This is a genomic window from Limnohabitans sp. B9-3 (assembly GCF_002778325.1).
Lineage (GTDB): Bacteria > Pseudomonadota > Gammaproteobacteria > Burkholderiales > Burkholderiaceae_C > Limnohabitans > Limnohabitans kasalickyi.
On the sequence record NZ_NESI01000013.1, the window covers coordinates 1 to 46,168 of the forward strand.

The following is a 46,168-nucleotide window of genomic DNA, read 5'->3' on the forward strand; positions in this document are numbered from 1 at the left end:
CGCCAAGAAGTGGACGATGCCGGTGCAAAACTGGAAGCCCGTGCTGAACCGATTTACGATCCAGTTTGAGGGAAGGATGCCGACGAATTAACACTCGCTCCGTTTACACAAAATTCGGGACACCCTCTTCAATTAGCACCAAATCACACGCTTGCAACTTGTCCAGTAATTGATGCAGAGGTGGTTCATTGTCTTCGCTCAGTTCGTGCATCAACACCCATCTGCGTCGACCCATAACCAATACTTCTTGGCATCCTGTTTCGCGCAGTCGATAAGAGTCCTTACCTGGTCGGTCAATGTCCAAATCTTTGTGGCTGTGCTTGATCACCGACACAACCATCCCTCTGGCTTTCAGTTCCGGAACAAGATGCTCCAGCAATGTGGTTTTGCCCATTCCGGAATGTCCTGCAATGCCAAATACACGCATCTCAACTCCGTTTTACTGGGTGCAAAGGCTTGTCTTGGCCAATGATCTTTTCACCTGCTTGGAGAACCGCGTTCAAAAGTTCGCTTTGGAGCTCCTCGCTGCACATGGCGCGTGCAAGCATGACGGCACCCACGTTTTGCGCCATGATGTTCCAAGCCGAATTTGCATCTCCTGTGAGAGCCGTCACATTGGCGTGAACGGCTTGTACGCCCCGCTCAAAAGCCAATTTGACCGCGTCGTTAGCGCGTCCAATCTCTGGTGTCAAGGACGGTAACGGACAACCGGCGCCTGCGTTACGCACATGCGCCAAACTCAGGTAACCCGCTAGGGCACGTGATACCTGCACCTGATCCGTTGAATCTACCGAGGCATACATGTCTGCAGTGCGCTTCAGTTCTGCTTCGATGATGTTGATGAACAAATCCGACTTGCCCTTGAAGTGCTTGTACAAAGAGCCGGTTGTAACGCCCGCAGCAGCGGCAAGATCTGTCAAGCCACTGGCATTGAAACCATTCTGCTTTGCATGTTGTCCGCTTGCATTGAGCAGCTTCTCTCTTGCTTGTTCTTTGTAATCAGCGTTGTACCGCATAAGAATTTTCTAAAAAATTGATTTGACATTTTTTGATCGATTGACTTAGGATAACAGGCATTATCCAATTAATCAACCGCCATTGATCTAGGAACACATCGCCATGGACACTGCTGAGACAGAAGGCTGGAAAAAATCCGCGTGCATCATTTGCTCGATCAACTGCGGCTTGGAAATCAAGACGGAAGATGGGCGAATCACAAAGATCAAGGGTGACAAGGACAACCCTGTTTCTCAAGGCTACATCTGCGAGAAGTCGCAGCGAATGGACTTCTACCAAAACGGCGCGGACCGGATTGATTCACCAAAACGCCGCAAACCCGATGGCACCTACGAGAACATCGATTGGGACACCGCCATTCGCGAAATTGCTGAAAAGCTCAAAGCCATCAAACAGCAACATGGTGGTGACAGCATTCTTTATTACGGTGGCGGAAGTCAAGGCAATCATCTGGGCGGAACATACGCAGACAGCACCATCAAAGCACTGGGTATTCAGTACAGATCCAACGCACTGGCACAAGAAAAGACGGGGGAAGGCTGGGTGCAAGGCAAGATGGCTGGGGCACCAGTGCATGGTGACTTTGAACACTGCGAAGTCGCAGTTTTTCTTGGAAAAAATCCTTGGCAATCGCATGGCTTTGCACGCACACGCGTCATTCTGCGAGAGATTCAGAACGATCCGAACCGCGCCATGATCGTGATTGACCCAAGGCGCAGCGAGACCGCCAAAATGGCGGACTTCCACTTGGCCGTCAAGCCGGGAACAGACGCCTGGTGTCTGTCCGCTTTGTCCGCCATCCTGGTCCAAGAAAATTTGGTAGCCAAAACCTGGCTGGATGAGCACACTACCGGCTATGCAGCCGTTGAAGCTGCCATGACAAAGATCAACGTCGCAGAGTACGCAAAGATTTGCGGCGTGGATGAATCACTGCTTCGGTCTGCAGCGCGTCGCATTGCCAGTGCCAAAAGCGTGTCGATGATTGAAGATCTGGGTGTGCAAATGAGTTTGCATTCGACACTCAACAGCTATCTGAATCGGTTGGTCTGGCTGCTGACGGGCAATTATGCGAAGAAGGGGGCTAACAACGCTTTTGCGCCTTTCCTCAACCTCTCGAACTCCACTCGAAGCACATCTAAAAATTCGAACTCGGGCAAGTCATCGGCGCCACGAAAGTGGACGCATAGCCCAGTCACCAACTCCAAGGTGATCATGGGTTTGATTCCGTGCAACGTTATTCCAGACGAAATACTGACAGATCACCCGAAGCGCTTTCGGGCGATGTTCATCGAAAGTGCCAATCCTGTTCACTCATTGGCGGACAGTCAGCGCATGCGGCAATCGCTTCGCGCACTGGAGTGCAGCGTTGTTATCGATGTGGCCATGACAGAAACCGCACGGCAGGCCGACTATGTGCTGCCAGCCAGCAGCCAATTTGAAAAAGCCGAGGCGACGTTTTTTAATTTGGAGTTTCCACGCAACGGCTTTCATTTGCGTCATCCTCATTTTCCTCCTCGACCTGGCACGCTGACAGAGGCAGAAATCCATGCGCGTCTGCTGGAGGCGATGGGAGAGTTGGACGAAACCAATTACAGCTTTTTACGCGGTGCAGCACGCCTGGGACGCACGGCGTTTGGCCTGTCGTTTGCCTGGAAATCTACGCGCGACAAAAAGGTGGCGCGATATGCACCTGTTGTGCTGTACCGCACTTTGGGGCCTAGCCTGCCAGCCAACTTGGCTCCTGCGGCCACTCTGTGGGGAATCAGTCAGATTTACGTCCGCACGCAAGCTGCAGCCGCAAAGGGGGCTGGGTTTGGAGGCCAGCCATTGATAGCAGGTAATCGTCTGTTTGAGGCCATATTGAACAGCCCATCGGGTGTCATCTTTGGTGTTAGCCAATACAGCGACAGCTGGGACGCAGTGAAATTGCCCGATCACAAAATCAACCTGAATATCAAAGAGATGCTGGACGAGTTGGCAACGATTGACAGCAAACTGCCACACCACAGACCAGACTACCCCTTCATCTTGTGCGCCGGTGAACGCCGGGCGGAGACAAGCCAAACATCCATTCGAAATCCGGAATGGATGAAGAAGGGCGACTTCAGCGTCATGCGCATTCACCCCGAAGACGCCGCCATATTGGGATGCGATGAGGGTGACTGGGTTCAGCTCAAAACGCCCCGTGGTACTGCTAAAGCGCCCATTGAGTTATCGGACGAATTACAGCGGGGCTATGTCTCCATGCCCAATGGGCACGGTTTGGATTACCCCGATGCCGATGGCACGTTGACCCGCAGAGGTGTCTCAGTGAACGAACTCACCAACACGGCTGACCGCGACCCCTTTGCCGGAACACCTTGGCACAAGTATGTGCCTGTTCATTTAGAACGACTTTTTCAAAACTAAGAGAGTGCCGAGGACGCCATGACCCATGTTGTGACAGAGACCTGCATCCAATGCAAATACACCGACTGTGTGGATGTTTGCCCAGTGGATTGCTTTGTAGAAGGCCCCAATTTCTTGGCCATCGATCCTGACGGATGTATCGATTGCGCAGTTTGCATACCTGAATGTCCAGTCAACGCAATCTATGCGGAGGAAGATCTTCCCAACGACCAACGGCACATGACGGCTATCAATGCGGAGCTTTACCTGCACCCTGGTTGGAAAACCATCACGAAGCGAAAGAGTCCACTTCCTGATGCTGAGGCTTGGAAAGATCGCAAGGGGAAGCTCTCGGTGCTTCAACGCTAAGAAAAGTCGGCCATATGTCGATGTTGATTTCTGTTGTTTAAAAAATAGCTATGAATGTGTCCCTGATCATCGAGATGGCCCAAGAGATCAGAGCTTTGATCGGAGCGCTCAAGTTTTCCAAGCTGCCGCCGATACCCAACACATGGTTGTTTCCATGTGTTGAGTCCACGATGCGTATTTTTCATTTCCTGTCGGTTTGTCTTTTCGCTAACTCGCTGTTGCTGAGCGCCGGCACTGCCTCTGCCCAATGGAGTGAGTTGCTGAAAGACGAAGACACGTCTTATTACTATGACAAAGCAGCGGTGATGCCCGCCCATGTGTCGCGCTACGCTTGGGTGCTGACCGATTTGCCCAAGAACGACAAAACCCCCAACGGCGAAAGCTACAAGTCGATGATGATGCGCGTGCGCATGTATTGCAAAACCGACATGGTGGTGCGCCTGTCGGTGAGCTATTTTGAAAAAGCCATGGGCAAAGGCAAAGAAGTCGCGGCCGATGACCTTCAAGAATGGCGCAACCGCGAAGCGCCGATTCGTCCCAATACCTACATGGCAGCGCTGAAGAAAGAAGTGTGTTCGGCGAGCGGTAAGCCAGCGGCTTGAGGCAAACCTATCTGCAGCTGATCCAGCTTTTATTTTTTTGAATCTGCCGCGTCACTTTGTGAGCGCGGCTTTTTTTTGCGTGCGGGTACACCACTAAATTGCCTGATCCTCACCAACTTTGGGTCTTGCATGCACCGTTCTCTGAATCGCGTCACGCCTGTGTGCTTGGGATGGCTGGCGGGCACGGCTTTGCAGTTGCAAGAGGCGACGCTGTTACCGGTTTGGGCTTATGCAGGTTTAGCTGGTGCTGCTTTGATGGGGTTGGTTTGGGTGCTCGCACGACGTGAGCCTGCGTTTTCAAATGCATGGACACACCGCTCGTCAGCGGCGCGTGCCTGGCACGAGCTTGGTCACGCGATCAGCTGGGCACTGCTGGCGCTGACGCTTGCCTTTGCCCAAACCGGCTGGCGCGCACACCAATATTTAGAAGGCAGCTTGAACCCCGAGCTAGAGGGCCGATCGATTCAGTTAGAGGGCGTGGTCGCCAGTTTGCCGCAGCGCACCGATGACAGTGTGCGGTTTCGGTTGGAGGTGCTGGCCATGGATGCCGTCCTGAAAGCAATGCCACCCGGAGTGCGCAACGAGATCGCTGATCCTCAAGTGGCTTCGGCTTTGTTGCCTCGTTTTGTCTGGCTAGGCTGGTACGGCGGCCGTACTTGGGGGCAAGGCGCTGCCAACCAAGCCGAGCCGCCGCCCGAAGTGAGGGCTGGCGACCGTTGGCGCTTGACGGTACGGCTCAAAGCGCCGCATGGGCACATCAACCCGCATGGGTTTGACCATGAGTTGTGGCTGTGGGAGCAAGGTTTGCAGGCCACGGGTTATGTGCGTCACGGCGCCAAGGATGTGCCGCCTGAGTGGCTGGGCTCAAGTTGGCAATATCCCGTGGCGCGGCTGCGTCAGGCAGTCCGTGCGCGGGTAGAAGCCCACGTGCAAGACCGAGCCATGGCAGGCGTGGTGTCGGCCTTGCTGCTGGGTGACCAAGCCGCCATAGAGCGTGCCGATTGGGATGTGTTCAGGGCCACAGGCGTGGCGCATTTGATGGCGATTTCGGGGCTGCACATCACCGGCATGGCTTGGTTGGCCGCAGCTTGCATGGGGTGGCTGTGGCGGCGTAGCGATGCTTGGTCGCCGCGCAGACCTTGGAGCTTGTGGCTGCCTGCGCCTCACGCGGCCCAGGTGTGTGGCGTGTTGATTGCGCTGATGTATGCCGTGTTCACCGGCTGGGGCGTGCCGGCGCAGCGCACAGTATGGATGCTGGCTGTGGTGGCGTTGTTGCGCTGGCAGGGGTTGCGTTGGCCTTGGCCCTCGGTGTGGTTGTTGGTCTGCGCCGTGGTGCTGGCGCTGGACCCGTGGGCGTTGTTGCAAGCGGGGTTTTGGCTGAGCTTTGTGGCAGTGGGTATTTTGTTTGCCTCGGGCAGTTCCGATGCGCCCACGCGTTTTACCGAGGGTGACTTGCCAGCGTCCGTTCGCGGGCATTGGCTTCGAGCTTGGCGCGCTGCTCAGCGCATGGGGCGTGAGCAGTGGTTGATGAGCGTGTGTTTGGCACCTCTGTGCTTGCTGCTGTTCCATCAGGTGTCGCTGGTTGGGTTGTTCGCTAATTTGTTGGCCGTGCCTTGGGTGACCTTGGTGGTCACGCCGCTGTGTGTGCTGGGACTGGTGTTTGCGCCCGCGTGGGGCTTAGCAGCTGACGCGTTGCAGGTGCTGCGCTGGCTGTTGGGGGAGATGGCGAGCGTGCCTTGGGCGCAATGGTCAACACCGGCTGCGCCCATGTGGGCGAGCGCGGCCGCTTTATTAGGCATGGGGCTGTGGGCGCTGCGCGTGCCAATCTGGATGCGTCTGCTGGGGATGGCGTTGGTCATGCCTGTGTTGAGTTGGCAAACGCCGCGTCCTGCGCATGGCACGTTCGAGTTGGTCACGGCCGACATGGGGCAGGGCCACGCCGTGTTGCTGCGTACCGCCTCACACGCACTGCTGTATGACACCGGCCCGCGCTACTCTGCGGAGACCGATGCGGGCCAGCGGGTGTTGGTGCCCTTGCTGCGCGCGTGGGGCGAGCGCTTGGACCGCGTGGTGATCAGCCACCAAGACAGCGATCACAGCGGTGGCGCGCCTGCTGTGTTGGCCATGCAGCCCGAGGCCGATGTGCTGACCTCCATGCCCGCGACCCACTCGATGCAGCAATTGCGCCCCATGCAGCGTTGCGAACGCGGGCAAGCTTGGGTGTGGGACGGCGTGCAATTTGAGGTGTTGCACCCTAGCGCCCAAGACTACGACCGCAAGCTCAAACCCAATGCGCTCAGTTGTGTGTTGCGGGTGAGCGCGTCTCAAATGCTGGGCATGAATGGCGCTTTGGCAAATCAAGGTGCAATGGAAGGCCAAGGCGACAGCACATCCCAAGTGGTGTCGGCTTTGTTGGTGGGCGACATCGAAGGCCCGCAAGAGCAATCGTTGGTGCAAAGCGGCCAAGACTTGCAAGCGGATTGGTTGCTGGTGCCGCATCACGGCAGCGCCACGTCGTCGACCACGGCATTTTTAGAGGCCGTGCGCCCACAAGTGGCGGTGGTTCAGGCGGGTTACCGCAACCGCTTTGGCCATCCGCGCGCCGATGTGTTGGCGCGTTACGCCCCATTGGGGGTGCAAGTTGTGCAGAGTCCCCGTTGTGGTGCATCGTATTGGCACAGCGAGAACCCCAAGTTGGTGCGTTGTGAGCGAGAAAGCCAACAACGATATTGGTTTCATCAAGTTCCGTAGCATGGCACCTAATTTGCTAAGGTAGAAGCAGGAGTTCCCCCATGCACAAGTTTGATGAAATGTATGCCCAGCTGCCGTATATCGACAGTGCGGTCAGGCCCCATTACCGGAACTACTTAGATTGGCTCCAGCGCCAAGATCCGCAGTCCATGCGCGACAGACGCGAAGAAGCGGAGATGATTTTTCGTCGCGTCGGCATCACCTTTGCGGTGTACGGCGACAAAGACGAAGATGGCTCGGGCACCGAACGCCTGATTCCGTTTGACCTGATTCCACGCATCATTCCCGCCCATGAATGGCAAGACATGGAAAAAGGCTTGACCCAACGTGTAACCGCGTTGAATCGCTTCATCCACGACGTCTACCACGACCAAGAGATTTTGAAGGCGGGCCTCATCCCCTCGGAACAGGTGCTGAACAACGCCCAGTTCCGCCCCGAGATGATGGGGGTGGATGTGCCCAACGGCGTGTATTCACACATCAGCGGGGTTGACATTGTGCGAGCCCCCAACGCTGCGGGCGAGGGCGAGTACTACGTGCTCGAAGACAACCTGCGCGTGCCCAGTGGCGTGAGCTACATGTTGGAAGACCGCAAGATGATGATGCGGCTCTTCCCCGAGCTCTTCAGCCAACACCGCGTGGCCCCCGTGGCGCATTACCCCGACTTGTTGCTCGAGACCTTGCGTGCCAGCGGCCCCGCCACCACCGACAACCCCACCGTGGTGGTGTTGACCCCCGGCATGTACAACAGCGCTTATTTTGAGCACGCCTTCTTGGCGCAACAGATGGGCGTGGAGTTGGTCGAAGGCCAAGATCTGTTTGTGAAAGACAGCTTTCTCTACATGCGCACCACCCGTGGTCCCAAGCGCGTGGATGTGATTTACCGCCGTGTGGACGATGACTTCTTAGACCCTAAGGTGTTCCGTTCTACCTCCACGCTCGGCTGCGCAGGCTTGATGGATGTGTACCGCGCCGGTCATGTGAGCATTTGCAACGCCGTGGGAACGGGCATAGCCGACGACAAGTCGATCTACCCCTACGTGCCACAAATGATTGAGTTTTACTTGGGCGAAAAGCCCATCCTCAACAACGTGCCTACCTTCCAGTGTCGCAAAAAAGACGACTTGGCCTACACCTTGGCCAACTTGGACAAGCTGGTGGTCAAAGAAGTGCACGGCGCAGGCGGCTACGGCATGTTGGTCGGTCCTGCCGCCACCAAGGCGGAGATTGAAGAATTCCGCCAAGTGCTGATTGCCAAGCCCGACGGCTACATCTCGCAGCCCACGTTGAGTTTGTCCAGCAGCCCGACCTACGTGGAGAGTGGCATTGCGCCACGCCACATCGACTTGCGCCCGTTCGTGCTGAGCGGCAAGAGCGTGCAAATGGTGCCCGGCGGCTTGACCCGCGTGGCATTGAAAGAAGGCTCACTCGTGGTGAACAGCAGCCAAGGCGGCGGCACCAAAGACACATGGATTTTGGAGGTTTAACGATGCTGAGCCGAACTGCTGACCACCTGTTTTGGATGTCCCGCTACACCGAGCGGGCCGAAAACACCGCACGCCTGTTGGACGTGAATTACCAAACCTCGCTGCTGCCGCAGTCTGCCGAGGTGGCCCAAATGGGCTGGCAAGGCTTGCTGTCGATCAGCGAGTTGCTGCCGTCGTACCAAGCCCGCCATGGCGACATTACCCCGCATCATGTGATGGAGTTCATGGTGAAGGACGAGAGCAACCCGTCGTCCATCATCTCGTGTTTACGTGCCGCTCGTGAAAATGCGCGCGCTGTGCGTGGCAGCCTCACCACCGAGGTGTGGGAAACGCAAAACCAGACGTGGCTGGAGTTGAACCGCATGCTCAAAGGCGGCGAGTTTGAGCGCGACCCGGGGCAATTTTTTGAGTGGGTGAAGTTTCGCTCGCACCTGTCACGCGGCGTGACCGTGGGCACCATGCTGATGGACGAGGCCTTGCACTTCATGCGATTGGGCACCTTCTTGGAGCGTGCTGACAACACCGCCCGCTTGGTAGATGTGAAGTTCCATGCGGTGGCGCATGACTTCTTTGGGCAAAGCCAAACGCAAAGTCCAAGTTCCGGCGCAGGCCAGGTACAGGTCAAAGAGCAAGACCACGACTTCTACCACTGGAGCGCGATTTTGCGCAGCGTCTCCGGCTTTGAGATTTACCGCAAGGTGTACCGCGACGTGATTCACCCCGAGCGTGTGGCCGAGTTGCTGATCTTGCGTGCCGACATGCCGCGCTCGCTGCATGCTTGTATGAACGAGGTGGTTAACAACATCGCCATGGTGTCCGACGACCGCGCCATCGACAGCTATCGCCGCGCGGGAAAACTGCGTGCCGAGATGGAGTTTGGGCGCATTGAAGAAATCTTGGCGAATGGCTTGCATGCCTATCTCACCCAGTTTTTGGACCGCGTGAACGAGATTGGTGCGAGCATCAGCCGGGAGTTTTTGGTGCCGAGTTGAGTGGCTTGACGGTGGGGTCAGTACACCGTGTCGTGGTCACCGACATTGATGAGAATAATTTGCTGGTCCTGAATCAGCAGCTCCAAGGTGATGCGGTAAGACAGATTGATCGACACCGAGTGCAAACCTGCAAGCCGACCCGACAAGGCGTGGAGCCGCAAAGACGGGTGATGCGGGTTGAGCTCTAGCAAGGCCAGCGTTTTGGCATAAGGGTTGCGCAGCTCAGGATGCCGCTTTAAAAAACGCACGACACGGCGCACGTAGCTGTCGGTGATGACCAGCGCGTAGGGCATAGCCGTGTCAGTGACCAGCGTTGTCGCTCAACAGGGCATCAAGACGAGCCATATGATCTTGCGCGGTTTCTTGCACCACACGGCCTGCGGCCAAGTCGGCCTTGCTTTGCATCAGGGCTGCTTCCAATTCGCACTCACGCAAGTAGTGGTAGTGCGCCATGTCCATCACCACAAACCGTTCTTTGCCGCGCACGGAGATGGCAGCTTCGGTTTGCTCAGCCAGCACCGATTCAATGGCGGCGATGCCGCGTACTTTGAGGTCATTGGCGGTGAGTTGTTGCATAGGTTTGGGGTCTTTATTGGATGTCGTGTTATTTTAAGTACGAATTAACGTGTTGTAAATCGTACGATTGAGATGAGTTCATAACACGCTGACACCTGCTGATAAATGCCTCGCTTCATGGGTAATTTGCTTAAAAGCAATATCTTTTCCGAGACAATCCCCTCATTATTTTTGACGTGATGAGAAGAGTAAAAAGTTCATGCAGCCATCAAGCCCTGAATCCACCGACGTTGTCCAAGAATTGCCTCTCGCGGCGGCGACTTACAACGAAGGCAATGCGCATTTTCGTGAGGGCCGTTGGTCGCAAGCGCTGCAATGCTACGAGCAGTGTTTGAAGGACAACCCGCAGATGGAGCCTGCGGCGTTGCAGTTGGCCCGTTGCTGGGTCAACTTGGGCGATGGGGCGGCGGCGCGGCAAACATTCACGCAGTTGCTCAAAGCGTTCCCTAACAATTACAGCGCTTGGCTGGAAGCGGGGCACTTGTGCCGTCAACAGGGCGTGCCGCAGCAAGCGGTGGCCAGTTATCGAAAGGCGGTACAGGTTGCACCCGAGCGTTTTGAGGCGAGGTTGGGGTTGGCCCGCGTGTTGGAAGATTTGGGCGAGTTTGAAGGGGCGGCAGCGGCTTATCACCATGCCCTCAACGCGGCCGGCGCCGAGAAAAATCGTACGGTGCACTGGCGCATGGCCAAGTACCGGCTGGAGCGCGGCGATGCGGCCCGCGCCTTGGAGTCGATGCGCCAAGCCTTGCTGATCTTGCGCATCAGCGGCGAGACGCTGGACGACAACGAGCGCGGTGAAATGCAAATGGATTTGGCCGACATTTGCATGCGCTTAGGCATGACCCAAGACGGGCACCGTGCATTTGAACGCGCGAGTGTGGCCACGTCAGAGGCTACCTTGGTGCGTTTGGCCGACCTGTCGTTCCGCTACAACCTGTGGCAAGAAGCCCAATCGGTGCTGCGCCGTAACGTAGAGTTGCACCCCGACAGTGACACCGCGCATTGGAATTTGGCCCATTCTTTGGCTGAGAGCTGGAACATGCAAGAAGCCCTAGAGGTGCTGGCGCGTGCCGAGGCGATTGCGCCGCAGTCGGGTGCCAAGTCCATGCGTGCCAGCGTGGCAGGGCGCTCGGGCGATGCCGACACGGCCTTGCAGTTGTACAAAGCCTTGGCTGACGAAGAGGGGCAGGGCTCCAAAATGCATTCCAGTGCCGCGATGAGTTCGCTTTACAGCGACAAGCTGTCGGCGCAAGAGGTGGCCGATTTGCACCGCACGATGTTTGCGCACTTGGGTGAGAACGCGCGCACCGTCAGCAGCTTTAAGAACGACCGTTCGCCCAAGCGCAAGCTGCGCCTGGGCTTGGTGTCGGCAGACTTTCACCACCAACACCCCGTCAATATCTTCATGCAGCCCGTGCTGGCGCGCTTGGACCCCAAGGCTTTCGATGTGACCCTCTATTTCACGGGTGTTTCACACGACGAGCAAACCCAGTTGGCCAAGCGCCGCGTGGCGCGTTGGGTGGAGGTGACGAATTGGAGTGATGCGCAGTTGGCGCGTCGCATCGAAGAAGACGGCATCGATATTTTGTTGGACTTGTCGGGTCACACCAGCATGCAACGCATGGCCGTGTTTGGCCAACGCGCCGCGCCGGTGCAGGCCACGTTCTTGGGTTACCCCGGATCAACCGGCGTGCCCAACATCGATTGGTTGGTGGCCGACCCCGTGGTGGCCCCCAAAGGCAGCGAAGGCTTGTTCAGCGAAAAGCTGGCGCGCTTGCCCAATAGCGTGTTTTGCTTTGCCCCCGAGGTGGATTACCCCTACCCCAGTTACACGCAAGCGCACGCCACGCGTCCGTTGACCTTTGGCTCGTTCAACAATGTGCCCAAACTCACGCCGCACACGGTCAAGCTGTGGGCGGCGGTGTTGCACGAGGTGCCTGGCTCACGTTTGCTGCTGAAGGCACCCAGCTTCAAGGACGAGGGCGCTGTGGCAGCCTTTGCCCAGCGCTTTGAGGCCGAGGGCATTGCGCGTGATCGCCTTGAGTTCCGCGGCCCCGTGGGGCTGACCGACATGATGGCCGAGTACGCCGATGTGGACATTGCACTCGACCCCGTGCCCTACAACGGCGGCACCACCACTTTGCAAGCGTTGTGGATGGGCGTGCCCGTGGTGGTGAAGGCGGGCGGCAACTTTGTGTCGCGCATGGGCGCGAGCTTCATGAGCGCCGCGGGTCTGCCGGAGTGGGTGGCTCAATCAGATGCCGACTATGTGCGTATTGCCGTGTCCATGGCTCAAGATCGTCAAGCCTTACTGTCTCTTAAACAAGGTTTGCGTGAGCGCTTGATGGCTTTGCCTGCATGGGATGTGGACGAATACACCCGTGACTTTGAAAAAGCGCTGCGCGCGATGTGGACGGCGCTTTAAAAAAGGGCGTATGCGAAAACCGCATACGCCCTTTGTCTGGTTAGCTTAAGAGGCTTTAGCCGCCGCGACGCATCATGTCGAAGAACTCGACGTTGGACTTGGTGGCCTTCATGCTCTTCAAAACCATTTCCATGGATTCGATCTCGTCCATGTTGTACATGAACTGGCGCAAGATGCGGGTCTTTTGCAAGATCTCGGGTGGCAGCAACAACTCTTCGCGGCGCGTGCCGCTGCGGTTGAGTTGAATGGCGGGGAACACGCGCTTTTCGTACAAGCGGCGGTCAAGGTGAATTTCGCAGTTGCCCGTGCCTTTGAATTCTTCAAAGATCACTTCATCCATGCGGCTGCCGGTGTCGACCAAGGCAGTGGCGATGATGGTCAGTGAGCCACCTTCTTCCACTTTGCGGGCCGCGCCAAAGAAGCGCTTGGGACGTTGCAAGGCGTTGGAGTCCACACCACCTGACAACACTTTGCCCGACGAGGGCACCACGTTGTTGTAAGCGCGGGCGAGGCGGGTGATGGAGTCGAGCAAGATGACCACATCTTTTTTCAGTTCCACCAAACGCTTGGCGCGCTCAATCACCATTTCGGCCACGTGCACGTGGCGTGCGGCGGGTTCGTCAAAGGTGGAGGCAATAACTTCGGCTTTGACCGAGCGTTGCATTTCTGTCACTTCTTCAGGGCGCTCGTCCACCAACAACACCATCATGTGGGCATCGGGGTAATTGGCGGCAATCGCGTGGGCGATGTGCTGCATCATCACGGTCTTACCGCTCTTAGGCGGGGCGACGACCAAGGCGCGTTGGCCTTTGCCGATGGGCGCAATGATGTCGATGATGCGACCCGTGATGTTTTCTTCGCCCTTGATCTCGCGTTCCAACTTCATCTGTTCGCGGGGGAAGAGCGGGGTCAAGTTCTCGAACATGACCTTGTGTTTGTTGTTCTCAGGCAGGTCGTCGTTGACCTTGTCGAGTTTGGTCAATGCAAAGTAACGCTCGCCGTCTTTGGGGATACGCACTTCGCCTTCAATCATGTCACCGGTGTGTAGGTTGAAGCGGCGTACTTGGCTGGGGCTGATGTAGATGTCGTCTGTCGAAGCGGTGTAGCTGGTGTCGGGGCTGCGCAAGAAGCCAAAACCGTCGGGCAAGATTTCCAGAACGCCATCGGCAAACACTTGTTCGCCAGCACGGGCGCGCTTTTTGATGATGGCAAACATCAGCTCTTGCTTGCGCATACGGCCTGTGTTTTCGATTTCGAGTTCTTCGGCTTGTTTCAGCACTTCAGACACGTGCAGTGCCTTGAGTTCGTTCAGATGCATCTTGGGACTCCAGTAAAGGGAGTTCGTTAAAAAATTGGGGGGAGGTCGTGTGCGAGGCGTAAGGTGCCTCTAAGACCAGAATTCAAGCCCAGTGTGGGAACCAGCAGCCTCATGGGCAGTTGGCGAATTCAGATTTGATTATGACAGGAAAAAAGCCCGCTGATTTCGCAATCAGCGGGCTTGTTGGGGATGGCCAAAAATTAAGCCAGTTGTTGGTCAATGAAAGCGGTCAATTGCGCTTTGCTCATGGCGCCCACTTTGGTAGCGGCCAGTTGACCACCTTTGAACAACATGAGCGTTGGGATGCCGCGAATGCCAAATTTGGCAGGAATGTCGCGGTTTTCGTCGACGTTCATCTTGGCAATTTGCAGCTTGCCTTCGTAAGCGGCAGACACTTCGTCCAAGATGGGGGCAATCATCTTGCAAGGACCGCACCATTCGGCCCAGTAGTCGACGAGTACGGGCTTGTCCGCTTGCAGAACGTCTGCCTCGAAGGTAGTGTCAGTAATGTGTTTGATCAGATCGCTTGCCATGATGTGTCCTCTGTGAATTGGCTATAGAGCTACAGTTGGGGCATTGTGGCAGAAAGCAAGTACACCTATGAAAACTCTCACCATTGATGTTGTCTCCGATGTGGTTTGCCCGTGGTGCTACGTCGGCAAACGCCGCCTAGAGGGTGCTTTGGCACTTTGGGCGGCCGAGCACCCCGACATCACGCCTGAAGTGCGCTGGCACACCTTTCAACTCAACCCCGACATGCCCCAAGAAGGCATTGCGCGTGCTGAATACGTGCGCAAAAAATTTGGAGACCGCGCTGACACCATTTATGAGCGTGTCACAGGCGTGGGCCAAGAGGTGGGGATTGACTTTGCGTTTGACCATATCGCCCGTCAGCCCAACACCGTGGTCGCGCACAGCTTGATTGCCGTGTCCGAAGCTGGGCAAGCCCAAGACCGCATGGTCGAAGCCTTGTTCAAAGGCTACTTTTTGGATGGCAAAGACCTGACCGATGCGGTTGCGCTGATGGAGATAGCCGTCACCGCAGGGATGACGCCTGAGTTGGCCAAGCAAACGTTGGAAGATGCTGCGTTGCACACCCAAACCATGGACAGCGACAAGGCCGCCCGTGAAATGGGCTTCACCGGCGTGCCGTTTTTCATCTTCAATCGCAAGGTGGGTTTGTCGGGCGCGCACGAAAGTGAGACCTTGGTGCAAGCCATGCATGAGGCATTGGCTGACCAATCAGGCCAAAACTAGGGGCTGGCTTTTGGTTTAAAACGGCACGGTGACCGAGCTCCACATCCGAGTTCTCACGAGCGAACCATCTAAGTCTTTGCCCGTCTCAATGTTGGCAGCTGGGTTTGTTCCGATGCGTCTGGCCCAAATCAGCTTGAGGGCAATCCCGTCTTCACTTTGCCAAGCCAAGGAAAAGCCGTTGCCTTTGAGGGTGTACTTGTTGAGCGCGGTGACGTCTTGCTGGTTCAGTGCTGGGTAAAGCGTGACATTACCAATGTCATAGAAAGTCGCGGCCATCAAGCGTGGTTGAAGTTGCCAACGCAACTCAATATTTCCCATCACCCCATTGCCACCCCCCGCCTCACTGCTGGGGTAAGCTCGAACGCCCGAACTTCCACCGAGGTAAAACTTTTCGGATGAGTCGAGGTTCTTTGCACCACGCGAGCGTTGGCCGGATAGCGAACCATACACAGACCATTCAGAAGCTAACACTTGTTGGCGGCTCAATGCGTAACGAATTTTGCGATAAGCACCCGCAGTTTGCGTGGTCACAGCAACTTCAGGTGCGTTCGGTGAGCCGTCAAGGTTCATGAATCCATTAACGAAGGTCAGGTTGGCTGTATTGGACCCACCGCCACCCCAACCATCGAAACTATTGCCATAAAAACTCAAGGATTTAGGTCGGCTTGAATAGTCGCTTTTGACCTGTCCTTCACTGAAGTTTTTGAAGTGCTTTTCATCGATCGCAAAACTGGCGTACATGTTTTGAGAGCGTGACCGTATCAGCGGGTAGCTGGCCTCAATACCCGTGGTGTCGGAGGTGCCTGTGGGGGCCACGGTTTCTTGAAACTGTAAAACTCGGTAGGAGAGGTGCGATGTATTGGCCCCAATTTTTAAACCATCGGTACCGATTGGCACTGTCCAACCCACACGCGTGTAACGGCTGGCTTTGGTCTCTGTCCATGTGTTGCTGATTTGATCGCCATCACCGAAGACGCTGTTGAAATTGACGTTCATGACCAAGCGATTCACACCGGTCCCTCGTGATCCCGTGTTGTCTGTGATGACGGTTCCTTCGAAGCCAGGTTTTGCTGTGGCTTTGAGAACCAAGTCTGTTTCGCTTTCTTGTTCTCCTTCTTTCAAGTTGCCGTTCACATAAACACCGGAAATGTCGTCGGCAATCAACAAAGCGCGGTCAATGGCTGGGGAGTTCAAATACGCGCCGCTCGCCTGTTGTGATTGAACGATGCGTTTGAGTGTTTCAGGCGTGGCGGGTTTGGGAATCTCTCCATCGAACCGAATTTCGCCAAATCGGGCTTGAACAATTTCAATCTTGACCACACCATCCAGCACATCCTGTTCCGGCAGATAGGCTCGCACAACCCAGCCCGCCTCTCTGAAGACCTCAGCCAACTCGCTCACCAAGGTTTCTATCTCGCTGAAGGTCAATTCTTGCCCTTGATAGCGATTCAGCAAAGGTTGAAGTTGGGCCTGATCGAGCAAGGTGTTGCCATTGACTTCAAAACGCTGGACCAATATTTTTAAGCCAGTACGGGGCGGGTTGGCCATCGGCTTGGGTAACAACGGCGCCCTCTGACGCGGCAAGTTGAAGTTTTGTGTGCGATCAATTTGCTGCTGCAACGCGCCTGCATCAACCTCTGCGGCTTGTGAGGCACAAGGGGCAAGCAGCATCAACACCAACCAGCTGATTCGAGAAAGCGCTTGGGGTGGTCGGCTGTGTAATTCGTTCAAAGAAACGTTCATGGCGGTATTTGAAAATTGATTAGTTTTGTGACGTTTCAGAAACCACAACCACAGTGCGTTGTTCGCCCACCGTGATCACCACAGTGATGGGGAAAGTGGCGCGCGCATCCGGCGAAGTGACCAGAGCCTTTTGGCTCGCGTCATAACGAATCCAAGACGGCAAAGCTTGGTTGTTCGGCAGGGTCACATTCAGAAGAGGGCTCTCACCATTGGGCAAAGGACCCGCTGGTGCAATCACAGTTTGGGGAAGTGCAATGACCATACCCGTCGCAGCCACATTGATAGCGCCTTGTGGCACGACCACGGTGACTAGCCCAGCGATTTGCGCTGTGGGTGCCGTCACCGTGTTGACACGAATGCCTGGAGTTGAGGCGGTCGTTGTGGGTGAGCCGGGGCTTGCCGTACTTTGAGTTGCAGATGGAGATGCCGTTGCTGTTGCTGTTGCTGTTGAAGTGGTCGCTGCGGTCGCGGTGGTCGGAGCCGCTGCGGGAGCCGCCTCTGAAACAGTGCCCGTTGACGCAGAGACCGAAGGTGTCGCCGCTGATGATGATGTCGAAGTTTCGGTTGAAGTTGTTGCAGATGCAGATGCAGATGCAGATGCAGGAGCAGGAGCAGGAGCAGGAGCAGGAGCAGGAGCAGTAGCAGGAGCAGGAGCAGGAGCAGGAGCAGGAGCAGATGCAGGAGCAGCTGTCACGGTTGGTAAAACAGGTGGTGGCGCAGCGGGTAGCGTGATCACTTCGTCGGGCGATACCAACTTCACCATGTTCATGGTGTTGCCACCATCCTTTGCGTTGGCCACAGGATTGACGGCTTGTGTGATCGCGTAATTGGCCATGTTGGCAATGCCACTGCCTGGCGTTAGTGTGAGCGACTTCACATAGTTCTCGTCGTTGCGCGACACATCTTTGAAGGCCAGTGTCACCACATCGATTTTCGGAATGGTTTCACTGTTTTTCAGGCCCACCACCGTGAAGTCTCGGGACGCCAAATCAGGCAGGTCAGTTTTGGCTTTGAACAGGGTTTTGATCGCAACGCCTAAAGGGGCTTTGGTGATCGTGGCCAACTGGGCACCCCCGAGCAGGGTGTAGTTGGGGTTGTCGATCGTCAAGGTACTCACAAACTGGTTGTAAGTGCCCGCGTTGGGGCTGGTGACGGTGGCCAACCCTGCGTTGATCAAAGGCGAGGTCTCGCTGGCAATCATGCCCTTCAGGGTGTAGCCGTTGCTGTTGTCAAAACGGTTGTTGCCCTCATAGACCTTGGTGAACGCCAAATCCAGAGGCGTGGGTTTGATTTCACCCACATTTCCTGTCACGGTGCTGGCAAAGGTGTAGCCATAGACAGGCTTGCCAGATTGCTGCGCAGTTAACACCACACCAGTGACTTGCACGTCTTTTTGGGTGCCTGCACTTTGCGCATTGGCAGCGGTGCCTGCCGTCACAAACTGTCCGGCTTCTGGGTTGTTCAAGGTCAGCACATCGCGTTCGCCCGTGACTTGAACCACTTGGCCGTCAATCCGGTAATTGGCGGGTACGAGTTGAGCGTTGGTGGTGGCGTCATAGTTCCTAACCACGGTCCCGATCAAGTTGGCCACCGCCACTGGCGCGTAGCTGTAGAGCAAGCCATTGCCGGTGGGCACGTTTTGCAAAGTGCTGCGGTTGGCGTTGTACTGCACAAAGTCGTTGTTCAAGGTGTTGGCGCTGTCGCCGGTGCTGGCATTGAATGGTGAAGCATTGGTGCTCCACACCTGCCAGCGGTTGGCGGTTGGCGTGCTCAACGCATTAGCGCCAGCTTGGTTGATGAACTGTGACGTTTGCAGCACGATATCGCCACCCGTGGAGGCGATGAAGCCATCTTGCCCAATATTGACTGGCGCAGTACTGGCCAGCGTGATCGAGCCTGTGCTTTGCAAGCCGCTGTAAGTGGTGCCTGCCGTTGTGACATTGCCAACGCTCAAGGGCGCGCTGTTGTTCACATCCAGCGCCCCGACACTGGCACTTGACGCCAAGCGGGACAAGGCGTTGCTTGAGTTGCTCAGCACCGCGGCACCTGTGCCCGTGATCGCCAATCCACCCACGCTGCCATCCACCACACCCGATGCGGTGAATTGCGGGGCCACCACATCAAGGCGGCTGTCCGCAGTCAAAGCGATCGGGCCTGCCCAACTGCTGTTGCCTTGAGAGGCACGTACGGTGGCGCCTTGCAAGATCAAAGGTTTGCTGCCAACGGCCACGCCTTGCAGGTCAAGTGTGGTGCCATTGGCCAGAGTCACAGATGCGGTGTCTGTGCCTAAGCCATTGGCGTTGGAGATGGCCAAGATGCCTTCGTTCACCTTCACAGGGCCCGTGAAGCTATTGGCCTGGGTCAGCGACAAGGTACCCGCACCTTGTTTGCTCAATTCATAGGCGCCTGACACGATGCCAGAAAGTGTTCCGTTGGTAGCCACTTGGAAAGAGGTCGGTGACTGCATCACCACGTTGCCGCTGAACTGCAAATCACCCAAGGTATTGATCTGCACCGCTGAGGGGCTGTTGGTGTTACCTATCAGTGTGTTGGCGGCGGTGTTGTTGAACCCAGAAAGTGCTTGCGTCGCACCAACCGAGTTGTTCAAGTTCAGGGTGCCGTTGTCGCCAGTGTTGACGGTCAACGAACGTGGCGTGCTGTCGCTGTTGACGGTGCTGTTGGCTGTGACGGTTGCACCCACATTGCTGGCCAACAGGTTGACATCGCTGCCTAGGGTGATAGCACCCGAGTAGGTTTGATCACCCGTAGAGCTGACATTGCCAGCCAAGCGGGTGGTACCGCTGATGCCCAGCGAGCTCACGCCGCTGACGTTGCCGCCTAAGTCAGCGTTGCCCACAACGGCGAGGCTGTTGCCAGCGCCTGTCACGGTTGAGCCGCTGGTGGTGTTGACGCTGGTGCCGGTGAGGGTGGTGTTCGCACCCAAAGTGATGGCACCCGAGTAGGTTTGATCGCCCGTCGACGTCACTGTGGCGCCATTCAAACTGATGGTGCTGGCTGTGGCGTTCAAGCTGGCCAAAGCGGCGCTGTTGCCCAGTGCGCCACCCAGCACCAAGGTGCCGTTGGTCCCAGAAGCGTTGAGGGTCAGAGCGCGTGGCGTGCTGTTGGCGTCACTGTTGACAGCGCGGTTTGCAGTGATGGTCGCATTCGCACCGTTGGCTGAAAGCGTGGCATCGCTACCTAAGGTGATTGCACCCGAATAGGTTTGATTACCCGTAGAGCTGACGTTACCGGCCAAGCGTGTGGTACCGCTGACATTCAAAGCAGAGACGCCGCTGACGTTGCCGCCTAGGTCTGCGTTGCCTGCAACAGCCAGAATGTTGCCCGTGCCGCTGACTGTGGATCCGCTGGTGGTCGTGACAGTGGTACCGGTGAGGGTGGTGTTCGCACCCAAAGTGACGGGTCCGTTGTAGGTTTGGTGACCGGTTGTTGTGACAGTGGTGCCATTCAAACCGATGGTGCTGGCTGTGGCATTCAAGCTGGCCAGTGCGGCGGTGTTGCCCAGTGCGCCACCAAGCACCAACGTGCCGGCATTGCCAGAAGCGCTGAGGGTGAGGGCACGCGCGGTGCTGTCGCTGTTGACACTGCTGTTGGCAGTGATGGCAGCATTCGCACCGCTGGCTGAAAGCGTGGCATCGCTGGCAAGCGTGATCGCGCCTGAGTAGGTTTGATCACCCGTAGAGCTGACATTGCCAGCCAATCGGGTGGTACCGCTGATGGCCAGCGAGCTCACGCCGCTAACGTTGCCGCCTAAGTCTGCGTTGCCAGCCAGCGTCAACGCCTTGCCGCTACCCACCACACCGCCTTGAGCGGATAGCGAGGTTCCTGTGAGCACGGTGTCATCACTGAGCGTGAGAGCCCCGTTATAGATCTGTGTCGCGCTGGTGGTCACTGCATTGATGTTCAATGCGGTTGTTCCAGAGATGGCCAAATTCCGTAAGCCGGTGAGTGCGTCCAGCGGCGCGTCGCCCAAAGTTGCTGCACCTGAAATTTGCAAATCGTGGCCATTGCCCGAGACCGACCCTTGCAAGATAACCTGCGTTGCCGCAAGTGCGGTGTCAGTGCCCAAAGTGATGGCGTCGGCAAAAGTTTGGGCGCCAGTGGTGCGAATGCTGCCACCGTTGATCAACGTACTGCCCACAGCGTCAGTGCTGAGGCTGCTGAGTTTTTCACCTTGAGCACTAGGGCTACCGGAGCCGCCCATGGCGCCCGCAAATGTTGTGACGCCACTGTCGTTGATGTTCAGGCTGCGGTTGGTGCCGTCAGACTTGACCGTGCTGCCCAGCGTGATGCCCACACCGCTCAAGGTGGTGTTTGCGCCCAAGGTCAACGCGTCACCGAAAGTTTGCGCGCCGGTGGTGCGCACGCTGCCCCCGTTGATCAACGTGCTGCCGCCTGCATCTGTTGTCAAGCTGCTGAGCTGTTCACCCGCAGTCGCGCTGCCAACTGCACCGTCTAGCGTTGTGGTGCCGCTGTCATTGATCGTTAAGCTGCGGTTCGTGCCGTCAGATTTCACTGAGCCCAGGGTAATGCCCACGCCAGTCAATATGGTGTCAGCGGCCAAGGTCACCGCGTTGCTGTAGGTTTGCGCACCTGTGCTGGTGACATTAGCGCCCAAGCGTGTGCTGCCGCTCACGCTCAAGTTGCTCACTTGTGTGACGTTGCCACCCAGGTCGGCATTGCCCAAAACTGTCAGACTATTGCCTGCTCCTGCCAGGGTGCTGCCCGTGATGAGGGTCGCACCGGTCAAGGTGCTGTTGTTAGCCAGCGTCACTGCGCCTGTGTAGGTCTGGTCGCCACTGGTGGTGACATTGCTACCCAAACGCGTCGCACCACTCACACGCACTGAGCTGAGTTGGGACACGGCTGCATCAAACTGTGCATTGCCTGTGACTTGCAAACTTTGGCCGTTGCCAGTCACGGTTCCCAGCGTGTGCACCGTGGAGCCAGTCAATGCTGCCGCATTTGTCAGTGCCACAACGCCGTCATAGGTTTGAGCTCCAGTGGTTTTGATTTGCCCATTTGGCAAATTAATTTGTCCAGCGGTCACAGACAAATCCTTCAAAGCGCGAACGGCACCCACTTGAACAGACAACGTCAATGGGCCAGTCCCGGTATTGAGCGTCAGGCCCTGCGCGCCGGCAACATCTGCATTGATGGCTCCCGCAATGCCAAGGCTATTGGCCGTCAACGTGGTGTCTGCATAAAGCGCCAAAGTACCGCCGAATTGCTGTGCACCGATGGCTGTGATGCGGGCTCCTAATTCGACATCGCCGCTGACACTCAGGTTGTTCACGCCGGTGATTTGCCCGCCCAGGCTAGCATTGCCGACGAGCGTCAAGTTTTTCCCTGCACCCGTGATATCGCTGCCGCTGCCAATCCGAATTGTGGAGGCGGTCAAGTTGGTATCGCTGCCCAGGGTGATAGCACCCGTGTAACTCTGCTCGCCCGTGGTTTGCACTTGGGCCGTGTTCAAGGTGATGTCTGTCGCGCTCACTGAAAGCGCACTCAGGCCTGGCGAATTACCCAAGGCGCTGGCAATCACTGCACGGCTCGCATTGCCTGTGGCGTTCACGCGCAATGCCCGCGCCGAGGTCACGCTGTCGATGTTGCTGCTGATCCTGATGGCGCTGGTGTTGCCTGAGCTCGTCAAGTCGGCATCGTTTAACAAGCGCAAGGTGCCTGTGTAGGTCTGATTTCCTGTGGTGCTGATATCGCCAGCCAATTGCGTCGCACCGGAGATGGCCAAATGGTTGACGTCGGTGACATTCCCACCGATTTGCGCATCCGCACTGACCGTCCAGCTGTTTCCGCCGCCCGTGACGGTGCTGCCCGTTTGGACGGTAGTTCCGCTGAGCGTGGTGGTCGTGCCCAGCGTGATAGCTCCGCTATAGCTCTGTGCGCCGCTGGTTGTCACCGAAGCCGTGTTGATCGCGCTGCTGCCGGTCACCGAAAGTGTCGACAAGCCGCTGACCGTGTCGTTGCTGCTGTTACCCAACACGGCATTTCCAGCGATGGTCAGCGTATTGATGCCATTGCCATTCACCGTGCCCTGAGCGGTCACCGTGTTGCCGGTCAGTGTTGTGTTCTCGGTCAGGTTCAAGGCGCCGCCATAGGTCTGCGTGCCTGTGCTGGTGACCGTGCCTGTGCCCAGCGTGGTCGAGCCACTGATGGCCAAGTTATTGAGGGCGGTCACCGTATCAAGTGCGCCATTGCCCAGCACCGCATCGCCTGAAATTGTCAGGGACTTGCCCGCGCCCATCACCACGTCTTGGGTGTTGATGGTGCTACCGGTCAAGGTGGTGTCGTTGCCCAGTGTCACTGCGCCGGTATAAGTTTGCGAGCCGCTGCTGGTGATCGCGCCTGTGTTGATCGCTGTGCTGCCGCTGACTACGAGCGTGGTGAGACCGCTGATGCTGTCATCGCTGCTGTTGCCCAGCACCGCATTGCCCATGATGGTCAAGGCCTTGTCGCTGCCGATCAATGGGCCTTGGGTCGACACCGACGTGCCCGTGAGCACGGTCTCACGTGTCAGGGTCAGCGCGCCGCCGTAAGTCTGTGTGCCTGCGCTCGTCAACGTCTCGGCATTGAGCAGAGTCGTGCCACTGATGCTCAGATTGTTCACACCGTTCACCGTATCAAGGGCACCTGTGCCCAGCACCGCATTGCCGGTGATGGTCAAGGACTTGTTGTTGGCAGCCACCGCGGCTTGGGTGTTGATGGTGCTGCTGTTCAGCGTGGTGTCTTGAGTCAGGGTCAGCGCGCCACCATAGGTTTGTGTGCCCGAGCTCGTCACTGTGTTGGTGCCCAAGTTGGTCGTACCACTGATGGCTAGGTTATTCAGGCCGGTTACGGTATCGAGGATGCCATTGCCCAGCACTGCATCTCCCGTGATGGTCAAGGACTTGTCCGCGCCTACCACCACATCTTGGGTGGTGATGGTGCTGCCGGTGAGGGTCGTGTTGACGCCCAAGGTCACCGCACCGGTGTAGGTCTGCGCGCCGCTGCTAGTGATCGCGCCTGTGTTGATGGCCGTGTTGCCGCTGACTGCCAGGGTGGTCAGGCCGCTGATGCTGTCGTCACTGCTGTTGCCCAGCACCGCATTGCCGGTGATGGTCAGGGCGTTGCCGCCACCATTCACTGTGCCTTGGGTCGACACCGTGTTACCCGTCAGATGGGTGTCTGCGCTCAGGATCAGCGCGCCGCCATAGGTCTGGTTGCCGCTGGTGGTCACTGTGTTGACATTGAGCAAGGTGCTGCCACTGATGCTGAGGTTGTTCAAATTCGTCAGCGCATCGGAGCTCGCGAGGCCGAGCACAGCGTTACCTGTGATCGTCAGCGAGTTAGCGTTGCCCGCCACTGTGCTCCGAGTGGTAACAGCGCTGCCTTGCAGGGCGGTGTCGAGGCCAAGGGTTACCGCGTCGCCATAAGTTTGCGCGCCAGTGGTGCGCACGGTGCCTCCGTTGATCGCGGTGGTGCCAGTTGCGTCAGTGGTCAGGCTAGCCAGTTGATCGCTGTCTGTGCCGGCAGCAGTGGTACCGCCAACTGCTCCGCCCAAGGTGGTGGTGGCGCTGTCATTGATCGTCAAACTGCGGTTCGTGGTGCCAGACTTGACCGTGTCCCCCAAGGTGATCGCCACACCACTCAAGGTGGTGTCTGCGCCCAAGGTCACCGCACCCGTGTAGGTCTGCGCGCCCGTGGTGGTGATGGTGCTGTTGTTGATTGCAGTGGTGCCGCTGATGGACAAGGTCGCCAAACCTGTGACTGTGTCTGCAACGCCATCGCCCAACACTGCGTTACCGCTGATCGTCAGCGCGTTGGTATTGCCCGTTACCGTGCTCAGGGTGGTGATGGTGCTGCCGGCCAAGGTGGTTGCCGCGCCCAGGGTCAGCGCATCGCCATAGGTTTGTGTGCCAGTTGTGCGCACGCTGCCTGCGTTAAGCAGTGTGTTACCGCCTGCATCTATCGTCAAGCTGCTGAGCTTTTCTGCATCGGAGGTGCCGCCAACTGCTCCGCCCAAGGTGGTGGTGGTGCTGTCGTTGATCGTCAAGCTTCGGTTGGTTCCGGTGGACTTGATCGTGTCCGTCAGCGTGATGCCTGCGCCTCTCAGCGTGGTGTTCGCGCCCAAGGTTACTGGGCCGGTGTAGGTCTGGTCCAAGGTGGTGGCGAAATCGCCGCCGTTCAAGTCAATGTCGCTGGCGGTAACTGCCAGGCTCAGCAATGGGGCCGTGCTGCCGACGGGGCCACCCAAAATCACATTGGCAGCAGCGCCGCTTGCCGTGACGGTCAGTGCGCGTGGTGTTAAGGCGGCGTTGCTGTTCACGCTCGATGCCAGGGTAATGACCGCAGCTGCGTCGCTGGTCGTCAGCGTGGTGCTGGCACCCAGAGTCACTGCACCGCTATAGGTCTGCGATCCCGTGCTGCTCACATCGCTGGCATTGATTGCCGTCGTGCCGCTGATTTGTAAGCTGCTCAAGCCCGTCAAGGTGTCAACTGGCGCATCGCCAAATACCGCGTTGCCTGCGATGCTCAGTGTCTTGGCGTTGCCGGCGACGGTTCCCAAAGTTGTCACGGTTGTGCCCGTCAGGGTGGTGTTGGCGCCCAAGGTCACCGGCCCGGTATAGGTCTGGCTCGCAGTGGTGGTCACCGTGCTGCCATTGAGGTCAATGTCGTCGGCCGTGACCGCTAGGCTGTTCAAAGCTTGGGTAGCGCCGAGTGCGCCGCGCAGTAACACGTTGCCACCGATTCCACTGGCCGTGAGAGCCAGCGCGCGCGGCGTGGACGTCGCGCTGTTGATGGTCGATGCCATATCGATGACCGCAGCCGCGCCAGTTGCTGCCAGCGTGCTGTCGGCACCTAACGTCACCGCGCCAGTGTAAATTTGTGAGCCGCTGCTGGTCACATTGCTGGTGTTGATCGCGGTGGTGCCGCTGACCTGCAAGCTGTTCAGCCCCGTCACCGTGTCAACCGGTGCATCGCCCAACACGGCGTTACCTGTGATGGTCAGAGTCTTCGCATTACCGGCGACCGTGCCCAAAGTCGTCACGGTTGTGCCCGACAGCGTGGTGTTGGCCCCCAACGTCACTGGCCCGTTATAAGTTTGGTCTGCGGTGGTTGTTACCGTGCCGGCATTGAGTTCAATCCCGCCGGCAGTCACGGCCAAGCTACTCAGGGCATTGCCCACGCCAATAGGGGCCTGCAAAACTACCTTGGCACCGTTGCCAGCAGCAGACATCGTGAGTGCACGAGGCGTGCCGGGGCTATCACTGTCGATCGTGGATGCTGCGGTGATCACCGCGCTGATGTCAGTGGCGCTCAGGGCGGTGTTCTCGCCCAGCGTCAACGCCCCGCTGTAGGTTTGCGAGCCGCTGCTGCTGACATGGGTGGTGCGGATCAGGGTGGTACCACTGACCGACAGCGCGCCGAGCCCGGTCACCGTGTCGGTGGGGCCATCGCCCAGCACCGCGTTGCCGCTGATCGTCAACGCGTTCGTGTTGCCGACCACCGTGCCCAAGGTGGAGATGGTGCTACCCGTGAGCAGGGTGGTTGCTCCTAAGGTCACCGCATCGTTGAAAGTCTGCGTGCCTGTGGTGGTGATGCTGCCGCCGTTGATCGCAGTCGTGCCTGCCGCATCGGTGGTGATGCTGCTGAGTTTGTCGCCTGCGGTCCCGCTGCCCACTGCGCCACCGACTGCACCGCCCAAGCTGGTGTTGCCGCTGTCGTTGATCGCCAAGCTGCGGTTGCCACCGCTGGACTTGACCGAGCTTGCCAGCGTGATGTTCACACCCGTCAGCGTGGTGTCAAGACCCAAGGTCACCGCGTCATTGAAGGTCTGTGCACCCGAGGTGCGAACACTGCCGCCGTTGATAGCGGTGGTGCCGACTGCGTCGGTGGTCAGGCTAGTCAGTCGGTCGCCATCTGTGCCGAGCGCGCCCGAACCGCCGACCGATCCACCCAAGGTGGTTGCAACGCTGTCGTTGATGGTCAAGCTGCGGTTGGTGCCGTTGGACTTGATCGTGTCCGTCAGCGTGATGCTTGCGCCCGTCAGCGTGGTGTTCGCACCCAGGGTCACAGGGCCGGTGTAGGTCTGGCCCATGGTCGTGGTGACATCGCCGCCGTTCAAGTCAATGTCGCTGGCGGTCACTGCCATGCTGAGCAAGGGTGCGGTGCTACCGATAGGACCACCCAGAATCACATTGGCAGCGCCGCCGCCGGCCGTGACGGTCAGTGCGCGTGGTGTCGAAACGTCGTCGCTGTTGACACTTGATGCCAGGGTGATGACTGCAGCTGCGTCGCTCGCCGTCAGCGTGGTGTCGTTGCCCAGAGTTACCGCATCGCCATAGGTCTGCGCGCCGCTGGTACGAACACTGCCGCCATTTAATGTTGTGCTGCCGCCAGCGTTGGTGGTCAAGCTGATGAGCTCTTCGCCCAAAGCCGATCCGCCTACCGCGCCCACGATCGTGGTGCTTCCGCTGTCGACAATGCTCAGCGAACGCGCTGTGCCGTTGGACATGACTGTGCCGCCCAGGCTGATGCCGACGCCGCTGAGGGTGGTGTTGGCGCCCAAGGTCACCGGCCCGGTATACGTCTGACCTGCAGTGGTGGCCACCGTGCCGCCGTTGAGGTCAATGTCGCTGGCCGTCACGGACAGGCTGCCCAAGGCAGCAGTAGCGCCCACTGGGCCACCCAACACCACATTGCCGCTCGTCCCGCTGGATGTGAGGGTTAGCGCACGCGGCGTGCTTGACGAATCGCTGTTGACCGTCGATGCCGTGGTGATCACCGCGCTGGTGTCAGTCGCCGACAAGGTGGTGGAGGGGGCGCCTAGCGTCAGCGCGTCGTTGAAAGTTTGGGAACCCACGGTAGAGATGCTCCCACCGTTGATCGCCGTTGTGCCGCCCGCATCGGTGATGATGCTGCTGAGTTTGTCACCCACTGCACCGTTACCGCCGATGGCACCGCCCAGAACGGTTGCGCCGCTGTCGTTGATGGCCAAGCTGCGGTTGCCACCGCTGGATTTGACGGTGCTGGCTAAGGTGATGCCCACGCCAGTCAGCGTGGTGTCGGCGCCCAAGGTCACCGCATCATTGAAGGTCTGTATGCCCGTGGTGGTGATGCTGCCACCGTTGATCGCGGTCGTGCCCGCCGCATCGGTGGTGAGGCTGCTGAGTTTGTCGCCCGCCGTCGCGCTGCCAACCGCGCCACCGAAGGTGGTGGTGCCGCTGTCGTTGATGCTCAAGCTGCGGTTGCCACCGCTGGACTTGACGGTGCTGACCAAGTTGACGTTCACGCCATTGAGCGTGGTGTTCGCGCCCAAGGTCACCGCATCATTGAAGGTCTGCGCGCCCGTGGTGGTGATGCTGCCGCCGTTGATCGCGGTGGTGCCCGCTGCATCGGTGGTGAGGGTGCTGAGCTTTTCGCCTGCAGTCGAACTGCCGATCGCGCCGACCAGTGTTGTGGTGCCGCTGTCGTTGAGGGTCAAGCTGCGGTTCGTGCCGTCGGACTTGACGGTGCCGCCCAGGGTGATCGCCACACCGTTCAGCGTGGTGTTCGCACCCAAGGTCAATGGGCCGGTGAAGGTTTGGGCCGCGTTGGTGGTGACCGTACCGCCGTTGACATCGATGTCACTGGACGTGATCGCCAAGCTCGTCAGAGGCGTAGTTACGCCCACTGAGCCGCCCAGCACCACATTGCTGGTAGCGCCACTGGCATTGATCACCAGCGCACGCGGCGTCAAAGCGCCGTCGCTGTTGATGTTTCCCGCCACGCTGACCACCGCATTGGCGCCCGTGGCCGTCATGCTGGCGTCGGTGTTGAGCACCACCGTGCCCCCATAGGTTTGGTTGCCGCTAGAGGCCACATTGCCGCCAAGCACCGTGTTGCGCGCCACTGTGAGGCTGGACAAGCCAGTGCTGTTGCCGCCGGTCGTCAAGTTGCCGCTGCCGTTGGTGGCATTGGCCGCCACCGTCAGGCTGTAGTTACCGCCTGCCAAGGTGGAGGAGGTGGTCACCGTCGTGCCGGTTAGGGTGGCGTTGGCGCCCAGTGTCAAAGCCGTGTTGTAAAGCTGGGTTTTTGTGCTGGTGACGTTGCCGTTCGTTAATGTGACCTGAGGACCGGTGACGGTGATCAAGCCGGCGTTGACCAGGCCATTGTCGGCATAGGTCAGAGGCGTATCGACACTGAAAGTACCTGCCCGCGCTGTCAGCTCAAGCGACGACATGGTGGGCAAGGTGGTGGAAAAGGTCGCTCGTTTAACTGCGCCGATGGTGTTGTCCATGTCGGTGTTGAGCGCTGACATGCTGGGCGAACCTGAACTCAGACGTGTGATGCCTTGGGTCACCGTACCGCCCAAATTGACGTTGGCATCTGGGGCCAGCAAGTCGTTGTAGACCATGCCCGTCACGTTGCCAGCGCCGAGGGTCGTGAGCGTGGTGGCCAGCTTGGTCTTGGGTGCGTTGCTTGCGCCCACAAAGGTGGGTGGGCTCAGAGCAACACTGAAGGTGGCTGCTGTGATTTGGGGGCCGTAGCCGCCGCCGTTGAGCGTGACGGTAGGCGCCTGCGTGTAACCCGATCCTGGGTTGCCGAGCGTGATGCCGTAAATGATGTTGTTGCTGGGCTGGCCGACCACCGGGTTGGTGCGCGTCACCGTGGCGGTAGCGCCGCTGCCGCCACCCCCTGAAATCGTCACCGTGGGAACCGATGTGTAGCCACCACCGCCTGTCAAAAGGGTGATGCCGCTGATCACCTCAGGAATCGACGAATCAACGAACAAGGTGTTCGAGCCCACGACACTGTAGTAATAGCCATTGACACCTGTTGACGCAGTGCCGCCGTTGAGCAGTGTGCCATTGGTGTACTGCGCCACCTGGCCGCGCTGAGCCACCGAGCCGTCGCTGTTGTATGCGAAGCCCTCAATCGCGCGGGGCTGGGTGGGGTAAAACGCTTTCAAGTAAGGGTACATGCCTGCGCTGGTGCCCCATTCGGTGCTGTTAAAGCCAGTTGGCAAAGCACCTTTGAACGTGGCCGTGGTCAGTGAGGTGCTGCCGCCACCGGTGGCGTCAGCGGACAGATTGGAGGTGGTACTGTCCCAGTACAGATTGGTGGGCACCACCCGCAAAGCACCGCTGCTGCCTGATACGAAACCGTTGTTGACCCTGCCGAACACTGCTCCGCTGTAGAACGGCGATGGGGCTGTGGCCGCATTGCCAATCACCATACCGGTGGCATAACCGTTGCTCAATGTGGCTCTTTGTGCATATCCCACAAGACCACCCACGTTCTGCGTGCCTGCAACCGCGCCCATGGCATAAAAATCGCTGATCGAGCCTGTGAAATTGCCGCCCAAATAACCGGCAAACCCACCCACACCCGAGGTGCTACCCAGGTTTGAGGTGCTCACCTGCGTGACTGAACCCGTGGTGTAAGACTGGTTGATGGTGCCGACATTGTTCATGTAGCCCACAAAGCCGCCGATACTGCCAAAGCCCAACACCGAACCGGCCGCACGTGACGACGTGATGCTGCCGTTATCCATGTTGCCCACAAAGCCACCCACACCGGAAGAGTTTGCTGCACTGGTCTCCACCACCGTCGAATTTGTGAAGGAGGTATTGATGGCACCCGCGTTCATGAAACCTGCAAAGCCGCCCACTCGGTTCACGCCCTGAACGCTGCCCTCAGCGCCATTGAGGGTCAAGGTGCTGTTGCTCATCTGCCCCACAAAGCCGCCCACCGTGTCTTGCGTGCCCACCACGCTGGCTTGAGAAAACGAGTTGCTGATGGATCCGCCATTGCTCCAGCCGGCGAAGCCGCCCACCAAGGCCCGGCCCTTCACACCCACACCGGTAACTGGGTTGACAGTGCTGATTACCGCGGTGGAATTGTTAATTGTTGCGTCGTTCCGGCCCACAAAGCCACCGACATAATTGCCCCAGGTCGAGCTGTAGACGCTGCCCGTGGCGGAGGCCGATGCAATGGTTCCACCCGCATTCAAGCCGACAAATCCACCCACGTACTCACCCAAGGAGGTCACGGTGCTGGTGGTGTAGCTGCCAGAAATGTTGCTGTTGTTGTAACCGACAAAGCCGCCAACAAAGGCGCCGCTCGATGCCGTGACCGTACCCGTGGCGTAGGACGAAGAGATCGTGCCGCCGCCAGTTTCGCCAAAGAATCCACCGACACGCTCACTCGTCCCAGTCACCGATCCTGTTGCATAAGAGGTGGTTAGCGTTCCCCCCACGTAGTTGCCAATCAAGCCGCCTACGCGGCTGGTGCCGACCACGTTACCTGTGGCGTAACTGGTGTTGATGGTCCAGTTTCCGCCGTAGCCAATGAGTCCACCCGTCGAATCGCCGCCTTTGACATTGCCAGAGGCTCGGCTGTTGATAGATTGGTAGGTGTAACCAGCCAATCCCCCCACGGTGTCTGCGCTACCCTCCACGTTGCCTGTGGCGCGCGAGTTTTCAATGGCATTGGCAAAACCCACCAAGCCCCCCACCCAAGAGCTATTACTGTTGACGTTGCCCGTGGCGTAAGAGTCGTAAACGTTTTGGTCAATCGTCCCAATCAGGCCACCGGTGCGGTGTCCCCCTTTGACATTTCCCGTGGCATAGGAACGCCAAATAGGTTGGTTGGTGTAACCAATCAAGCCGCCGGTGTACGTGCCTGCATAGCCGCCGTTCAAGCCGGTGACTTCACCGGTGGCAAAGTTGTCGTAAATCCAGCCGCCTTGAACTCGCCCAGCCAGACCACCCACGCTGTCACTGTTGCCTCTGACATTGGCACTCGAAGAGGAATAAGTGATCGTTCCCACATAGCCGGCCACCCCACCGACATAACTTGAATTGGATTGAACCTCACCGGAGGTGGTCACGCGGAGCACCCGCCCTGCTTGGCCTATGCCGCCACCTGTCTGGTGCGAGCCCATCACCAATGGGCCCGTGTAACGCGAATCACTCGTTCCTTGCTCTACCAAACCCGCAAGTCCACCGGTGTAGTACCCAGCGAATTCCGTAACACCGTTGACAGTCCAGCCGGTGACCTTGCCACTCATCTGAGCGTTTTGTAAGTCTCTGTGCTGCAGGTAGCCCACTACGCCACCCACGCGTTCCCCGCTGCCTTCAACGTTGCTGGTTACAAAGGTGTCGTAATTTGGTGTGTTGTTCACCACGGCCGAGCCCACCATGCCTTGCGAATGGCCTACCAGCCCACCGACCCATTGGTAACCCTTGACCAGTCCGACCGTGTGGCTGCTGTTTTGGATGGTGGAGACCGATTGCTCCAAGAAGCCCACCACCCCACCCGTGCGTTGAGGGGAAGTGATGTCCACGGTCGCCTCACTGGTGACCGCACCTGACGACGTGGTGGTGCTCACCGCCGCAAAGTCAAGCCTGCCCGCCACGCCGCCAACCGAATTCACTCCAGTCACGGTGGCCGACGATTGCAGCGCTGTTAGTGGCAAAAGCGTGGCACTGCGGCCCCAGGCATAGCCAAGGACGCCGCCCACATTGCTGTAGCCGCTGCGACCGCCGGTGTTGTTGTTCTCACCCCGATCGTCATAGTCTGGGCCGTAGTAGTAGTAAAGGTCGGTGCCCGCCGCAGAGCCCGAGGTGTTGATGTTGTTCAGGCCCCTCAGCCAACTCGAGCCTGCGGCCAAGCCCAGGTTAGCAACCCCGGTGATGCCGCCCGAGACTGTCAGGTTTTCGAGCTTGAGCGCTGCGTCTGCCTGCGTGGTACTGCTGCGCAGACCTCCAACAAAACCCTGGTTGGAGGTGTATTGCGCCAGCAGCAAGTTTGTGATGGTTTTGCTGTTGCCTTTGAGCTCACCGCCCACATAAGGAATATGCAAGCCGGGGGCAGGGGCCATGTCGAAGTTGGCGTCTAGCCTGAATTTCAAGTCGCCGCGATCCGCGTAACCCAAGTAATCGCGCAAATTCTCTATCGACGACAGGCTGTAGTAATTCGAGCTGTCGGCAGCACCAAACAAGTTCGTAGAAGGGGCACCAGCCAAGCCATCGAGCGCGCCCGAGTTGAACCATGTGTTGTATTGCGGTCCATACAGTCCGCCAATGGTGAGCAAACCATTGCTGTCGTTGAGCACTACACGCGTGGTTGGGCTGGCAGGCGTATAGGCGGTGATGGTGATGCCCGCCATGTTGTAGTGGGAGTTGGTCACATCCGCGCCAGGGGAGAAATAGCCAATCAAGCCGCCGAAATTTTTATCGGCGGTGATGTTGACGCTTGCATAGGCATTGTTCACCATGCCATAACTGCCCAAACGACCAATCAGCCCACCCACGTCGTAGCGACCCGTGGTGTTACCGAGGGCATAGCTGTGACCAGTGGAGCTGCCGTATATCGAGGCAGGGGCGGTGGCGCTGTCACCCAAATTGCCTTCAAAAAAGCCAATCAATCCACCCACGTAATCTTTGGTAGCGGTGATGTTGGTGGAGGCGTAAGAGCCCTGCACCGCATTGGTGGCGCTGCTGCCCGGGCCGTTGTGTAGGCCAATCAAGCCACCCACATAGCCGCGGCCCGTGATGCTGGTGCCGATGTAGCTGGCGTTTTTGATGGTGTAGCTTTCTTGCCAACCCACCAAGCCGCCCACGTAGTCACCGCCGTCGGTGGTGTTGGTGATGCCGGAGTTGGCTACGTTGACGCCACCGGTCGTGTTGATGGTGCCGCTTGCGCGGGCTTGCGTGACGTTGCGGTCTTGTCGCCCGATCAAACCACCCACGTAGTTGCGTCCAATCAAATTGCCCGTAGCGGTGGCGTTGGTCACAGGTGTGTCGGTCGCGTAGCCGATCAGGCCACCCACGTAGTTGCCATGATCCACGTAACTCATCGCACTGACGTTGCCAGTGGCACTGGCATTCGTGACACTGCCGCCCCCGCGTGATTCGCCAATCAAACCGCCCAAGTTGTTGTAGCGCCCAATGACGCTGCCCGTTGCGCTGACGTTGATCATGCTGCCGTGGTGGTTGCCAATCAAGCCACCGACGATGCTTTCGTTGCCTTGTACGTTGGCGGTGGCGCTGCCATTGTTCAAGTTCAAGTAGGTGGTGTAACCAATCAAACCACCAATGCTTGCGCCACCCGTCGAGGTTACGGTGGCTGCTGTTGAAGACAGGTTGTTGACGTTGACGTTGTAAAGCTCGCCAATCAAGCCCCCAGCATTGCCGCCATATTGGCTGACGTTGCCAGATGCAGACCAATTGTTCGAGACGATCGAGCCGCCTTGGCCATTGACATAGCCAATCAAGCCGCCTGTCCATTGGCTGTTGGCCGTGACGTTGCCCGTAGCACTCAGGTTATTGGCGGCGCCTGTCACGACGGCGGGTGTCTGAAGATTCGTTTGGCTGTTGATCAACAAATTACCGAGCAGACCTCCTGTGCGGTAACTGTTGCCTGAAATTTGTAAATTTGAGCTCAAGGTGTCGATAGACACCCCTCCCATGTAACCCGCCACACCGCCGGTGTTGCCGCGCAACTCTTGCCATTGGTCGCCATCAACGCTGTAGTTCATCGACCCATAGACACCAGCACGTGATGGGTCTGTGACGGTATTCAGGCGTGTGGCAGTGACGTTCGAGACCGTGCCGTTGCTGAAATAACCAATGAAACCACCCGTGTTGTCATTGCCCGTGGTGCTGCCACCCAGAATTGCCGCGGAGTCGTACAACACACCGTTGTAAATGGAGCCAATCGCGGTGCCCACATAGTATTGGCCGCTGACCGCGTTGTAGTTGCCGGAGCTCTCATAAGGTGTGCTGTTCACCTTCAAATTGCTGATGGTGCTCTTGCTGACAAAGCCCAAAAATCCGACGTTCGACGTGGGTTTGTTCCACGAGAAATTATTCACGTTAAAGCCGTTACCCTTGAACGCCGAGGCGCTGAAGTAGGGCACAAACTTGGTCACGGCTGAAGTCGTGTTGAGGTCGGCGGTCAGTTTGAACTTGTAGCTGTTGGCACTGCCGCTGGCATCGCCCTGCATGAAGCCCATTAAGTTTCCCAAGTCGTTCTTGGTGATCACGCCACTGTTGATGGCAGCGGTGTTGCCGGCAATTGTGTAGAAACCGTCGGTGTCTAAATCAAAGTAATTGCCGATGGTGCTGGTCAAGGACCGAGATGCCACGGTGGTGGGGTTGCTGCTGACCCAATCGCCAAACTGTTTCTCGTACAAACCGCCAATCGTCAACATGGGAGCGTTGTTGATGAGCGAGGTGTTGACGTTGTAATACGTGTTGGAAAGATAGGCCCCTGGCTTCAAAAATCCAACAATGCCACCGTAGCTCGAGTTACCTGTGACGGAGCCTGAGAAGTATGAATCGACCAAGCGGCCGCTGGTCATTTCTCCCACCAAGCCACCGACAAAATTTGAACCCACCACGTTGGTGCCGCCGCTGCCACCGGCGTACGCGTTGGTGATGTACACCGATGATCTGCGTTGCTCACCCACCAACCCGCCGACGTAAGTGCCTCCGGTGATGTTGGCGTTCGCCACATATGAGTTGCTGATGTTCACGCCAGAACGTGCGTACCCGACAAAGCCGCCGGCGGGTCCCCCCTGGACGGAGCCAATGCTGATGCGCGCGCTGTTGTTGCTCACGCTCGAGTTGGTGATGTCGACTGAGCGGTCATGCGCATAACCTACAAAGCCACCCACGCCTTGTTCCCAAGCGCCACTGACGGACAACCCGCTGTATGTGGAGTTGGTGATGGTTGCTCCGTAATAGGCATAACCCACCAGCCCACCCACGTTGCCGAAGCGTGTAGAAATGACAGACCCACTGGCGGACACATTGCTCAGTCCCAAGGTGTTGTCCGAGTACCCAATCAAGCCGCCCACCGCATTCCATGATGCAGTGACGTTGCCAGTGGCGTACACATTGGTCAGCGTGCCGCCGTAATTGTTGCGACCCAACAGGCCACCGATGTTGCTGGAGTCCGGGTGGATGACCGTGACGTTGCCGGTGGCATACGAGTCGCTGATCTGCGAATTGCTGTTTCCGATCAGTCCGCCGGTGTTGCTGTTGCCTGTGACATTGCCTGTTGAGTGTGAATTGGTCAGTACTGTACTGTTCCATTTTTGACCGAACAAACCACCGTTTTCGTCGCCGTTGCCATACACGTTGCTACCCACGTTGTGCACGTTGTTCACCGTCATGAGCGTGCGGCCAGAGATGCCGCCAGCACCACCGCCTGCGAGCACAGAAATGGGGTTGTTAACAACCCACGCATCCCGCAGCGTGCCGCCTTCGGTGTAGGCCACCACACCGCCAGCCCATGAGCCGCTGTTGCTGATGCGTACCAAGCCATTGGCTGCCATGATGCCGCTGATGAAGGAACCGTTGGCATAGCCCGCCAAGGTGCCTAGGCTGTTCATGTTGATGCCCGTGATGTTGGGCGTCTCAAACCGGATGTCTTGCACCAAGGCATTGCCCCCCAATTGCGAGAACAAGCCCGCATTGGTTGAGCCATTGCTGTACACATTCAAGTTGGTGATGGTGTGGCCCAAGCCAGCAAAGGCACCTGTGAAATTGCCCTCACGGATGCTCATGTAAGGGTAAGCAGCTCCAAGGCCTCGGCCATTGTCTTGGTTGGCAACGCCCGCTTGAAGAAAGCTGGCAGCGTCGATATTGGTGCGCAATGCCAAATTGGCTGAAGCAGATGAGGCCCTAAGCTCATCCAGCGTGGTGATGAAGGTGTAATTCTTCAGGTTGGCGCTGTTGGTGCCGTCTTGCGTGGTGAACGTCTGACCTGTGGCACCGCTGAAATCGATGCGACCGCTGAAACCGCTGGCACTCAGGCCAAATTTGTAGTAACCCAAATTGTTGCCTGCAGCCGTGCCTTGGCTGGTTTTGATGGCAATACCGCTGTTGGCGTTGCTGACCGTGATCGGCGCCAAGATGGATACCGAGTCGGTGGCCGATAGCGTCAGCGTGCCGCCATTGTTCCAGCTGGTGAAGTTGGAACTTGCCGTGCTCGGCAGGGTCAGATTGTTAGCGTAATACGACTGGCTTCCGGTAACGCTGATGCCCAAAGGCAGGCTGTTCAAGGTCATGTCAGCGGTGTTGCCGGTCCGGCCCAACGTCAAACCACCCAAGGTGCTGCCCCCGGTGGTGAACAGCAAATCGCTGCTGGTGGTCACCGCGCTGGTAAAGCCTGTGGCACCGCTGGCATTGCTGTTTTCCAAAGCCAACGTGCCCGCACCGCTGAAAGCGGCTGCGGCGTTGATGGCGGTGGGATGCGCCACTCTGAGGGTCATTGTGCCTGCATTGATGTTGGTCGCCCCCACCGTGCCGACGTTGTAGCGGCTCGCGTCGGTCAAGGTCAAATTACCGGCGCCGAGCTTTGTCAAGCTGCCGCCAGTGCTGTTGAGCGCCGAGGCCAGCGTAATGTTCAGCCCATTGGTGTCGATCTTGTAGGCCTGACCTGCAGCGATGCTGAAGCGCGCCGAATAATCGGTGGCGTTGACGCTGGTGAACTGCAAAGCACCACCCGCAAAACTGATGGTGCCCGTGGTGCCGATCGCGTTGGCGCTGCCCAAGCTCAAGGTGCCGGCCGTCAACACGGTGCCGCCGGTGTAGGTGTTGTTGCCTGTCAACTCCAAGAGACCGTCACCGGTTTTGTTGATCTGCGTGCTGCCAGCAATCAAGGTGGGCAAGCTGATGGTTTCACCCGCGTTCGCGTTGATGGCGTAGCTTGCGCTGCTGAGCGTGCCTGTGCCAGTCACCGCACCGCCCGTCATATTCAGCGAGCCCACGGTTTGGTTGAATGCCCCCATGCTGAAGGTGCCGCCGGTGATGCTCAGGGTGCCCACGCTCGGGAGTTTGTTGCTGGCACCCAGCACCAAGGTTCCTGCGGTCAGGGTGGTGCCCCCTGTGTAGGTGTTGTCACCACTCAGCGTCAAGCTGCCTACACCTGATTTGGTGAAGGCCAAACTGGCATTCGGGCCTGAAGACATCACACCACTGAAGGTCTTGGTCAAGAGGCTGCCTAAACTGGCAGTCAATGTCACGGTTCCCGAGCCGGCACCGGTGGTGATGCTGCCCGCACCTTCAATGCTGCCCACGGTATCGGTGGCGTCCACGCTGTACACAGCGTTCTGGGCCACGCTCACTTGGGTTGAATTTGACAAGCTGCCGCTGACAGCCAAGGTTCCTGCACTGATGGTGGTGGTGCCGCTGTAAGTGTTGGCGCCAGACAGGGTGAGCTTATTGCTCGCTGACTTGGTCAAGGAGCCCGAACCACTGATGGCGCCACCGTAAGACGTGTCTGTCGAATGGTTAAAAACCAATGCCGCGTTGTTGGCGATGTTGCCCGCCACCTTGCCCGTAGCGCCGCCATTGCCCAGTTGCAAAGTGCCTCCGCTCAGCGTGCTGGTGCCACTGAAGGTGTTGTCGGCTGTCAAAGTCAGCGTGCCTAGGCCCGACTTGGCCAAGCTTGAACTGGTGAGCGCCGTCGCCCAAGTGATGTTTTGACCGTTGGTATCGATCTTGAAGGTTTGGTTGTTGGCGTTGCTGAAGCGTGCGGAATAGTCGGCGGTATTGCTGCTTGATTGTTTCAAGGTGCCGCCACCAAAGCTGATGGTGCCGCTGCTGCTGATGGCGTTCGCCGATTCCAGCGCCAGCGTGCCAGCATTGAGTGTGGTGCCCCCCGAATAGGTGTTGTTGCCCGACAGGGTGGTGATGCCGCTGCCGGTTTTGGTCAATCCCACCGCGCCAGCCAAGGCGGCAGTTGCGGTGCCTGCCTGCATGTCAAAAGCGGTGGTGCTGGTTAAGGTGCCGTTACTGATCGTGCCGCCCGTTTGTTGCACACCCGCCAAGGTGTTGCCAAAGCCTCCCAGTTCCAAGCTGCCACCAGACACCACCAAGGTACTGCTGGAGTTCAATCGGTCTGCGGCAGACAGGGTCAAGGTGCCATTGCTCACGGTGGTCGCACCGGTGTAGGTATTGGCACCAGACAGTGTGACCGCGCCCACGGTTGTTTTATTCAAACCCGCCGCACCGGCCAACACCGCACTGGCGGTACCCGCTTGCATGTCAAACGCCGTGGTGCTGGTCAAGGTGCCGTTGCTGATCGTGCCGCCTGTTTGTTGCACACCGGCCACGGTGTTGCCAAAGCCGCCCAAGTCCAACGTACCACCGGCAATCGCCAAGGTGCTGGCGTTGCTCAATCGATTTGCTGCACCCAGAGTTAAGTTGCCTGCGCTGACTGCTGTTTCGCCCGTGTAGGTATTCAGGCCTGACAGCGTGACCGTACCGCTGGTGGTTTTGTTCAAGCCCGCTGAGCCAGCCAAAGCTGCAGTGACCGAACCCGCTTGCATGTCGAAGGCAGTCGTGCTGGTCAAGGTCCCGTTGGCGATCGTGCCCCCGGTTTGCTGAACGCCGGCCAGGGTGTTGCTAAAGCCACCCAGATCAAAGCTGCCGCCACTCAACACCAAGGTGCTGGTGTTGGCCAATCGATCTGCGGCACCCAAGGCCACGGTACCGGCACTTACCAAGGTGTTGCCGGTGAAGGTGTTGGCGCCTGACAGTGTCAGCGTGCCGCTGCCTTGCTTGGTCAAACCGCCCGTGCCGCCCACCGCTCCGGCAAATGTGGTGGTGTTTGCATCGCCTGTGGTCAGCGTTTTGCTGCCCAATGTCACACTCGTGCCAGAAACACCGGACAAGGCGCCTATGGTTTCGTCGGCGTTGAGCGTCAAGTTCGCGCCGGTTGTGTCCAAAATAACTGAGCCAGAGTTGGCAATGGCACTGCCGCCCGATAGAGCCAGCGTGCCGGCACTGACCGTGGTCGCGCCTGCATAGGTATTGGCGGCCGAGAGTGTCAGCGTGCCCGCACCCGATTTGCTCAAGTTGCCACCTACGCTGGTCAGCGCTGTGGCCAAGGTGACGTTTTCAACGTCGGTGTCGATCTTGTAGGCTTGGTTGTTCGCCGTGCTGAAGCGGGCTGAATAGTCGGTGCTGTTGTTGGTCGAGTGTTGCAATGTGCCACCGCCGAAGCTGATGGTGCCGCTTGTGCCAATTGCGTCTGCTGAGCCCAAAGCCAGCGTGCCTGCATTGAGCGCCGTGCCGCCCGTGTAGGTGTTGGCACCTGACAGCGTTAGCGTGCCTGTGCCCGCTTTGGTCAAACCGCCTGTGCCGCCAATGTCTCCGGCGAAGGTTGTGCTGTTCGCATTGCCTGCCGTCAGCGTGTTGCTGCCCAGGGTCACGCTGGTGCCAGCCACACCGGTCAAAGATCCTAAAGTTTGATTTGCGTTGAGCGTCAAATTCGCGCCCGCTGTCGTTAAGTTCACTGCGCTTGTGATGGCGATGGCACTGCCGCCTGACAAAGCCAACGTGCCCGCGCTCACCGTGGTAGTGCCCGAGTAGGTGTTGGCGCCTGATAGGGTGGTCGTGCCTGTGCCGGCTTGGGTCAAGCTGCCTGTGCCTCCCAAAATGGCCGACACAGTGGCGTCGTTCCCGCTGGTGTTGTTGAAGGTGTAGCTGCTGCCAGTGAGGACACCGGTAGTGCCGGTGATGCTGCCGCCAGTGTTACCAATGGAGACGGCGCCTACGCTTAGGTTTTGGCTGCCCACATTTAAGGTGCCGCCGTTGACGCTGACACCCGCGCTGCCCAGGGCACTGGAGCTACCTGCGGTCAAAGTGCCCGCAGACACTGTGGTGCCACCGCTGTAAGTGTTGGTACCTGTCAGCAGCGACGTGCCAGTGCCAGATTTGGTCAAGCCAAAACCTGTGCCAGACACCATACCGGACACGCTGAGCTGAGTGCCAGATATGTTCAGTGTGCTGTTGGCGCCTAGGGTGACGTCACCGGAAAGGCTGCTAGTTCCGGTAGATGCAGCCAGCGTGCCACCGTTCAGGGTGACAGCGTTGGTCCCGACGGAGACGTTTTGTAAATCGAGCGTTGCGCCATTGGCCACGGTGGTGGTGGCGCTGTTGCTGCCCAAGGCGTTGGCATGCGTGACAGCCAAGGTGCCTGATGTGATGGTGTTACCGCCGGTGTGCGTGTTGTTGCCTTGCAGGGTGAGGGTGCCTGTGCCAGATTTTTCAATTTCAACCGCGCCAGACATAGCACCTGCAATGTTGCTGGCTGTGGCACTGGTGATGCTGAGTTTGCTGCTGCCCGCCACACTGGCGCTGGAGACAACAATGCCGGAGCCGCCAGCAGCTCCGTCGCCGCCTCCGCGACCGCCGCCGCCGCCACCGCCGCCCGTGTTGGCCGCGCCTGCGGTGCCGTTGATAGCGCCAGAGCCACGGCCGCCATCGCCGCCGCCGCCCAAACCACCAGTACCGCCCTGTGCGCTTCCAGAGGCACCGCCGCCGCCGCCGCCTGCATAGTAGGTGGCTGTGCCTGTGATACTTGACTGCAAGCCATCTCCGCCATCGCCACCTTTTAAATTGGGTGTGCCAGATCCGCTGCCCGTCAGACCCGCTTGCCCCGCTTGACCTGCGCCGCCACCGCCACCGGCAGATCCGTTGTTACCGCCGCCATTTCCACCCGCGTTGCCTTGGCCTGGTGTGCCCGCTAATCCAGGCATTGCGGCGCTGACGCCGTTGGCATTGGCGCTTGCACCGCCGCCCGATCCACCCGTAGAGCCGCCGTTATTTCCGTTACCTCCCCACATGCCTGTACCACCACCGATTGCGGTGAGGCCAAAAGCGGTTGAGTTTTCACCCGAAGCCCCTGCACCGGCGGCATTGCCAGCGCCACCAGCACCCACCGTGATGCTGTAACTTGCACCTGAGGTAACGGTGGATGAGCCAGAGAGAAAACCACCCGCACCGCCGCCTGCTGAGTAGTTTGAGCCCGCACCACCGCCACCAGCCACGATCAAGTAATTGATGGCGCCCGAAAAGTTAGGCGTGAATGAGTAGGCGTTGCTGGCGTACGACAACGTGCCACCTGCAATCGAGGTTGCTGAGGCACCGGCGGTTCCGCTGGTGTAAGAGCTGCCGCCGTTGTTACTGATGCGGTAGGCGCCGTCATCTAAAAACTGAAGGATTTGTTGGAAATTCAGGCCCGAGCTAACGCTGACGCCGCCAGTGATGGACACCCCTGCTGATGTCGAGGTCAGCCCCACATTGGAGTTGGCCAGCACCACAGACCCGTTGTAAGTTTGCGCGCCACCGGTGGTGACATTCACAGCCAGTTTGATCGCACCTGTGCCAGTGGCAGTGCTGTCTGGATTGACCACCAAAGCGCTGGTGCCCGTCCCGTTCAAGGCGGCATTGATGTTGATATCCCGGTAGGCAGACAAGGTGAGCTGGTTGGCCGACCAAGCCACGCTGGCATTGAGGTGGATGTCGCCATTGCCTGGAACGGCACTGTTGTCGGTGGCGATTTCGACGTTGCCACCTGCCAGCGCTGTTTGCAGTGTGCTGGCCCCAATACCGCTGCTGGTGCTGGCGGCAGAACCAGCGCTGATGGTGAAGTCGGTCGGGTCAATCAGCCAAGTCCCTGACTTACCTTTGGGGGCAAGCGTCGTCACGCTGACGTTTTCTTGGATGATGACTTGGGAGGCCGAGGTGTCAATGAACCCGCCGTCGCCCCCTAAGTCCCCGCCCTTGGCCGACAGCGTGCCGCTGATGTCTGCGCTACTGTTTGGATTTTTCAGATCAGCAATAACGGTGATGGTGCCGCCTTGCCCGCTGCTGTTGGGTGCCGCGTCAGCCAGCAGGGCGCCAGTGTTGACGATGCGTTGGCTGGCCGACAGGCGAATGACGCCGCCGTTGTCCACCAAGCCCGAGGCTTGCAGGGTGCCGCTGTTTTTGACCACGCCGCTTTGCAGTTGGTTGGCCGCTTGGGCCGACAAAATAATCAGGCCACCGGGGGCTTGCACGGCTTGGCCGTTGTCGACCAAGGCATGGATGGTGGCGGGGCTGACCAAGATGTTGGTCAGTCGGTTTTGTTTGTCAAATTCCAGCTCATAGCTTTCTCCGGCGGCCATGACCACCGTGCCCATTTTTGCCACTACCAAGCCGCTGTTCCGTACCTCAGGCGCGAGCAGGGCAATGTAGCCCTCGATGGCGGCTGAGATGTTGCCCTCGTTCACCACTTTGCCGTTGGCGCCGTTGCGCGTGTACTTCATGATGCCGGCCATGAAGTCGGTGTCGCTGATGCCGTGGGTGGTGGCGGTGAACGAGTGCACGTCCACCGACGCCGTGGGCGAAAAGTACATGCCCGCAGGGTTGGACATGACCACCTGGCCATTGGCATTGATTTGCCCGAAGATTTGCGAGGCCGAGTTGCCCAAAATGCGGTTGAGCAAGACGCTGCTGCTGGATGGCTGCGTGATGTTGACCTTGGCATCTTTGCCCACGTTGAAGCTCTGCCAATTGATGGCCGCGCGCTGGCTGTCTTGGGTGATGGCCATGGTGGCGCCCGACTGGGCAATGCGCGCACTGCCTGCGCTGACTTGACCGCCCACCGGCAGTTGCGTGGTTGCGGGGGCCAAAGTTTGGGCAAAAGCTGCACCCCAGCACATGCCGGCGCTGGCAAACGCAAAACAGAGGGTTTTGAGAACGGCTTCTAGCGGCCCCGGGGTCGCGCTGCAAACGGTAGAGCGTGCCGTGCCTTTGCCGCAAGACTTGGCTACTTCGGCCACCGCCACAAAGGTTTGGGTGTTTTTATTCCAAAGAACGCGATGAATTTTGTTCATGACGCGCCTTTTTTACTTGAAAAAAAATTAATAATATTAAATTGACTATTTTTTTGATAGACGTTGCAATATGAATGACATTGAGAGGCGAGCTGCTGAAAATAGAGAAATGTCATGTGATGCATGGTCAGAGACTGACTTACTTTGGAACTAAATGGGGTTTCACGTCCTTACGTTAATTGCTATCCAATCGAATTTGTTGCTTTGAATTTAATAACTGACATTAATGATAGATTTGTCATTTTGTTTTAGCCCCATATCGGTGCGTCAAGGAACAAGTTATTAGATGATGACGATTTTGTCATTAATGACGTTATTGTCATTAATGACGAAAACTTTGGTTAATTAAATTTAACTGACAATAGACGGGATGAAAATCCTCTTAATCGAAGACGAAATCAAAATTGCAGACTTTGTCTTGCCCGGCCTCAGGCATGCCGGTTTTGAGGCAGACCACATCGCCGACGGTGTATCGGGTCTCGATGCAATTTTTGAGCACCGCTACGATTTGGTGGTGCTCGATGTGATGCTGCCAAGAATGAGTGGCTTCGATGTTCTGACGAAGGTGCGGGAGCAGGGCAATGAGGTCCCCATCATCATGCTGACGGCAAAAAGTGAGCTGTCAGATCGCATGACGGCGTTTGAGCGTGGCGTCGATGACTTTTTACCCAAGCCTTTTTTCGTCGAAGAACTGATAGCCCGTATCAAATTGCTGGTGGGCCGAAAGCAGTCTGCAGCCCCGCAGCAGCTGTCATACGGGCAACTGCAATTGGATGTCGTGGACCGTCGTGCGCATTGGCATGGCACAAGCGCTGTATTGAGTCAACGTGAGTTCAGTTTATTGAGTTACCTCATTCGATCACCGGGTAATATTTACTCTCGGCAGCAGATTTTGAAGCACGTTTGGAATATTGATTTCGACCCCGAGACCAACGTGGTTGATGTTTGCATCCGCCGCATCAGAATAAAGCTGTCGAGAGGCTTTAGCTCTGATATGAATTTGATCGAATCCATCCGTGGTGTGGGTTACCGCATCAATGTGGGTGAGTTGGAATGAGTAAATCTTTCAAATTAAATATATTCATAAAGCTCGCGGCTTTGGTATTTCTCATTATTCTTGTGAATAGGCATATTGCACAGTATTTTTTAGTGGATCAGACAGAGAACACAATCCTCTCCGAGATGTCTAACGATCTCAAAAAGTGCAATACCCATTTGGGTGACAACCATGCATTTATTCATTGCGCACAAAAAGCTTCTAAGCTTGAAATCTTCAACAGCATCAAAGACCATTACGTGTTGTGCCATGTCGGCCGCAGCGACGAATTTGCACGGATCTGTGACTCGTTCAGCACCGCTGGGGTGACATGGGAGTCCGCATCGCTCAATGCGATAACGCCATTTTTTAATGGCGTGCAAACGATTGACGGCGCCCCATGGATGGCCGTTAAAAACGAATTGACGGTCAACAGCGATCTTGTTGTTTTGAAGAGGTCGTGGATCACCGACTTTATGAAGCAAGTGTGGGCGCTGAGAGATCAAAACCTTTTGAAAGCCCTCCCAGTCATTATTTTGATGATGATTGGACTGGCGTTATTCATGGTTTATTCGTCTTTAAAACCTATGCGTTTGATTGCGGAAAAAATGGCCAGTTTGAATTCTCAAAACTTAAGCTTGAAACAAACGATCCAGAGTCCGTACAAGGAGTTTGACCTCATCGTTGAGCAGTTTGTGAATTTGCGCGAGCGTTTGGCTCATTCGTTTGAAATGGCAAAACGTTTTTCCGCTGATGTGTCTCATGAGTTGCGTACCCCGCTGAGCGTTTTGCGGGGCGCCACAGAGCGAATCATTGCGCAGTTGCCCACTGGCTCTGATGCACAAATTCAAGTCAGGCAGATGGGCGATGAAATTGAGCGCTTGGTACAAATTACCGAAAAACTATTGCTCTTATCCAAGGCCGATGCCAATAATTTGAAATTGGATTTGCACAAAATATGTTTGACAGATGTGTTGGAAAAGTTTGTGAAAGATGCACGAACTTTTCAATCCAATCTGACCATCAAGCAGCAAATTCAACAAGGTGTTAATTGGGAATGCGATGGTTCATTGATCAACCAATTGCTCCAAAACCTCTATACCAACGCGGTGAAGTACAACAAGCTAGAGGGTTGGATCAAAATCAATTTAGAAGCTTCAAATGATCAACTTCATTTGACCATAGAGAACTCAACCACAGAGATACCGCCAGATTTAGAGGCTTTGGCTTTTGACCGGTTTTTTCGGGGTGATACATCCCGTTCGCGTGCCGTAGAAGGTTTGGGACTGGGCTTGAGTATTTGCAAAGAAATCGCGCGTGTGCATCAAGGTGAGTTGACGCTGCGTGTCACGCCTGAAAACAGCGTTTGCCTCGATTTGAGGGCGCCATTGAGCATCAAAGGTGACGGACCTTAACTTTGACAAATTACATACGTCATTTGTCTGGTGAGAAGGAAATCTCACTTGAGACCTACCTTATCTCGTCTTCAGGTGATACACCCAAGTGGTTCACGTACTTTCATTGTAA

Annotated in this window: 18 protein-coding genes; 10 read left to right on the forward strand and 8 right to left on the reverse strand. The window is 57.6% G+C overall.

The genetic code is table 11. The features are described from left to right. Window positions 1-103 precede the first annotated feature (103 nt). Both mobB and B9Z42_RS15720 read right to left on the reverse strand, forming a co-directional pair. Window positions 104-427 (reverse strand): molybdopterin-guanine dinucleotide biosynthesis protein B, encoded by a 324-nt coding sequence (mobB, locus tag B9Z42_RS15715; protein WP_100134367.1) that lies wholly within the window; start codon window positions 425-427, stop codon window positions 104-106. 1 nt (window position 428) lies between these two features. Beyond that, window positions 429-1,016: a TetR/AcrR family transcriptional regulator gene (locus tag B9Z42_RS15720; protein WP_100134368.1), complete on the reverse strand. Its 588-nt coding sequence runs from the start codon at window positions 1,014-1,016 to the stop codon at window positions 429-431. Between the two features lie 103 nt (window positions 1,017-1,119). Here B9Z42_RS15720 and B9Z42_RS15725 point away from each other — a divergent pair, with 103 nt between their 5' ends. The 6 genes from B9Z42_RS15725 to B9Z42_RS15750 all read left to right on the forward strand — a co-directional run bounded on the left by B9Z42_RS15725 (window position 1,120) and on the right by B9Z42_RS15750 (window position 9,606). Continuing rightward, on the forward strand, window positions 1,120-3,426 hold the full coding sequence (locus B9Z42_RS15725) for a molybdopterin-dependent oxidoreductase (RefSeq protein WP_100134369.1): 2,307 nt from the start codon (window positions 1,120-1,122) through the stop codon (window positions 3,424-3,426). An 18-nt stretch (window positions 3,427-3,444) separates the two neighbouring features. Beyond that, window positions 3,445-3,774 carry a ferredoxin FdxA gene (fdxA, locus tag B9Z42_RS15730; protein WP_100134370.1) on the forward strand — a complete coding sequence of 110 codons (330 nt, stop codon included), beginning with the start codon at window positions 3,445-3,447 and terminating at the stop codon, window positions 3,772-3,774. A gap of 50 nt (window positions 3,775-3,824) precedes the next feature. After that, window positions 3,825-4,376 carry a surface-adhesin E family protein gene (locus B9Z42_RS15735; RefSeq protein WP_100134371.1) on the forward strand — a complete coding sequence of 184 codons (552 nt, stop codon included), beginning with the start codon at window positions 3,825-3,827 and terminating at the stop codon, window positions 4,374-4,376. 129 nt (window positions 4,377-4,505) lie between these two features. Then, window positions 4,506-7,127 carry a DNA internalization-related competence protein ComEC/Rec2 gene (locus B9Z42_RS15740; protein ID WP_100134372.1) on the forward strand — a complete coding sequence of 874 codons (2,622 nt, stop codon included), beginning with the start codon at window positions 4,506-4,508 and terminating at the stop codon, window positions 7,125-7,127. A gap of 41 nt (window positions 7,128-7,168) precedes the next feature. Continuing rightward, complete coding sequence (locus tag B9Z42_RS15745; RefSeq protein WP_100134373.1) at window positions 7,169-8,614, forward strand: circularly permuted type 2 ATP-grasp protein; 1,446 nt, start codon at window positions 7,169-7,171, stop codon at window positions 8,612-8,614. A 2-nt stretch (window positions 8,615-8,616) separates the two neighbouring features. After that, window positions 8,617-9,606 carry an alpha-E domain-containing protein gene (locus B9Z42_RS15750; protein ID WP_100134374.1) on the forward strand — a complete coding sequence of 330 codons (990 nt, stop codon included), beginning with the start codon at window positions 8,617-8,619 and terminating at the stop codon, window positions 9,604-9,606. 17 nt (window positions 9,607-9,623) lie between these two features. On the opposite strand, the gene B9Z42_RS15755 is transcribed toward B9Z42_RS15750, so the two are convergent. Both B9Z42_RS15755 and B9Z42_RS15760 read right to left on the reverse strand, forming a co-directional pair. Beyond that, complete coding sequence (locus B9Z42_RS15755; protein ID WP_100134375.1) at window positions 9,624-9,899, reverse strand: plasmid stabilization protein; 276 nt, start codon at window positions 9,897-9,899, stop codon at window positions 9,624-9,626. A 7-nt stretch (window positions 9,900-9,906) separates the two neighbouring features. Beyond that, window positions 9,907-10,182, reverse strand: coding sequence for a prevent-host-death protein (locus B9Z42_RS15760; RefSeq protein WP_100134376.1), 276 nt, complete (start codon window positions 10,180-10,182; stop codon window positions 9,907-9,909). Window positions 10,183-10,381: 199 nt separating this feature from the next. On the opposite strand from B9Z42_RS15760, the gene B9Z42_RS15765 reads away from it, so the two are divergent. Then, window positions 10,382-12,607: a tetratricopeptide repeat protein gene (locus tag B9Z42_RS15765; protein ID WP_100134377.1), complete on the forward strand. Its 2,226-nt coding sequence runs from the start codon at window positions 10,382-10,384 to the stop codon at window positions 12,605-12,607. Window positions 12,608-12,662: 55 nt separating this feature from the next. On the opposite strand, the gene rho is transcribed toward B9Z42_RS15765, so the two are convergent. Next, window positions 12,663-13,925, reverse strand: a complete 1,263-nt coding sequence (gene rho / locus B9Z42_RS15770) for a transcription termination factor Rho (RefSeq protein ID WP_100134378.1) — start codon at window positions 13,923-13,925, stop codon at window positions 12,663-12,665. Window positions 13,926-14,125: 200 nt separating this feature from the next. Beyond that, window positions 14,126-14,458: a thioredoxin TrxA gene (gene trxA / locus B9Z42_RS15775; RefSeq protein WP_100134379.1), complete on the reverse strand. Its 333-nt coding sequence runs from the start codon at window positions 14,456-14,458 to the stop codon at window positions 14,126-14,128. A 67-nt stretch (window positions 14,459-14,525) separates the two neighbouring features. On the opposite strand from trxA, the gene B9Z42_RS15780 reads away from it, so the two are divergent. Then, window positions 14,526-15,182 carry a DsbA family oxidoreductase gene (locus B9Z42_RS15780; RefSeq protein ID WP_100134380.1) on the forward strand — a complete coding sequence of 219 codons (657 nt, stop codon included), beginning with the start codon at window positions 14,526-14,528 and terminating at the stop codon, window positions 15,180-15,182. Between the two features lie 15 nt (window positions 15,183-15,197). Here B9Z42_RS15780 and B9Z42_RS15785 read toward each other — a convergent pair whose 3' ends face one another. Together B9Z42_RS15785 and B9Z42_RS16305 are read right to left on the reverse strand one after the other, a co-directional pair. Then, complete coding sequence (locus B9Z42_RS15785; RefSeq protein ID WP_100134381.1) at window positions 15,198-16,925, reverse strand: ShlB/FhaC/HecB family hemolysin secretion/activation protein; 1,728 nt, start codon at window positions 16,923-16,925, stop codon at window positions 15,198-15,200. Between the two features lie 19 nt (window positions 16,926-16,944). Next, on the reverse strand, window positions 16,945-43,605 hold the full coding sequence (locus B9Z42_RS16305) for an autotransporter-associated beta strand repeat-containing protein (protein ID WP_100134382.1): 26,661 nt from the start codon (window positions 43,603-43,605) through the stop codon (window positions 16,945-16,947). 370 nt (window positions 43,606-43,975) lie between these two features. On the opposite strand from B9Z42_RS16305, the gene B9Z42_RS15795 reads away from it, so the two are divergent. Next, the gene (locus B9Z42_RS15795; protein WP_100134383.1) at window positions 43,976-44,662 is read left to right on the forward strand and encodes a response regulator transcription factor; all 687 of its coding nucleotides are present in this window, start codon (window positions 43,976-43,978) and stop codon (window positions 44,660-44,662) included. After that, the gene (locus B9Z42_RS15800; RefSeq protein ID WP_100134384.1) at window positions 44,659-46,056 is read left to right on the forward strand and encodes a cell wall metabolism sensor histidine kinase WalK; all 1,398 of its coding nucleotides are present in this window, start codon (window positions 44,659-44,661) and stop codon (window positions 46,054-46,056) included. The genes B9Z42_RS15795 and B9Z42_RS15800 overlap by 4 nt, the downstream gene beginning before the upstream one ends. Window positions 46,057-46,168: the final 112 nt, after the last annotated feature.

Bases quoted from the DNA above. Each gene is read 5' to 3' on its own strand.
- B9Z42_RS15740 (WP_100134372.1), top strand. From the start codon at position 4,506: ATGCACCGTTCTCTGAATCGCGTCACGCCTGTGTGCTTGGGATGGCTG.
- trxA (WP_100134379.1), bottom strand. From the start codon at position 14,458: ATGGCAAGCGATCTGATCAAACACATTACTGACACTACCTTCGAGGCA.
- B9Z42_RS15765 (WP_100134377.1), top strand. From the start codon at position 10,382: ATGCAGCCATCAAGCCCTGAATCCACCGACGTTGTCCAAGAATTGCCT.
- mobB (WP_100134367.1), bottom strand. From the start codon at position 427: ATGCGTGTATTTGGCATTGCAGGACATTCCGGAATGGGCAAAACCACA.
- B9Z42_RS15760 (WP_100134376.1), bottom strand. From the start codon at position 10,182: ATGCAACAACTCACCGCCAATGACCTCAAAGTACGCGGCATCGCCGCC.
- B9Z42_RS15780 (WP_100134380.1), top strand. From the start codon at position 14,526: ATGAAAACTCTCACCATTGATGTTGTCTCCGATGTGGTTTGCCCGTGG.
- B9Z42_RS15800 (WP_100134384.1), top strand. From the start codon at position 44,659: ATGAGTAAATCTTTCAAATTAAATATATTCATAAAGCTCGCGGCTTTG.
- B9Z42_RS15735 (WP_100134371.1), top strand. From the start codon at position 3,825: ATGAATGTGTCCCTGATCATCGAGATGGCCCAAGAGATCAGAGCTTTG.
- B9Z42_RS15785 (WP_100134381.1), bottom strand. From the start codon at position 16,925: ATGAACGTTTCTTTGAACGAATTACACAGCCGACCACCCCAAGCGCTT.
- B9Z42_RS15720 (WP_100134368.1), bottom strand. From the start codon at position 1,016: ATGCGGTACAACGCTGATTACAAAGAACAAGCAAGAGAGAAGCTGCTC.
- B9Z42_RS15755 (WP_100134375.1), bottom strand. From the start codon at position 9,899: ATGCCCTACGCGCTGGTCATCACCGACAGCTACGTGCGCCGTGTCGTG.
- B9Z42_RS15795 (WP_100134383.1), top strand. From the start codon at position 43,976: ATGAAAATCCTCTTAATCGAAGACGAAATCAAAATTGCAGACTTTGTC.
- rho (WP_100134378.1), bottom strand. From the start codon at position 13,925: ATGCATCTGAACGAACTCAAGGCACTGCACGTGTCTGAAGTGCTGAAA.
- fdxA (WP_100134370.1), top strand. From the start codon at position 3,445: ATGACCCATGTTGTGACAGAGACCTGCATCCAATGCAAATACACCGAC.
- B9Z42_RS16305 (WP_100134382.1), bottom strand. From the start codon at position 43,605: ATGAACAAAATTCATCGCGTTCTTTGGAATAAAAACACCCAAACCTTT.
- B9Z42_RS15725 (WP_100134369.1), top strand. From the start codon at position 1,120: ATGGACACTGCTGAGACAGAAGGCTGGAAAAAATCCGCGTGCATCATT.
- B9Z42_RS15745 (WP_100134373.1), top strand. From the start codon at position 7,169: ATGCACAAGTTTGATGAAATGTATGCCCAGCTGCCGTATATCGACAGT.
- B9Z42_RS15750 (WP_100134374.1), top strand. From the start codon at position 8,617: ATGCTGAGCCGAACTGCTGACCACCTGTTTTGGATGTCCCGCTACACC.